General features: G+C 65.0%; 50 protein-coding genes and 1 pseudogene (2 of these 51 cut by a window edge). 23 read left to right on the top strand and 28 right to left on the bottom strand.

The window, feature by feature from the left end; genetic code table 11:
- Window positions 1-502 carry the 3' portion of a LysR family transcriptional regulator gene (locus C5N93_RS23090; protein WP_150720324.1) on the top strand. 407 nt of this gene lie to the left of the window's left edge, so only the last 502 of its 909 coding nucleotides appear in the window; its start codon lies beyond the left edge, outside the window; its stop codon occupies window positions 500-502.
- A gap of 115 nt (window positions 503-617) precedes the next feature.
- On the opposite strand, the gene C5N93_RS23085 is transcribed toward C5N93_RS23090, so the two are convergent.
- Window positions 618-1,535, bottom strand: coding sequence for a LysR family transcriptional regulator (locus tag C5N93_RS23085; RefSeq protein ID WP_242561069.1), 918 nt, complete (start codon window positions 1,533-1,535; stop codon window positions 618-620).
- 168 nt (window positions 1,536-1,703) lie between these two features.
- Here C5N93_RS23085 and C5N93_RS23080 point away from each other — a divergent pair, with 168 nt between their 5' ends.
- Together C5N93_RS23080 and C5N93_RS23075 are read left to right on the top strand one after the other, a co-directional pair.
- Entirely contained in the window at window positions 1,704-2,558 is an 855-nt protein-coding gene (locus C5N93_RS23080) for an NAD(P)H-binding protein (RefSeq protein ID WP_242561068.1), read from the top strand.
- A 15-nt stretch (window positions 2,559-2,573) separates the two neighbouring features.
- Window positions 2,574-3,944, top strand: a pseudogene (locus tag C5N93_RS23075) (DUF2252 family protein); the annotation flags it as partial.
- A gap of 59 nt (window positions 3,945-4,003) precedes the next feature.
- On the opposite strand, the gene C5N93_RS23070 reads toward C5N93_RS23075, so the two are convergent.
- Entirely contained in the window at window positions 4,004-4,561 is a 558-nt protein-coding gene (locus C5N93_RS23070; RefSeq protein WP_347403323.1) for a nuclear transport factor 2 family protein, read from the bottom strand.
- A gap of 56 nt (window positions 4,562-4,617) precedes the next feature.
- Window positions 4,618-5,289 (bottom strand): glutathione S-transferase, encoded by a 672-nt coding sequence (locus C5N93_RS23065; RefSeq protein ID WP_242561066.1) that lies wholly within the window; start codon window positions 5,287-5,289, stop codon window positions 4,618-4,620.
- A 149-nt stretch (window positions 5,290-5,438) separates the two neighbouring features.
- Between C5N93_RS23065 and C5N93_RS23060 the strand changes: the two genes are divergently transcribed.
- Complete coding sequence (locus C5N93_RS23060) at window positions 5,439-6,368, top strand: LysR family transcriptional regulator (RefSeq protein ID WP_242561065.1); 930 nt, start codon at window positions 5,439-5,441, stop codon at window positions 6,366-6,368.
- A gap of 165 nt (window positions 6,369-6,533) precedes the next feature.
- Entirely contained in the window at window positions 6,534-7,733 is a 1,200-nt protein-coding gene (locus C5N93_RS23055) for a YbfB/YjiJ family MFS transporter (RefSeq protein WP_242561064.1), read from the top strand.
- A 25-nt stretch (window positions 7,734-7,758) separates the two neighbouring features.
- Here the strand turns inward: C5N93_RS23055 and C5N93_RS23050 are convergent, their stop codons facing one another.
- Entirely contained in the window at window positions 7,759-8,595 is an 837-nt protein-coding gene (locus C5N93_RS23050) for an MBL fold metallo-hydrolase (RefSeq protein WP_242561390.1), read from the bottom strand.
- Window positions 8,596-8,611: 16 nt separating this feature from the next.
- Window positions 8,612-9,166 carry a sugar ABC transporter gene (locus C5N93_RS23045; protein ID WP_242561063.1) on the bottom strand — a complete coding sequence of 185 codons (555 nt, stop codon included), beginning with the start codon at window positions 9,164-9,166 and terminating at the stop codon, window positions 8,612-8,614.
- A gap of 168 nt (window positions 9,167-9,334) precedes the next feature.
- On the opposite strand from C5N93_RS23045, the gene C5N93_RS23040 reads away from it, so the two are divergent.
- Complete coding sequence (locus C5N93_RS23040; protein WP_242561389.1) at window positions 9,335-10,231, top strand: LysR substrate-binding domain-containing protein; 897 nt, start codon at window positions 9,335-9,337, stop codon at window positions 10,229-10,231.
- Window positions 10,232-10,272: 41 nt separating this feature from the next.
- Here the strand turns inward: C5N93_RS23040 and C5N93_RS23035 are convergent, their stop codons facing one another.
- Window positions 10,273-11,025: a sulfite exporter TauE/SafE family protein gene (locus tag C5N93_RS23035; RefSeq protein ID WP_242561062.1), complete on the bottom strand. Its 753-nt coding sequence runs from the start codon at window positions 11,023-11,025 to the stop codon at window positions 10,273-10,275.
- Window positions 11,026-11,272: 247 nt separating this feature from the next.
- On the opposite strand from C5N93_RS23035, the gene C5N93_RS23030 reads away from it, so the two are divergent.
- Window positions 11,273-12,262 carry a LysR substrate-binding domain-containing protein gene (locus C5N93_RS23030; RefSeq protein ID WP_242561061.1) on the top strand — a complete coding sequence of 330 codons (990 nt, stop codon included), beginning with the start codon at window positions 11,273-11,275 and terminating at the stop codon, window positions 12,260-12,262.
- Here C5N93_RS23030 and C5N93_RS23025 read toward each other — a convergent pair.
- The 6 genes from C5N93_RS23025 to C5N93_RS23000 all read right to left on the bottom strand — a co-directional run bounded on the left by C5N93_RS23025 (window position 12,195) and on the right by C5N93_RS23000 (window position 19,766).
- On the bottom strand, window positions 12,195-13,115 hold the full coding sequence (locus C5N93_RS23025) for an AraC family transcriptional regulator (RefSeq protein ID WP_242561060.1): 921 nt from the start codon (window positions 13,113-13,115) through the stop codon (window positions 12,195-12,197). The genes C5N93_RS23030 and C5N93_RS23025 overlap by 68 nt on opposite strands.
- A 68-nt stretch (window positions 13,116-13,183) precedes the next feature.
- Window positions 13,184-13,864: a Fe2+-dependent dioxygenase gene (locus C5N93_RS23020; protein ID WP_242561059.1), complete on the bottom strand. Its 681-nt coding sequence runs from the start codon at window positions 13,862-13,864 to the stop codon at window positions 13,184-13,186.
- 29 nt (window positions 13,865-13,893) lie between these two features.
- Window positions 13,894-16,428: a TonB-dependent siderophore receptor gene (locus C5N93_RS23015; protein WP_242561058.1), complete on the bottom strand. Its 2,535-nt coding sequence runs from the start codon at window positions 16,426-16,428 to the stop codon at window positions 13,894-13,896.
- Window positions 16,429-16,621: 193 nt separating this feature from the next.
- A complete protein-coding gene (locus C5N93_RS23010) occupies window positions 16,622-17,395 on the bottom strand; it encodes an ABC transporter ATP-binding protein (RefSeq protein ID WP_242561388.1) in 774 nt (257 codons plus the stop codon).
- A gap of 68 nt (window positions 17,396-17,463) precedes the next feature.
- Window positions 17,464-18,510, bottom strand: coding sequence for an iron ABC transporter permease (locus tag C5N93_RS23005; RefSeq protein ID WP_242561387.1), 1,047 nt, complete (start codon window positions 18,508-18,510; stop codon window positions 17,464-17,466).
- A 92-nt stretch (window positions 18,511-18,602) separates the two neighbouring features.
- Window positions 18,603-19,766: an ABC transporter substrate-binding protein gene (locus C5N93_RS23000; RefSeq protein ID WP_242561057.1), complete on the bottom strand. Its 1,164-nt coding sequence runs from the start codon at window positions 19,764-19,766 to the stop codon at window positions 18,603-18,605.
- 237 nt (window positions 19,767-20,003) lie between these two features.
- Here C5N93_RS23000 and C5N93_RS22995 point away from each other — a divergent pair, with 237 nt between their 5' ends.
- From C5N93_RS22995 to C5N93_RS22985, 3 genes are all read left to right on the top strand, one after another.
- Window positions 20,004-20,882, top strand: coding sequence for a response regulator (locus C5N93_RS22995; protein WP_242561056.1), 879 nt, complete (start codon window positions 20,004-20,006; stop codon window positions 20,880-20,882).
- Complete coding sequence (locus tag C5N93_RS22990; RefSeq protein ID WP_242561055.1) at window positions 20,875-22,422, top strand: ATP-binding protein; 1,548 nt, start codon at window positions 20,875-20,877, stop codon at window positions 22,420-22,422. The genes C5N93_RS22995 and C5N93_RS22990 overlap by 8 nt, the downstream gene beginning before the upstream one ends.
- Window positions 22,423-22,533: 111 nt before the next feature.
- Complete coding sequence (locus C5N93_RS22985; protein WP_242561054.1) at window positions 22,534-23,964, top strand: chloride channel protein; 1,431 nt, start codon at window positions 22,534-22,536, stop codon at window positions 23,962-23,964.
- Here the strand turns inward: C5N93_RS22985 and tam are convergent.
- From tam to C5N93_RS22945, 8 genes are all read right to left on the bottom strand, one after another.
- Window positions 23,895-24,707: a trans-aconitate 2-methyltransferase gene (gene tam / locus C5N93_RS22980; protein WP_242561053.1), complete on the bottom strand. Its 813-nt coding sequence runs from the start codon at window positions 24,705-24,707 to the stop codon at window positions 23,895-23,897. The two genes, C5N93_RS22985 and tam, sit on opposite strands and share 70 nt — an antisense overlap.
- 43 nt (window positions 24,708-24,750) lie before the next feature.
- Window positions 24,751-25,635, bottom strand: a complete 885-nt coding sequence (locus C5N93_RS22975; RefSeq protein WP_242561052.1) for an anti-sigma factor — start codon at window positions 25,633-25,635, stop codon at window positions 24,751-24,753.
- Entirely contained in the window at window positions 25,628-26,305 is a 678-nt protein-coding gene (locus C5N93_RS22970; RefSeq protein ID WP_242561051.1) for an RNA polymerase sigma factor, read from the bottom strand. Before C5N93_RS22970 ends, C5N93_RS22975 begins: the two co-directional genes overlap by 8 nt.
- A 121-nt stretch (window positions 26,306-26,426) precedes the next feature.
- On the bottom strand, window positions 26,427-26,798 hold the full coding sequence (locus tag C5N93_RS22965; RefSeq protein WP_347403322.1) for a cupredoxin family copper-binding protein: 372 nt from the start codon (window positions 26,796-26,798) through the stop codon (window positions 26,427-26,429).
- Between the two features lie 15 nt (window positions 26,799-26,813).
- On the bottom strand, window positions 26,814-27,803 hold the full coding sequence (locus tag C5N93_RS22960; protein WP_242561050.1) for a metallophosphoesterase: 990 nt from the start codon (window positions 27,801-27,803) through the stop codon (window positions 26,814-26,816).
- 135 nt (window positions 27,804-27,938) lie between these two features.
- Window positions 27,939-28,739 carry a M23 family metallopeptidase gene (locus C5N93_RS22955; protein WP_242561049.1) on the bottom strand — a complete coding sequence of 267 codons (801 nt, stop codon included), beginning with the start codon at window positions 28,737-28,739 and terminating at the stop codon, window positions 27,939-27,941.
- A 357-nt stretch (window positions 28,740-29,096) separates the two neighbouring features.
- Entirely contained in the window at window positions 29,097-30,089 is a 993-nt protein-coding gene (locus C5N93_RS22950) for a sensor domain-containing diguanylate cyclase (protein WP_242561385.1), read from the bottom strand.
- Window positions 30,090-30,213: 124 nt separating this feature from the next.
- Window positions 30,214-31,374 (bottom strand): acyltransferase, encoded by a 1,161-nt coding sequence (locus C5N93_RS22945; protein WP_242561048.1) that lies wholly within the window; start codon window positions 31,372-31,374, stop codon window positions 30,214-30,216.
- Between the two features lie 257 nt (window positions 31,375-31,631).
- Between C5N93_RS22945 and C5N93_RS22940 the strand changes: the two genes are divergently transcribed.
- Window positions 31,632-32,312 carry a phosphatase PAP2 family protein gene (locus C5N93_RS22940; protein WP_242561047.1) on the top strand — a complete coding sequence of 227 codons (681 nt, stop codon included), beginning with the start codon at window positions 31,632-31,634 and terminating at the stop codon, window positions 32,310-32,312.
- 427 nt (window positions 32,313-32,739) lie between these two features.
- Window positions 32,740-34,431, top strand: a complete 1,692-nt coding sequence (locus C5N93_RS22935; RefSeq protein WP_242561046.1) for an alpha/beta fold hydrolase — start codon at window positions 32,740-32,742, stop codon at window positions 34,429-34,431.
- Here C5N93_RS22935 and C5N93_RS22930 read toward each other — a convergent pair.
- Window positions 34,413-35,012 carry a hypothetical protein gene (locus tag C5N93_RS22930; RefSeq protein ID WP_242561045.1) on the bottom strand — a complete coding sequence of 200 codons (600 nt, stop codon included), beginning with the start codon at window positions 35,010-35,012 and terminating at the stop codon, window positions 34,413-34,415. The two genes, C5N93_RS22935 and C5N93_RS22930, sit on opposite strands and share 19 nt — an antisense overlap.
- Window positions 35,013-35,053: 41 nt before the next feature.
- Complete coding sequence (gene phbB, locus C5N93_RS22925) at window positions 35,054-35,797, bottom strand: acetoacetyl-CoA reductase (protein WP_242561044.1); 744 nt, start codon at window positions 35,795-35,797, stop codon at window positions 35,054-35,056.
- Window positions 35,798-36,520: 723 nt separating this feature from the next.
- Between phbB and C5N93_RS22920 the strand changes: the two genes are divergently transcribed.
- The 4 genes from C5N93_RS22920 to C5N93_RS22905 are packed head-to-tail and all read left to right on the top strand — an operon-like array spanning window position 36,521 to window position 43,156.
- On the top strand, window positions 36,521-37,735 hold the full coding sequence (locus C5N93_RS22920; protein WP_242561043.1) for an efflux RND transporter periplasmic adaptor subunit: 1,215 nt from the start codon (window positions 36,521-36,523) through the stop codon (window positions 37,733-37,735).
- Window positions 37,732-40,932, top strand: coding sequence for an efflux RND transporter permease subunit (locus tag C5N93_RS22915; RefSeq protein ID WP_277990418.1), 3,201 nt, complete (start codon window positions 37,732-37,734; stop codon window positions 40,930-40,932). The genes C5N93_RS22920 and C5N93_RS22915 overlap by 4 nt, the downstream gene beginning before the upstream one ends.
- Window positions 40,929-42,509, top strand: coding sequence for an efflux transporter outer membrane subunit (locus tag C5N93_RS22910; protein WP_242561042.1), 1,581 nt, complete (start codon window positions 40,929-40,931; stop codon window positions 42,507-42,509). Before C5N93_RS22915 ends, C5N93_RS22910 begins: the two co-directional genes overlap by 4 nt.
- On the top strand, window positions 42,506-43,156 hold the full coding sequence (locus C5N93_RS22905; protein ID WP_242561041.1) for a TetR/AcrR family transcriptional regulator: 651 nt from the start codon (window positions 42,506-42,508) through the stop codon (window positions 43,154-43,156). The genes C5N93_RS22910 and C5N93_RS22905 overlap by 4 nt, the downstream gene beginning before the upstream one ends.
- A gap of 89 nt (window positions 43,157-43,245) precedes the next feature.
- On the opposite strand, the gene C5N93_RS22900 is transcribed toward C5N93_RS22905, so the two are convergent.
- From C5N93_RS22900 to C5N93_RS22890, 3 genes are read right to left on the bottom strand one after another with little or no spacing between them, the layout of a single operon-like run.
- Window positions 43,246-43,920: a DUF1028 domain-containing protein gene (locus tag C5N93_RS22900; protein WP_242561040.1), complete on the bottom strand. Its 675-nt coding sequence runs from the start codon at window positions 43,918-43,920 to the stop codon at window positions 43,246-43,248.
- A gap of 27 nt (window positions 43,921-43,947) precedes the next feature.
- On the bottom strand, window positions 43,948-44,394 hold the full coding sequence (locus tag C5N93_RS22895; protein ID WP_150720352.1) for a RidA family protein: 447 nt from the start codon (window positions 44,392-44,394) through the stop codon (window positions 43,948-43,950).
- Window positions 44,395-44,422: 28 nt separating this feature from the next.
- On the bottom strand, window positions 44,423-45,697 hold the full coding sequence (locus tag C5N93_RS22890) for an NAD(P)/FAD-dependent oxidoreductase (RefSeq protein WP_242561039.1): 1,275 nt from the start codon (window positions 45,695-45,697) through the stop codon (window positions 44,423-44,425).
- A 239-nt stretch (window positions 45,698-45,936) separates the two neighbouring features.
- Here C5N93_RS22890 and C5N93_RS22885 point away from each other — a divergent pair, with 239 nt between their 5' ends.
- The 6 genes from C5N93_RS22885 (at window position 45,937) to C5N93_RS22860 (ending at window position 52,738) form a co-directional block, all read left to right on the top strand.
- Window positions 45,937-46,866, top strand: coding sequence for a LysR family transcriptional regulator (locus C5N93_RS22885; RefSeq protein WP_242561038.1), 930 nt, complete (start codon window positions 45,937-45,939; stop codon window positions 46,864-46,866).
- Window positions 46,867-47,072: 206 nt separating this feature from the next.
- Window positions 47,073-48,221: an SRPBCC family protein gene (locus C5N93_RS22880; RefSeq protein WP_242561037.1), complete on the top strand. Its 1,149-nt coding sequence runs from the start codon at window positions 47,073-47,075 to the stop codon at window positions 48,219-48,221.
- A gap of 56 nt (window positions 48,222-48,277) precedes the next feature.
- Window positions 48,278-49,489, top strand: coding sequence for an ABC transporter ATP-binding protein (locus C5N93_RS22875; RefSeq protein WP_242561036.1), 1,212 nt, complete (start codon window positions 48,278-48,280; stop codon window positions 49,487-49,489).
- A gap of 1 nt (window position 49,490) precedes the next feature.
- Window positions 49,491-50,546 (top strand): ABC transporter substrate-binding protein, encoded by a 1,056-nt coding sequence (locus C5N93_RS22870; protein WP_069343172.1) that lies wholly within the window; start codon window positions 49,491-49,493, stop codon window positions 50,544-50,546.
- Between the two features lie 55 nt (window positions 50,547-50,601).
- Window positions 50,602-51,873 carry an ABC transporter permease gene (locus C5N93_RS22865; protein WP_242561035.1) on the top strand — a complete coding sequence of 424 codons (1,272 nt, stop codon included), beginning with the start codon at window positions 50,602-50,604 and terminating at the stop codon, window positions 51,871-51,873.
- A gap of 37 nt (window positions 51,874-51,910) precedes the next feature.
- Window positions 51,911-52,738, top strand: a complete 828-nt coding sequence (locus C5N93_RS22860; protein ID WP_242561034.1) for an ABC transporter permease — start codon at window positions 51,911-51,913, stop codon at window positions 52,736-52,738.
- A gap of 46 nt (window positions 52,739-52,784) precedes the next feature.
- Here C5N93_RS22860 and C5N93_RS22855 read toward each other — a convergent pair whose 3' ends face one another.
- The gene (locus C5N93_RS22855; RefSeq protein WP_242561033.1) at window positions 52,785-54,041 is read right to left on the bottom strand and encodes an MFS transporter; all 1,257 of its coding nucleotides are present in this window, start codon (window positions 54,039-54,041) and stop codon (window positions 52,785-52,787) included.
- A 336-nt stretch (window positions 54,042-54,377) separates the two neighbouring features.
- On the opposite strand from C5N93_RS22855, the gene C5N93_RS22850 reads away from it, so the two are divergent.
- A complete protein-coding gene (locus C5N93_RS22850) occupies window positions 54,378-55,628 on the top strand; it encodes an FAD-dependent oxidoreductase (RefSeq protein ID WP_242561032.1) in 1,251 nt (416 codons plus the stop codon).
- A gap of 75 nt (window positions 55,629-55,703) precedes the next feature.
- Here the strand turns inward: C5N93_RS22850 and C5N93_RS22845 are convergent, their stop codons facing one another.
- Window positions 55,704-56,639 (bottom strand): universal stress protein, encoded by a 936-nt coding sequence (locus tag C5N93_RS22845; protein ID WP_242561031.1) that lies wholly within the window; start codon window positions 56,637-56,639, stop codon window positions 55,704-55,706.
- A 255-nt stretch (window positions 56,640-56,894) separates the two neighbouring features.
- On the bottom strand, window positions 56,895-57,671 hold the 3' portion of the coding sequence (locus tag C5N93_RS22840) for an aldo/keto reductase (protein ID WP_150720361.1). Its footprint extends 222 nt past the window's final position; 777 of the gene's 999 nt are visible here — the last part of the coding sequence; its start codon lies off the right edge, out of view; its stop codon occupies window positions 56,895-56,897.

Genomic DNA, 57,671 nt, shown 5'->3' with positions numbered 1-57,671 from the left:
GGCGATGCTCACGCAATTGCTCGATGGCGAAATCGATCTCGCGCTAGGGGTGTTTCACGACTTTCCGGGCGAATTGGAGACGTTGACGTTGTTCGACGAGTCGTTCGTCTGTCTGGCGGATCGCGCGACGTTGCCTGCGCGTGGCCATCTGACGATGGCGCAATGGATCGCCCGGCCGCATGTGCTGGTCGCTATGCGTCCGGGGGCGGACAACGAGATCGATCAGGCGCTCGCGGCGTTAGGGCACGTGCGACGCGTGGCCGTCACGCTCCCGCACTGGAGCATCGCCCCGGAGTTGATCGCGGGCACGGACCTTGTGCTGACGGTCGCCGAGCGCGCGGTGGCGCACCTGCGCCACGAGCGGAAATTGCGGCGCTTCGCCGCGCCCTTCGCCATTCCCCCCTTCCCGTTTCAGGCCGTGTGGCACACGCGACGCGATGTGGACCCCGCGCACCGCTGGCTGCGCGAACAGATCGTGCAGGTCTGCTCGAACGGGCAATGACGAGACCTCGACCGTCAGCGTCCCGGTCCGGCGAGCAAACCATCGATCTGGCGCACGAACGCCGGACGGTCGTACTTCACGATAGCTATCCCACGACTTACGTCATTGCCAGCGATTACGTCCCTTGTGCGGTCAGCGACGTCACCAGATCCAGAAACGCGCGCGTCTTGGCGGGCGGATGGTGACGCGACGGATGGTAGGCATAGAGCGGGAAATGCTCGTCGGGCCAGTCGGGAAAGAGGTTGACCAACTGGCCGCTCTCGCGCCAGCCTTCCGTGCCGAAGCCCATCACCTGGGCGATGCCGTAGCCCGCCAGACAGGCGCTAAGCAACGTGCCGGCGTCGTTGACGACGAGGCGTCCGTTGGTCGGCACCACGAGTCGTTTGCGCTTGCGGTGAAACTCCCAGGCGAAGGGGCGTCCCGTGCGGGGGTCGCGAAACTCGATGCAGGTGTGCGCCTCCGACGACAGGTCCTCCGGCGTTAAGGGACGACCACACCGCTTCAGATAGGCCGGAGACGCGACCGTGTAGATCGGCGTGTCGAGCAGTTTGCGCGCCACGAGCGTGGAATCCGGCGGCACGCCGAAACGTACCGCCAGATCGAAGCCGTCGGCAATCATGTCGCCGAGACTGTCCTTCGTGATCAGTTCGAGATGCAGAGCCGGATGTTGCGCAAGAAACGCTTCGAGACTCGGCCCGAGAATCAGACGCGAGAAGAACGGATCGATGTTCACGCGCAACCGGCCGCGCACTGCCGTCGCCCCACCCGATGCCGTCGCCGCAGCATCTTCCAGCCCCGCCAGCAACGGGGTGACCTGTGCATAGAATCGCCGCCCTTCGTCGGTGAGCGAAACCACGCGTGTGGTGCGGTCGAACAAGCGAATCCCCAGTCGCCCTTCCAGTCGCGACACCGCACGGCTCACGCCCGGCTGCGACATATCGAGACGCTCGCCCGCCGCCGCAAAACTTCCCGCCTCCACGATCGCTACGAACACGCTCATGCCGTTGAGCATGCGTTCATCGAATCCGGCCATGATTCTCTCCCCCGGCGTCAGACGCCAAATCAGATGCAAGATCAGACACCCACATCAGATGCCAAAACGGCATCAATCAAATGACATTCATGTTATCGCGAAATGTCTATCATCTCACGACAATAGCGACCAGCGCGGTAGGGACCGCGATCTCTTCAAGGATTCGAAATGTACGTCATTACAGGAATTACCGGACAAGTGGGCGGTGTCGTCGCACAAACGCTGCTGGACCAGGGCGACGCCGTGCGAGCCGTCGTACGCAGCGCTGCCAAGGGCGCCCCGTGGCAAGCGCGTGGCTGCGACGTCGCCATCGCCGAGGTGGCCGATGCCGACGCCCTTACCCGCGCCTTCACCGATGCGCAGGGCGTGTTCGTTCTGCTGCCGCCGCACTTCGACCCGTCGCCCGATTTCGCCGAATCGCGCGCCAATATCGCCGGCGTCGTCAAGGCGCTGCAAACCGCCCGCCCGGCGCGCGTGGTCTGCCTGTCGACCGTCGGCGCACAAGCCACGCAGCCCAGCCTGCTGTCGCAACTGTCGTTGCTCGAACAACATCTCGGCGCGCTCGACCTGCCGGTGACGTTCCTGCGCGCCGCATGGTTCATGGAAAACGCGGCGTGGGACGTCGCCCGCGCCCGCACCGACGGCGTGCTCGAAAGCTATCTGTCGCCGCTCGACCGTGCGATTCCCATGGTCGCGACGGCCGATGTCGGCACGACGGCGGCACAGTTGCTGCGTGAGCCGTGGGAAGGGAAACGCGTCGTGGAACTGTGCGGCCCGGAACCGGTGTCGCCGGCATTGCTCGCCCAGGCGCTGGGTCGTGAGCTGGGTCGCGATGTCGTCGCACACGTCATTGCGCGCGACGAATGGGAAGCACGCTTCCTCGCACAAGGCATGCGCTATCCCACACCGCGCATGCAAATGCTCGACGGCTTCAACGAAGGCTGGATGACGTTCGAAGGCACGCCGCGCCGCGGCACGACACCGCTGGCCGATGTCGTGAAAGCACTCGTCGCTTGCCAGTAAGGCGCGCTCTGGTCGACACTGGGGGCACTGCAACGCGTGCGGCCGCGCAGACGGCCGGCGCAGCGTGCTCTCAGGGAGCGACCAATGGCGAACGGCAAGCACCTCAGCACTGCAAAGAAACAACGATGGGCCACGCCGGAGGCCCGGCTGGAACGACTCACGCGCGAACGCGAGCGCAAGATGGCGCGCTCGCCTCATGCGTATGTCCGAGGCAGCACCGTGCGGTTCTACGAATGGCTGGACGAGGCCGACGTCAATCTGCCGCAGGGTCCTGCCATCTGGATCTGCGGCGACTGCCACACCGGTAATCTCGGCCCGCTGGCGGATGCTCACGGTCACGTCGACGTGCTGATTCGTGATCTCGATCAGACCGTCGTCGGCAATCCCGTTCACGATCTGATCCGGCTCGCCCTTTCGCTGGCGAGCGCCGCACGCGGCTCGGCCCTCTCCGGGCTGACCATCATCCACATGCTCGAAGCGCTCACGCAGGGCTATATGTCGGCGTTCGATCGCGAAGCTGACAACGCGTCGACCGGCGGCGAGAAGCCGCCGAAGACGCGCCCCCGCAAAGGCAACGGCAAGACGAAGCGCAGCAAGACCGACGACGCTCGTCCGGAAGCCGTCGACCTCATCATGCGGCAGGCGGTCAAGCGCTCATGGAAACATCTGGCGCTGGAGCGTATCGAGGACATTCGTCCCAAGATTCCGCTGGGCCGACGCTTCTGGCCGTTGAGCCGCACTGAACAAAGGCAGATCGAAGCGTTGTTTCAGGTCGATGCCATCGCGAGTCTTGCAACGTCGCTGCGCGGGCGTCCCAATGACGGCGCGGTCGAAGTGCTCGACGCCGCCTACTGGGTCAAGGGATGCAGCTCGCTCGGCCGCCTGCGCTACGCCGTCTTGCTCGACGTGGACGGCGGCGTCGTGCAGGGCGACGACCTCTGTCTGATGGATCTGAAGGAAGGCGTGAAAGCGGCCGCGCCCCGCTATGCCGGGTCGCGCATGCCACGTGACAACGCCGAGCGTGTCGTGAAAGGCGCCCGGCACCTGTCGCCGTCGTTGGGAGAGCGCATGCGGGCGGCACGTCTGCTCGATCGCTCGGTCGTCATCCGTGAACTGCTCCCGCAGGACCTCAAGCTCGAGATCGAGACGCTCACCCGACACGACGCCGCCGAAGTCGCGCACTACCTCGGGCGTGTCGTCGGTCAGGCGCACGCACGGCAAATGGACGACGCCACCTGCCGCGCATGGCTGGCCGATCTGCAACGCAATCGCTCGAAGACCATCGACACGCCGGTCTGGCTCTGGAACAGCGTGGTGCAACTCACGAGCGAACATGAAGCCGCTTACCTCGAACACTGCAAGCGAATGTTCTCCGCAGAATCCTGAGCGCGTATCGCGCCGACGTGACACTCGCATCAAGCGTCGGCGCGCACCGCCTCGGTTCATCAGAACATCGAATTGCCGCTGACGGTCTTGGCCGGGGTCTGTTGCGAGACGTCCCAGTGCTCGACGATCTTGCCCTTCTCGAGACGGAAGATGTCCACGATGGCGATGGGCAGATCGCCCGGATGCGGCACCTTGCGCACGTGCAGGATCACGAAATCGCCGTCGGCGAAGGCCCTTACAATGTCGCTGTGCGAGTCCGGCTGATTCTTGCGCAGAAATTCCAGAAACTTGCCGAACCCCTCGATGCCGTCGGGCGCATTCGGATTGTGTTGAATGTACTTGTCGCCGAGGTACTGACGCGCCGCTGCGAAGTCCTTGCGGTTGAGCCCCGCCTCGTAGAACGCGAGCACGGCCTGCTTGTTCGCAGCCAACTGCGCCGCAGAAACGGATGGGGCGGTACTTCCCGACGCGCCCAGCCCTTCGGTCGCCGCTGCCGAAATCGCGGAACCGGGCAACGGCGCCATCCCCTCCGCCGCGTAGGCCGCAGGCGCTGGGACGGTGAAGGCGGCGGTCATCGTGGCAGCCACGGCGAACCACGAGGCAATCGATGTTTTCATAGCGTTTCGCTTGTCTGTTTTGTCGGAGATAGCCTGAAATAAGGCGATGACGGAAATCAGCTTAGCAGTTCGTACGGTCCACCGCGCATGAGGGCACGTCGATAAGCGTCGCGCGCGTGGATGCGTTCGAGGAAATCGACGATGGCGGGCCAACGCCCCCGGGCATCACCCCGTGCCGCCACGGCTTCCAGCGGGAAACTCATCTGAATGTCGGCCGCGCTGAACTGGTCGCCGACGAACCAGCCGGTCCTGGTCAACGCATCGTTGACGTATCCGAAATGCAACGCCAGTTGAGGGTCGACGAAGCTCGACTGCAAGGTGCCGCTGATCTTGCGCGCGATAGGACGCACGAAGAACGGCATCGGCGCGCTGGCAATACGCAGTGCCACCAGCTTGAGCAGCAACGGCGGCATGGCCGAGCCTTCGGCGTAATGCAGCCAGTAGGTCCATTGCAGCCGTTCGGGCGTATCACGTGGTGGTGCGAGACGTCCCTGACCATACCGGTCGGCCAGATACTCGATGATGGCGCCCGATTCCGCCAGCGTCAGATCGCCGTCGGTGATGACCGGCGACTTGCCCAGCGGATGCACGCGGCGCAACGCGGGCGGCGCGAGCATAGTCTTCGGATCGCGTTCGTAGCGTTGCAGCTCGTACGGCACCTCAAGCTCTTCGAGCATCCACAGCACGCGCTGCGAGCGGGAGTTGTTCAGGTGATGGACCGTCAGCATGGTGTCTGGCTCCGGCGGGAAATCCGCACGCCATTGTCGCCTTAATGACGGGTTTACGGGTACGCTTGTTCATCGTCCGTGTGCGCGAACGCATCGCGGGCTTTCGACAATCCCTGACGTCCTCGTGGCGTCTCATCCCGTTCTCGCTCATGGACCGAATCGACGCCATGAAAGTCTTCGTCGCCATCGTCGACGAAGGCAGCCTCGCCGGCGCCGCCCGGCGTCTCGGACGCTCGGCTGCCGCCGTGAGCCGCGCCATCGCCTATCTGGAAACCCACACCGGCACCGCTCTGCTCCATCGCACCACGCGAACGCTCCGGCTCAGCGCCGCCGGCGAGCGTTATGCCGCCGCCTGCCGGCGCATTCTGCTCGATCTCGACGAAGCCGATGTCATCGCCGCCGGGGAGCGATCCGACCCACGCGGTCAATTGACGATCTCCGTGCCGCTCGCCGCCGGCGAAACTTTCATGCGCGAGATCGCCGACGCTTTTATCGAGCGCTACCCCGACGTCATCGTGCGGCTGCAACTGAGCGATCTGCCTGTCAACCTGATCGACGAAGGCGTCGATGTGGCAGTACGTGTTGCCCATCTGCCGGACTCGTCGCTGGTGGCGACACAGGTCGGCGAAGTGCGCCGCATCATCGCAGCCTCACCGGAATATCTCGCCACGCACCCGCCCATCGAGACGCCCGCCGACCTGTCGAAGCATCGCATCGTCTCCATGACGTATTTCGGCATCGACTCCTGGCGTTTTCCGCCCACGGGTCGCGGCGCCGTGCCGCAGATCGTTCAGTTCACGCCACGACTGATCGTCAACTCGATTCGTGCCGCGATCGCCTCCGTGGTCGCGGGACATGGCGTGGCACGCATGCTGACGTACCACATCGTCAAGGAACTGGAAGACGGTACGTTGACGATTCTCTTGCAGAACTACGAACATCCGCCCATGCCGGTGCATATCATCACCCCGCAGGGACGACTATCCGTGCCGAAGGTACGCGCGTTCGTGGACTTTGCCGTGCCGCGTCTGCGCAAGCATTTTTCGCACGTCCACAAGCTCGCGGCGGGCAAGGCCTGACAGCGACGCGCGAGCGCAAGCCACCGTCATTCGTACGCGGCGCGGAAGAATGACTTCCGGCGCACGCCCTTTTTCCGGCCCGTTGCCGCGACCTACACTGGCTCCATCGCTTTTGCGCGCCGTACCGGCCAAAGCCGGGGACGGCGCAGCGTCCCCGGAGTCAACATGTCCAATGCAGTACTCGGCGGCACCACGACCGCCCCCTTCAACGCCTGGCGCGCCACGCTGTCAGCCGCGTGCGCCAGCCTCATCGGTATCGGCTTTGCCCGCTTCGCCTACACCGCCCTGCTGCCTGCCATCATCGGCGCGCACTGGTTCGCGCCTGCCACGGCGGCCTATCTCGGTGCCGCCAACCTCGGGGGTTATCTCGCCGGGGCGCTGGGCGCACGGGTGCTGGCGCGCCATGCGCCGAACGTCATCGTGCTGCGCGCCATGATGCTGCTCGCCGCGCTGGCGTTCTTCGCCTGTGCGTGGCCTATCTCGTTTCTCTGGTTCTTCGCGTGGCGCTTTGCGTCGGGATTCGCGGGCGGGGTGCTGATGGTCATGGCGGCGCCCTCGGTGCTGGCCCACGTCGCGCCGTCGCGACGCGGCATCGTGAGCGGCGCGATCTTCGCGGGGTTGGGGCTCGGGATCGCCGCCTCCGGCACGCTCGTGCCGCTGCTGTTGCGTCAGGGACTGGCGCAGACATGGATCGGGTTGGGTGTGCTCTCGCTGCTGCTCACGGCAGTGGCGTGGCGCGGCTGGCCCGACGGCGCACCGGCCACCGCCGCCACGGCGCATCCGAAGCACCGTGCAGTCGCACCGCTCACGCTACGCTCGCTTTACGTCGAATACGCGCTGAACGCCGTCGCGTTGGTGCCGCACATGATCTTCCTCGTCGACTATGTCGCACGGGGTCTTGGCAAAGGCCTCGATGCCGGCGCGAATTACTGGGTGCTGTACGGCCTCGGGGCCATCGTCGGCCCGATATTCGTCGGTCACCTCGCCGACCGCATCGGCTTCGCGCGCGCCTTGCGAGTCGCTTACGTTGCGCAGATGTGTGCCGTCGTGTTGCCCGTGCTAGGACTCGGACTACCCGCCCTGATCGTCTCCAGCTTCGTGATGGGGGCGTTCACACCCGGCATCGTGCCGCTCGTGCTCGGTCGTGTGAACGAACTGCTCGCGCACCATCCTGCGTCGCAAAAGGGCGCGTGGAGCACCGCGACGACCAGCTTCGCCACCTTGCAGGCCGGTGCGGCCTACGGACTGTCGTTCCTGTTCGCAGCGACCTCCGGCAACTACTCGCTGCTATTTATCGTCGGCGGCGTCGCCATGGCTACCGGGTTGGTCGTGAACATCGTTGCCGGGCGCATGGCGCGCGCCTGACGCGCAGAGGTCGTCGCCGCAGGGGTCAGGCTTCGTATTCGATGCGGTAAGCGCCCTTCTGTTGCCGGATGCTTGCGAAGCCGAGTTCGCCCAGGTGCATCCCGGCGATCAGGAGCCGGTCTGCACTGACCCGGTCGAGCAGCCTCGTTCGCGTGGCCGCGGCGAGCGATGTGTCCTGATCGAAGGCAATCGACACGTCCGGGCGCTGAATCTGGATGTGGGGAAAATGTACGATATCGCCCCAGACGAGCAAGCCGGCGTCGCGAGACTCGACGAGGTACCCCGTATGTCCTTCGGTGTGCCCCGGCAACGACATCGCGCGGATGCCGGGAAGCACCTCACCGGCGTCAAACATGCGAAGCCGCGCGCGATAGCCATCGAAGACCTGTCGCGCGATCCGGAAGTTGCCCTGTGCCCGCTCGCTGGCGCGGGCCAGATTGGCATCGTCCTCCCAGAATGCCACCTCGCGCCGGTCGACGACCAGTTCCGCATTCGGAAAGGCGACCTCACCTTCTGTCATCAGTCCGCCGACATGATCGGGATGTGCATGCGTGAGGAGCACCGTATCGATGTCGGCAGGCTCGATTCCGGCGAGCAACAGATTGCCCTTGAGATGACCGCCCCACTGCTTGATGCCACCGGCGCCGCCATCGATGAGCACCGTGCGACCGGCCCCTTGCACGACATAGCAGTTGATGTGGATGGCGGCAGGCGCCTGCTCTCCGGCCTCCTCCTGGATACGCCCGGCTTCCGCAGTGTCGATGTTCGAAAGAAAATCGAGACTCGCAGTGAGATAACCGTCGCTGATCGCCGTGACGGTGAAGTCGCCGACTTGCTGGCTGGGGAAGGTGTGAGGGGGCACCATTGGGCTCCTGATATCAGTTTCGTTCACGCTTGTCTTCCGGCGCACGCCGGCGAGCGCTCGTCAGTTGGTCGCTCATCGGCGTATAGAGATCCACGCTTTCAGGAGGACGCGCGTACTGCCGTGCGTCATGCGCCGGCAATACCGCGAGCCAGCGAGACGTCGGACTCTTGTCCAGCGCCACCGCATGCATGGCGAGCGGCTTGAGCCCCATGTCGATCAACGGCGCCGGGCCGAGCGAGCACAGCGCCAGCCGCTCTCCCGTCTGCACCGCCGGGGCCGGACCAATGTCGCTGTAGAGGTTTCGGTGCCAATCGGTGATGTGCTGCTGCCATCGCGCAAAATTTCCGCCACCTTTGCGGCGATATTCGTCGCCGGTCAGCACATCCAGTCCGTAGACGGTATGGATGGCAAGGTAAGCCGGGCATCCGCCAGTCATCGCCCTGAAGCGTTGCGACGTGTGAAAACCCGTCACGGAAATGAGGGCAGGCAGCTTTTCAAGGCTGTAGAAGGCGTTCCATTCCGCCTCGCTCGCCGCGTCGGCGAAGTTGCATTCCACGGTGTAGATCATGAGGTTTCGTCGTTCCCGGAAGGCGCGCATCCGTTGGTGAATCGCGCGTTCTCATTGCATGAACGTAATGCTAATCTTGCGCTTTACCCGGTCATAGCGACTAAACGTCAGGCTTCATTGATGTTTAATCAAGCTGACGTCATGCATTCACCCAGCGAGACGATTTCCATGCGACGCAAGATTCCGAGCCATTCCGCCCTTCTCGCGTTCGAGGCGGCGGCCAGACACGGCAGTTTCGCGCGAGCCGCCGACGAACTGGCCCGTACGGAAGGCGCCATCAGCCGACAGATCGGACGACTGGAGGAATTTCTGGGGGTGACGCTGTTCGAGCGGATCGGCAATCGGGTCCGTCTGTTACCCAACGGGACGCGATACGCCGCGCAGGTCGGCGAGATTCTGGATCGACTTGAGCGAGACAGTCTGTATCTGATGGGCCAGCCGGCCCAGGGGGCGAGCATCGATATCGCTGCCACGCCGACGTTCGCCACGCGCTGGCTGATCCCTCGACTCGGGCGCTTCACGCAGTTGCATCCGAACGTCACGGTGCACATCGCAGAATGCATGGCGCCCTTTCTGCTGGCGGGCAGCGGGTTCGATGCCGCTATTCATTTCGATCATCCGGCATGGGCGGGCATGCATGTGCATCACCTGCTCGAAGAGGTGCTGATTCCGGTATGCAGTCCGGCACTGCTGGCGCGGGCCGGTGAATCTGTGTCGCTGGACAGCTTGCCTCGCCTTCACCGACGGCAGCATCCGGACGCCTGGCAAACCTACGCACAGGCTGTCGACATTCCGCTGTCCAATTCCGCCATCGGCGCGCGCTACGATCTTCATTCCATGCTGATCGAAGCCGCCCTCGCCGGGTTGGGCGTCGCCCTGGTGCCGCACCTTTATGTTGGCGCAGAGCTGGCGCAAGGGCGATTAGTCGCGCCCTGGCCGAAGGACAAAGCCGTATCGAAGCACTTTTGCCTGGTGCTGCCCGAGCCGATTGCGCTGAGTCAGGGGCCAGTGCAGGCGTTTGCCCACTGGCTGCTCGACGAGGCCGGCGAAACGCGCTCGTGCTGACGCGCCCACGGCAAACCGCACGTCATGCCATTCGCCACGCCCTACCGCCATGCCGCGCTCAGCATCACCCCACCGGAGACGATCAGCATCGTATCGAGCAGCCGCTGAAACACCGATGGCGAGATGCCGAGGACAAAACGCTTGCCGAGCATCGTCCCGAGCATCAAGGTCATGCCGACGATCAGGCCGTTGATCCACGCGGCGGCAGGTAACGCGCCGAGTCCGGAGAACATCAGCACTTTTGCCACGTAGATGAAGACGGAACTGGCCGATTCCGCGCCGAGGAAGGCGCCGCCCGATAAGCCGTAGGCCGCAAACGCCGGAACGCTGAGCGGTCCGGTCGAGAGCACAATCCCGGTGAGGAACCCGATGACGGCGCCAACGACAGCCAGTTGCCAGAGCGACAACCGCCATTGACGCCGTTGCAGGTAGTGGCGCGTGGGCACCATCGCGATGAAGAATAGCCCTAGCGTGATATCGACGACGGTCGACGGCAGAATCCATAGCGTCTTCGCACCGAGCGCGGCGGCCGGAGCACCCGGCACCGAGTAGGCGCAGACCGCACGCCAGTCGATCTCACGCCACCACGCCAGTACCTTCGAGATGTTGCCGAAGACGGCAGCCACCGCCATGATCGGCACGGCCTGCTTCGGGCCATACGTGTAGACCAGCACCGGCAACAGCATCATCGACGAACCCGTGCCGACCACCCCACTCACCGCGCCGGCCGCCGTCCCCACGATGGCGATCATCGCCATGCCCCATGCGTGCCCCGCCAAGAATCCTTCCAGCATTCATGCCTCGCCGTTTTTCGCTGCTGATGTTTCGCTACTGATGTTTCACTGCTAATTACTGCCCTTGGTCTTTTCTCGCCACGTGGTTTCGCGTGGTAACCCGCGCGCTTCGTTGGCACGTGTGGCCAGAGCCGCCACAATAAAGCATGATCATCGCTCACACCATCGATAAAATCGTCGCTCTTCCGTGATAAAAAGTCACAGATCGACGATTGGGTCGCATCAAGTCGCATTAGGAGGATTCGGGATGTCGCGTCAGCTACCGCCGCTACACGCGTTACGCGTGTTCGAGACAGCCGCCCGTGCGCAGAGCCTGAGCGCTGCGGCACAGGAACTGTCGATCACCCACGGGGCCGTGAGCCGTCAGATCGCGCTGCTCGAAGCGTGGCTCGGCCAGACGTTGTTCGTGCGTCAGGGCCAGCGCAACGTCGCAACGGACCATGCGCGCGCGTTCGCCGCCGAGATCAGTGCGGCGTTCGACCGCATCGGCGACGCCGCGCTGCGCTTCGGCAAGGCGCCACGCACGCGCGTGGTCCGCGTCAACGCCCAGACTACGCTCGCCATGCATTGGCTGATCGCCCGTCTGCCGGCGTTTCATGCCGCGCAACCCGACGTACAGGTCGTCGTCACCACATCAAGCAGCGGCGACGCGGCGTTTCGTGGCGGGTTCGATGTCGCCCTTCGCCGCGATCCGCCGCCCCGTCCCGAGTGGGAACCGTATGAGAGAACTGTGCTGTTCACCGAACGCGCGACCGTCGTCGCGGCCCCTTCGTTGCTGGAGGCGTCGCCTTTGCGTCGTTTGAAAGATCTTGCGAAGCACAACTTCGTCGCCACGCAAACACGCGTGGGCGCATGGGAGGAGTGGCTGAGTGCGGCGGGTGTGCCCGCACTGCGACCCGTGCGATTCCATCGTTTCGACCACTATCACGTGAGCTTGCAGGCGGTCGTGGATGGTTTGGGCGTGGGGATCGGCTGCCTGCCGACACTGAATCGCGAACTCGCCGCCGGACGCCTCGCCATGCCGTTCCCGGACATTCAGGTCGACGGCGCGACCTACGTCACGCTCGTGCCGCGCGACGCCGACAAGTCCAGACCGTTACGGGATTTCCTCGCATGGGTGCATGCCGCAGCCAGCACGCCTGTCGGGGACGTCGGCACCGAAGCAAAGACTACGCGCCCGGCCCGACGCTCCACTTCCCGGGCGACACGCCAAACGCGCGGCGGAAGTACCGGGTGAAGTGCGAGAGATCGTTGAAACCTTGCGCCAGCGCGACATCCGTTGCCGATGCCCCGGCACGCAACGCGGGCAATGCGCGGACCAGTCGCAACTGATTGCGCCAGGCATGAGGCGCCAGCCCCGTCTCGCGGGAGAAAAGACGTGCGGCGTGGAACGGAGAAAGCTCGACCGCCTCGGCCAGCGCCGTAAGCGACAACGACTCGGTGAGATCGGCGGACAGGCGCGCCTTCATCGTCTCGACGCGTACCGCGTCGCGATGCGTCGCCAACGCCGGCACCCGGGCCTGCGCATGCCGCACCAGCATCATCGACACCGCCTCGATCAGCACGCTTTCCGCCAGTAGCGGATCTGCGCCGAGCTGAAGCAGTCGATGCGCCTCTAGCAGCCGGTACATCGCCTGAGCGTCGTAGATGACGTTCTCGCCGAACCACGGCATGGCATCGCCAATGCTGTCGTGGCCGCCATTGCCACCCTGCGCGGTTGACACCGCAATCGGCCCGGCCAGCGGATTGGCGAGCTGCCGATGCACGCCCTGCACGAAGCCGACGGGCAGATAGAACACCCGATATCGCCAGCCGAAGTCGGTCTCGCGCGCGCCGGTGTGCACCTCGCCGGGATGGATGATGGCGACCGAACCCGCATCGGCCACATGCTCGCCGCCCCGATAGGCATAGCGTTCGGCGCCCGCCACGATGCAGGCGAACGTGTACGCATCGTGCCAATGCGGCGCGAAGGTGTGATCGTTGTACTCGGCCGTGAGCATGTCGCCCCCGGGAACGAGCGACGAGCGCCAGTACAAAGGGGCATTACGGAATGGCTGGAACGGCTGAAGGGGCTGAAATACGGCATCCATGGCCGTCACTTTACACCGGGCGACGCACGACCGTCCGCCGCCCGATACCGTTGGGATATCCGACGGTCTTACACGTCCGCCCACATGCGCAACAGGTTGTGATAGCTCCCCGTCAGTTGCACCAGCGACGCATCGTCCGCGCCGTGCTGCGTGAGACGCTGAATCGCCACGTCCATGTCGAACAGCACGCTGCGTTGCGCATCGTCACGAATCAGGCTCTCGATCCAGAAGAACGACGCGAGTCGCACGCCCCGCGTGACCGGATTGACCTTGTGCACGCTCGTGCCCGGATACAGCACCATGTGACCGGCCGGCAGCTTGACGGCACGCTCGCCGAAGCTGTCGCGCACCACCAGTTCGCCGCCGTCGTAGCTGTCGGGGTCCGACAGGAACAGCGTGGCGGACAAGTCCGTACGCACCCGCTCGCGCACGCCCTTGATGCCCCGCACCGCATTGTCCACGTGATAGCCGAATGCCTCACCGCCTTCGTATCGATTGAAGAGCGGCGGGTAGATCCGGCGCGGCAACGCCGCCGACATGAACACGGCATCCTGCGACAGGCGCCGCAGGATCTCCTCGCCCAGACGCTGCCCCCAGGGGTCGTCCTCGGCCAGTTGCCGGTTTTCCTTGGCCTGCGCCGACTGCATGCCTGCCGTCGCCTTGCCGTCGACCCACGTCTGTGCCTGCAATTGCTCGCACAGCGCTCGCGCTTCGTCGCGGCTGAATACGGCGGGGATCTCGATCATCATGATGCTGTCTCCTCAGACTCGGAACGCGCTCAGAACGCGATGTCCGCGCTGACGGTCACGGTACGCCCGGCACCCGGCACGCCGTACAGCTGGAAGCCGTCGAGCGAGGCGCCGATCTGCGCGTAGTAGAACTTGTTGAACACGTTGTTCAGGTTCAGGTTGACGTGCACGTGACGGTTCACGCGGTAGCGCGCCGCAATGTTATGCACCCAGTAGCTCGGCGCCTTCTCGTTGTCCTGCGTGTAGATCGGGTTCACGCCCGACGGGCCCGACGCGTTGCTGCTGTTGTTGTTCTGACCGCCGACGTAAAGGTTGTCCGTGTAACGACGATGCCCAACGTACTGAACGCCATAGCTCAGTGCGAGGTCCGGCGTGACCTTGTACGACGTCCAGATCGAGCCGCTCCAGTCCGGCACGTTGGCCGCCTCGGCCCCTTCGTTCGCACCCTTGGTGATGCGGCTCTTCATGCGCGACACGCCGGCGAAGATCGACCACTTGTCGGTGATGTTGCCTTGCAGGCCGAGTTCGACACCGTCGACACGCTTGGCGGGCAACGCGCGCACCGGCGACGTATCGTCGCTCGTGTACTGCCACGAGTTGCTGAGTTCCGTGCGGAAGATCGCAGCGGTGAAGCCGAGTGCGCCACCGGCGAGATCCCACTTGGTCCCCATCTCATACGTCTGCGACGTGGCCGGGTCGTACTTGGCGGTCGACGCCGTGCCGAAGATCAGGTTGTTCGTGCTCGCGCCGATGGCGGTCGGCTGCGTGGCGCGGCTGTACGAGACGTAGATGCTGCCCGGCTCGACCGGCTTGTAGACGAGACCCGCACGCCCGCTCCACGCGCCATCCGTGCTCGACGTGATCGAGGCGCCGCTCGGCGCGTTCGTCTCCGCGCGCCAGCGGTCATAGCGCAGCGACGCCAATACTTGCCAGTGCGGCGACAATGTGATCGTGTCGCTCGCAAAAATGGCCGCGTCGTTGACCGTCGAGCTGGACTGGTTGTTGCCTTCCATCGACCAGGTGCCCGCGAACGAATTCGACGGGTTCGCCATGTTGAAGAACATGTCGCCCGCCGGCACGTAGGCCGCGCGCGGGTTGCCGCCGTAGGTCTCGCGGTACAGCTCGAAACCGGTCACGACGTCGTGCTTGAACGGGCCCGTGTTCGCCGAGAAACGCAGGTCCGTCTGGTTATCGAGGATCTGATAACGCGTGGAATTGCCGAAGTTGCTGCCGCGCAGAATGCCGTACGGCGCTGACGTCAGCCCGTAGTCGGTGTACGAGTTCACCCCGCCGATGTTCGTCAACGGCCCGATGCTCGTATAACCCAGCGTCGCACAGCGGGTGCCCGTGCAAATCTTGCTGCCGTTGGCATTCGCTGCAAAGAATCGCGCGGGCGACAGCACCGAGAAGTTGTCCGTCTGCTGCCAGCGCAACTGGCTGCGAATGCGGGTGGTGTCGTTGAAGTCGTGCTCGACGCGCCCCGATAGCGACGTGCTCTCGGTCTGCTGCGTGTAGATGCCTGCCGCGCCGTACCAGTTGCTCTGCTGCACGCCCGGCATCAGTTGACCGCCCGTGCCGCGCTGGATCGGCAGGCCCGTGTCGGGCACGTTGTTGTCCTTCTGGTGGAAGACGTCGAAGATCACACGCGTGCTCGTGCCCAGACCGAGGCCGAGCGACGCGGCAATGCCGTAGCGATCGTTCTTCACCTCATCGCGCCCCGCCACCCCGTTGTGATGCGACATGAGATTCAGACGCAGCGCCGTGGAGTCGCCGAGTTGCTGATTGAGGTCGGCCGTCATGCGACGGTAGTTGTCGCTGCCCAGTCCGAACGACGAGCGGTAGAAGCTGCCAAGCTCGGCTTCCTTGGACACGAGATTGACCGATCCGCCCAGGGCTGCCACCCCCGATTCGATCGTGCCGGTGCCCTTATACACTTCGACGCGATCGAGGTCGAAGGTGTCGTTGCGACTCGACAGCCCTGCGTCGCGCACGCCGTCGATGGTGATGCTCTGCTCGGCGGAGAAGCCGCGAATCGAGAACAGATCGCCCCAGCCCAGATTGCCCTCGCCCGACATGAACGTGATGCCCGGCACGTTCTTCAGAATGTCCTGCAACGACTGGGCATTCTGCTCTTCGAGCACCTTCTTCGGCACTACGGTGATGCTCTGCGGGATGTCACGCAGCGGTGCCGTGTATTTGGACGACGACACCGTTTCGGCTTTGTACGGTGCATCGACCGTAGCCGTGACCGACGTGGCAGGTAAAGCCACGGCATCCGCCGACGCGGCCGTGGCCTGCGCGGGTGCGGCGGCACTGCCGGGTGCAGGCGCGGGCGTCACCGCCGTCGCGGGCGCGGTCTGCGCAGCCGCATGCAGCGATGCGGCCGCCAGCGCGGCAGCCACCGTCACGCGGGTTTTCAGTCGCAGACGGGTGTGACGCGAGCTTGCCGAGGTTGTGGTGACGGCCGTGACAGTCGTGACGTCCGTCACACCGGGCGCCGCCCCCGGCGACACGGCGAAGGGCGCGAGCGAGGCGTCGGCTTCCAACGAATTCAAGTGCTTCATCTGGTGTTATGCGTTATGAGATGAACAGACAAAAGGCGTCCTCGCGCGCCGGGGTGTGCGCGACACCGTCGGAGCGTTCGGACTGACTCGGACAACAAGGAGAAAACGACGCGGCCGGCGTGGCGATGTGGCTGGGCGCGCCGGTGCAGGTGCTACGAAGACCGGCGGGCCGCGTCGGGAGAGCGAACGGCGTCTAGACGGGTGTCACGACGTCGTCCACGATTAGTTGCGGCAGGCCGCGCGAGCACCGCTCGACCCGGGCCTGCACGTCGAATACCCGGGCGATGGCGTCGGCCGTCACGACCTCGTCGACACCGCCCGCCGCGACCACACGACCGTCGCGCAGCATCACGGCGGCATCGGCATGGCGCATGGCGATCGACAGATCGTGCATGACCACGACGGTGATCATCTGACGCGCGACCGTCTCGCGAGCGATCAGACGCATCACCTGAAACTGATGATGCAGATCGAGCGCCGAGAGCGGTTCATCCAGCAGCAGAATGCGCGGCGCACGGATCAGCGCCTGCGCCAGACCGACCAGTTGACGCTGACCGCCGGAGAGTTCGTCGAGAAAACGCATGGCGAGCGCTTCAATGCCCAACTGGGTGAGCAACGCCATGACGATGGCCGGCGTGGGCGCCATCGCACTGACCGACTCGCGCGACGCGTGCCGCGCGCCATGTCCCGCGGCCAGCACCGATTCGAGTACGCGCAGATGCACGCCCGCGGGCAGCGCTTGCGGCAGATAGACGACATCACGCGCCGGCGCGCGGCCGGTACACCGATGCAGGGTCTCGCGACCGAAGGTCACTTCGCCGCGCCCGGACACGAGTCCGGCGAGCGTGCGCAACAAGGTCGACTTGCCCGAACCGTTCGGCCCGAGCAGCGCCGTCACGGTGCCGGCAGGCAGCGTGGGCAGCGACACCGCGTGCAGAATGTGGCGACGTCCGAGCGTCACGTCGATGCCCGTCGCGCCTAGCGCAAGCGTACTTGCCGGCGGGACCGGGAATTTCGCAGCGTTGGCGGTTACCGTCACAGCGACCTCCCGCTGGAGCGCACGACAATGACCAGGAAGAACGGAATGCCGACGAGCGCCGTCACGATCCCGACCGGGATGATGACGCCGGGCAGCAGCGTCTTCGATGCAATTGAAGCGAGTGACATGACCAGCGCGCCCACGATGAGACAGCCCGGCAGATAGAAGCGATGGTCTTCGCCGAAGATGCCTCGCGCGATGTGCGGCGCGACCAGGCCGACGAAGCCGATCGTGCCGACGAACGACACCGTCAGCGCAGACAGCAGCGACACGCGCATGAGCGTGACCAGACGCAACCGCGCGACACGAATGCCGAAACTTGCCGCACGGTCTTCACCGAGCCGCAGCGCCGTCATTGCCCACGACTGACGCCACGCGAATACCGCCATGATCGCGAGCACGGCGCCGAGCACACGCACCTGTGTCCAGTCGCTGCGCGTGAGGCTACCCAGCGTCCAGAAGACCAGTCCCTGCAAGGCGTCTTCGGTCGCCACGAACTGCATCAGCGAGACGAGCGCGTGAAACACGAACACCAGCGCAATGCCCATGAGCACCACGCCCGAGGTCGGCAGACCGCGCCAGCGCGCCACGCCGTCGAGCACGAGCGCCGAGATGAGCGCGAAGATAAAGGCGTTGACGGGCACGATCCACACATCGGGCACGCCCGGCACATGCAGATTGAGCACGATGGCAAGCGCCGCGCCGAACGCCGCTGCCGCCGACACCCCCAGCGTATAGGGGCTGGCGAGCGGGTTATCGAGGATCGTCTGCATCTCGCCGCCGGCCAGACCGAGTGCGCCGCCGACGAGTACCGCCATCAGCGCATACGGCAGGCGGATCTGCCAGACGATGACCTGGGCGTCCGGGCTCGCGGTGCCCGAAGACACCAGCGTACGCCACAGGTCGCGCCAGCCTAGCGCCGACGGTCCGTGCGTGAAGTCCAGCGCCAGTGCCAACACGATGAGCGCCGCCAGCGCGACAAGCCATACCGCACGGCGCAGATTCAACTGGCGATAGCCGCTCGCCACCCCCGCATGCAACACGTCTTCTTCAGCCAGTCGGGCCGAGGAGTCGCTCAATGAAGGTTGCGGGGACTGGGAGGGTTGCGACGGATGAGACATTTCTCCCGCAAGACTCACGGCTTGTCTCCGTCAGTCCAGTACGTACCACCGTACGGCACGGCGAGGAAGCGCTGGTGAATCTCGGTGAACGTGGCGTTCGCGTCGATCTGCTTGAAGCGTCCCGGATAGAACCAGCCCAGCATTGCCTCGACGGCGACGATGTTGTACGGCGAGTCGTAGAAGTTGTGCCACAGCCCGTGAGTGCGTCCCTCGCGCACTGCCTTGATCGAAGCAATGCCCGGCGACTTCACGAAGGCGTCGAGCGACGCACGCGCGTCGCTGGCCGATGTTTCCGCGCCGACGTGGATGCGCAACTGGTGGGCATTGCCCCGCGTGCCGGTCGCAATATAGACGTCCGGTTGCGACGCAATCACGTGCTCGATGTTCAGATCGCCGATCACGCCCGGCAGCAAGTCGCGGGCGATGTTCACCCCGCCCGCCGCATCGACGAATTCGCCGATGTTGCCGTTGCCGACCGTATGACAGCATCCGGGCCAGACGCCCGCGAGCATTTGCACGAACACCTTCGGACGCTGGTTCGACGGAATCGTCGCCACGGCGTCGCGCACGGCCTTCAGATGCGATTCATAGAGGGAGATGTAAGCCTCGGCCTGTGCTTCGCGATGCATCGCGCGCCCCATCAGGCGAAGGCTTGGCACCGTGTCTTCGAGCGGCTTCTGACGGAAGTCGACGAAGATCACCGGCACGCCGGCGGCGGCGAATTCCTTGACGAGCGCATTGTGACGTCCCGGGCCATGGCCGCCGATGCTGAAGATCGCCAGATCCGGCTTGAGCGCGAGCGCTTTCTCGGCGCTGACCGTGGCTTCCGAGGACTGACCGATCTTCGGAATGGTGTCGATCTGCGGGAAGACCTTCTCGTACTGCTGCCACGTCTGCGGGTCAAGCGACTGCAACTCGCCCTGCCAGCCGACAATCCGCTTGAGCGGCTGCTTGCCTTCGAGCAACGCCACCGCGTACAACAATCGCCCCTCACCCAGCAGAATCCGGTCGACGTGATCGGGCAACGTCACTTGCCTGCCCGCCATGTCGGTGACGACTTCACCGGCATGCGCCGGCATCGCCGCGCCGAGCGCCACCGACGCGACGACGCTTGCCACGCACGCCGCTTGTCTGGCAACGTTAGCCAGTGACGTGCGACGCGAAAAGAAATTCAGCATAACGATGACATCCCACATTGAATCAAGAACCATTCTCATTTCTATTAGAATGTAGCGTTGCGTTATGTTGGCTTCGTGTTGACGGAATTTCGGTATGTATTGGTTTGTATTGGCATGTATCGGTATATGGGCGACGGGCGCAACGCGTGTGCTCACCGGTAGACTCCCGGTCTTCGGAATGTCGTCGTGATGTCGGCCGGCGCTTCATTCCCTTCGTTCTTCTCGTCCTCTTCATCGATGACTTCTTCGTCCGCCTCGCCCGCCCATGCCCGCCTGCTGATCGTCGACGACGATCCGCAAATCCGCGACCTCCTCTCGGACTATTTGCGGGAGTCGGGCTTCGATGTCGCAACGGCTGCCGATGGCGTTCAGATGTGGGCGCAGTTGGCCGCACGCCCGGCCGATGTGGTCGTGCTCGACCTGATGCTGCCCGGCGAGGACGGGCTGTCGCTGTGCCGTCAATTGCATGCGCGCGGTGATGTCTGTGTCGTGATGCTCACCTCGCGCAGCACCTTGCTCGACCGCATCGTCGGCCTCGAAGTGGGTGCGGACGATTACCTGCCCAAGCCGTTCGATCCGCGTGAGCTGCTCGCGCGCGTGAAGGCGGTGCTGCGTCGTGGCCCGCGTCTGCCGCCGGGCAGCGCGCAAGCCGGGGCGACGTCGGCGGTGGGCAGTGCGCCGCCGGGGGCACCTTCTGCATCGTCGGCGCCAGGACCGAGCACCCCCGTGCCGCACGGACGCACGTTCACGTCAACGCCGCCCATCGCCCCGCACACGCTGCCGTCGCAGGCCGCGTTCTTCGATTTCGACGGCTGGCGTCTCGACACGCTCGCCCGTCAGCTCATTTCGCCCGAGGGGCGTGTCATCACGCTTGGCGGCTCCGACTACCGGACGTTGCAGGCGCTGGTCATGCACCCGCATCGCCCGCTCTCGCGAGACTTCCTGCTCGATTGCGCCTTCGGTCGTCATGGCGCGGCCAACGACCGGGCCATCGATGTATGCGTGAGCCGTCTGCGCGCGCATCTCGATATGCGCGCGCGCCCGTCTCCTTTGATTCGCACTGTGCGTAACGAGGGCTACATGCTCGCGGCCGACGTGGTGGCCTCCAGTGTCTGACGCTTCCCGCACGACGTCCGCACGTCAGGAAGTCAGCCAGTCGTTCGCGGCCCGCTGGCTTCGCAACGCGCGGCGCTACGTCGGCTGGCCCCGCACCCTCTCCGGTCGGCTCGCGCTGATTCTCGTGATCGGCATGCTCGCCACGCAACTCGTCACGGGCACGGTGTGGTTCGACGCGCGCTACGGCCGCGTGGCGGAAGTGCCGGTGCGCTCGGGCGGCGCCCGCATCGCCGACGCCGTGAAGCTGTTCGATGTCGTTCCGCCGGCCGAGCGCGCTGCGCTCATGCAGCGTCTGCGGGCGACCGGTGTGGAGGTGCGCGAGATCGACGCGCCCGCGCATGAGCAAAGCATGTCGCACTTCTCGGACGATCTGTTCGACAGCGTGCTGACGTCGCAACTCGGCCCCGCGCATCCGTTCGTCGCCCATCCCGTCGTGCTTTACGACGACACCGGCGAACCGCTGGCGCTCGCCACCCTGCTGCGCGCACATGCACCGACGGCACACCTGGCGGCCGACGTTCGCCTGCAAGACGGGCAGTGGTTGTCGCTGGCAGTCGTGGCCGGTCAGGCGGGACTGGACCTGCGCCCCGGCGCCGCGTTTGCCGATTACTTCGTACGCATCTATCTGGCGCGCATTTTCGCGGTCATCCTGATTGCGGTCATTGCCGTGCGAATCGCGCTGCGTCCGCTGGCTCGAATGTCGGCGGCTGCCGACCGGCTCGGGCGCGACATTCACAGCCCGCCGCTCGATGAGAGCGGGCCGGTGGAGGTGCGCCGCGCCGCGCAGACGTTCAACGCCATGCAGCATCGCCTCATCGAAGCGATGCAGGCCCGTACCGCGTTCCTGGCTGCCGTCTCCCACGATCTGCGCTCGCCGCTCACCCGCTTGCGCTTGCGCGCCGAAACGTTGAGCGATCCGGTGCAGCGCGAGCGCTTTCGTCAGGACCTGATGGAGATGGAAGCGATGATCGCGGCGTCGCTCGATCACGTGCGTGGCGTACCCAGCGGCGAGGCCCTGCGCGATGTCGATATCGACGCCCTGCTGCACGCCGTGGCCGAAGACGCCCGCGAGACCGGCGGAGATGTGCGCGTGCGGGAGCAGAGCGTGAGCGGCACCGTGCGTGGCTATCCGCGAACGTTGCGTCGCTGCGTTCAGAATCTCGTCGACAATGCGCTGCGCTATGCAGGCGGATGCCGCCTGTCGGCACATCTGTCGGCGCAGGGGACGCATCTCGAGATCGTCGTGGAAGATCGCGGTCCGGGCATTCCGGACGCGGAGCTGTCGGCTGCGGTGGAGCCCTTCGTCCGGACGGGCGTGCATCGGCAATCGTCGAATCAGTCGTCGAATCAGGCGCCGGGCGCTTTCGCCGCCGGACCAGACGGCGCCGGTCTTGGCCTTGCCATCGCCCGCACCATCGCACAGGCGCACGACGGCTCGCTCATCCTCTCGAATCGCCCGGGCGGCGGCCTGCGCGCCGAACTGCATCTGCCTGTCGCGGGTCCGGACGTCACCCTCGACACACATACGAAATACTCATAAATTACAACAGAACATTCATTTCTCTTATGCTGCGACGCGCCATAAAATCCGGGTATTCCCTTACCCACCCGGTCAGGACGTCGGCCCCGACGTCAACCAGGACGCAGCAAAATGAATACCACGCAGGTCACGCAAGACACCCTTCCCACCATTCCCACGCCAGCCCGCGCGGCGGTTGCTGCAACGACCGGACGTGAACCCGCGACGACGAGTACGAACGACGTTCGTGCGACGCCGCTCGTCACGCTGGCCGTCGTCACGATACTCACCGGCGTGGGTGCGGGTATCGGCGGGACCTTGCTCGCCGCCCTGCTCCATATCGTGCAGCATCTCGCCTTCGGTTACGCGCAGGATCAGGTCTTCGGTGCACAGAGTTTCCTGACCGGTGTGGCAGCCGCGTCTGCCGAACGCCGATTTGCCGTGTTGACGTTATGCGGCGTGGTCGCCGGGCTCGGCTGGTACGCCGTGCATCGCTACGGCGCGAAGCTTGTTTCCATCAAGGAAGCCGTGGGCCGCGCCCGCCCCATGCCGGTGGGCAGCACGCTTGCGCATGCCTTGCTGCAAATCGTGACAGTCGCGCTCGGCTCGCCGCTGGGACGCGAAGTCGCCCCCCGGGAAATCGGAGCATTGGTGGCCGACCAGCTCGCGCGTCGCGCGGGGCTGTCGACGGAGCACTGCCGCCTGCTGGTCGCCTGCGGCGCGGGCGCCGGACTGGCGGCCGTGTACAACGTGCCGCTCGGTGGCGCGATCTTCGTGCTCGAAGTGTTGCTCGGCACCTTCGCCTGGCGTGCCGTGCTGCCCGCGTTCGCCACCTCGGCAATTGCCGCCGCCGTCGCGTGGATCGGCATGGGCGCGGAGCAGCAGTACACGATCCCCACGTTCGACGTGACGGCACCGCTGGTCGGCTGGTCGCTCGTGTGCGGCCCGCTCGTCGGCGTGGCGGCCTGGGCGTATGCGCGTCTGACGGAAAGCGCGCGCGCCAACGCACCGCGTGACTGGCGTGCGCCCGTCTTCGCACTCGCCAACTTCATGGTGTTGGGGCTGGTCATCGCGTGGTACCCGCAGTTGCCGGGCAACGGCAAAGGACCGGCATCGCTCGCATTCAACGGCGAGCTGGTGACGGCGCTGGCGTTCGTGTTGCTCGTGCTGCGCGTTGCCTTCACGTGGAGCAGTCTGCGTGCCGGTGCGGCCGGAGGATTGCTCACGCCGGGGCTGGCCAACGGCGCGTTACTCGCCGTCGTGCTGGCGGGTGTGTGGAACGGCGCGCTGCCGCAGGGATGGGAGATGAGCGTGGCGCTCGGCGCGGCAGCCCTCATCGGGGCCACCGCATTCCTTGCCGTGTCGATGCGCATGCCGATCACGGCCGTCGTGCTGGCGCTGGAATTCACGCACGTGAATCAGGACTTCCTCGCGCCGATGTTGCTCGCTGTCGCCGGCGCAGCCTGTACCGCGCGCTGGCTCGATCAGCGTGTTCAGCGTGTTGCGACGACGAAGAGTCGCGGGAACGGCAGCAGCACCGTGCCGTCGGCCAACGCCGGATAAGCCTTCGCAATTTCCTCGGTGTAACGATTCAGGAAGGCTTCGCGCGAAGCGTCGTCGAGTTTCGCGAGGAACGGACGCAACGCGCTGCCCTTGAACCATTCGACCACCGCCGGTGCGCCGCCCGCGAGCGGGTGATAGTATGTCGTGCGCCAGATGTCGACGCGCGAGCACAGCGCGCGCAGCATCGGGTAATAGAACGTGGCGCCATGGCGCGCAGTGCGCTCCGTCCCCTTGAGCGTATCGGCCCAACGCGGATCGGCGGCGACTTCGCGCATCAGCTGGTGCGCGGGTTCGTCGAGGTTGTCGGGTGTCTGCACGGCCAGCGATCCGCCCGGCGACAGACAATCGATCAGACGCGGATACAACGTCTCGTGATCGGGCAGCCATTGCAGCACGGCGTTCGCGAGAATCGCGTCGAACGGACCGTCTTTCCATTTCCCGATATCGGCAACGTCGAAATGAAACTGCGGCAGACGCTTGCGCGCCGCGTCGACCATGTCCTGCGAACTGTCCAGACCATGCACCTGTGCCTGCGTGTAGCGCGCGGCCAGCACTTCGGTCGAGTTGCCGGGACCGCAACCGATATCCACCACACGTGTCGCCTCACGCCCGGGAAGTTCGGGAATGGCGGCCACGAGATCACGCACGGGACGCGTGCGCTCGTCTTCGAACTTGACGTACTGAGACGCCTGCCACGCCGGGTTGGTGGGACCAGTGGCGGGGGACATCGTGTTTTGCGGCATGAATCGCTCCATCGGGGGCTGTCGATCGATAGCCGTCACGATATCAGGTCGCCGCCTGCAATGCCTCCACAAAAACGCGCAGGTGCGAGGGTTCTGCGTCGGTGATCGCCCAGTACGTCATCCCGTTTCGCCGCCAGCGTGCGATCGCATAGCCGTCAGCGCCCGAGATCATGGGCGCGGCGGACGCCTTGTCACGTGCCGGATACACGTAAAGATCGATCGGATGTTTATCCGTGTGATAGATGAGAACGGCCACCGTGCGCTGGCCGACGTAGTCGAGCCTTCCGCCCGCCAGCGGGAACCCCTTGGCCGACAGATCGACCACCGGCGGCGCGTAATCGAGACGTCCGTTGAACCACGGTTTGACGGTGTGCTGATCGGTCGAGACGACATCGATAGGATGCTGCGACAACAGGGCGCGCACGTGACTCGATACGATTTCCTGCGGTTGCAGTCCGGTCGGCGTTTGCGGATCGGGCACCGGTGCGGGGACCGGCGGTCGCCCGACGAGCAGCGCCATCGCCACGGCAAGGCCGCCGAGGATCGCGCCGCCCGCGCCACCGAACAACCACGGCGCCAGGCTCGATCCCCATGCGAGGTCGACGGGCTTGCCGGAGGGCTTCGGCACGTTCGGCGCATTTGACGTAGTCGACGAATGCGATGGCTTGGGTTCGGGTTTCGGTTCAGGCTTCGGCGTGGACACCGCATCGGCCGATGACGCCGCCGTGTCCTGCGCTGACGTCGCACGACGTTCGGCTTGCGCCAACTCGTCACGCAGACGCTCGCGCAACGCCTGCGGCGCCTTGTGATGCAACGAACCGTCGCGCAGCATCTTGCCCAGCGTCGTGTCCTCGTTGCGAGCGGTTGCCGGTCCCGCATCGTCGGACGACGTCGCGGCAGTGTCTCTGGGATCGTCGGGCTTATTCATCGCGTCCTCCCCGGTGGGTGCCGTCGAGCGGCAGACGTTTGTGACGAGCCAGCGGCGTCACCTGGGCAGATGTCGATCTCGCATCTCCCGGCGTTGGCGTTTCTTGCCTGCCTCGCGCGGCAAGCACTGCCGCAGCGAGCATCTGCCGGCCTCGCGCCAGACGCGACATGACCGTGCCCGCCGGCACCCCCACGATCGTCTCGATCTCCCGGTAGCTCATATCTTCCATCTCTCGCAAGACCAGCACTTCGCGATACACGACCGGCAGCGTGGCCAGCGCATCGCGCACGAGCGCACACTCGTCGCGGCGCACCGCCAGCATCTCCGGATCGCCGGGCGCAGCATCGTCCCAGCCGGGTAAATGCCCTTCGCCATGCAAGCCATGTGTGGATTCGTCGAACGGTGTGCCGTCAGCGGCATCGGAGCGGCGACGCCACTCGGTCAGCCACGTATTGCGCACGATCGCGAGCAGCCATGCGCGAGCGTTCTCGCCGCGAAAGCCGTCGAAGAACCGCAATGCCCGCAGATAGGCCTCCTGCACGATATCGTCCGCATCGCTCGCACTGCCCGACAGCCAGCGCGCAAGGTTGTATGCCGCATCGAGATGCGGCAAGGCCAGTGCTTCGAATCGTCCTGACGCCGCAGCGCCGGAGGGATCAGCGTCGGTCACCGGGATCTCCCGAATAAGGGCAGCGCAGTGCCCGGGTGAACGTACGAGTCGGACCGACGCTGCATGACTATGCGAAACAACGTCGATGAGCGCATTGAATCACATCTGCACCGCAAGGCGATCATTTCACGACGATCACGCCCGTCATGTGCGGGTGGATTGCACAGAAGTACGGGTACGTTCCCGGCTTGTCGAAGGTAAAGGCGTAAGTGCCGTCAGTGTCGAGCGCGCCCGACGCAAACACGCGCGGCATGGCGGCACTCGTGACCGTGTGCGGCTCGTCGTCGCGGTTGGTCCACGTGACGGTCGCGCCCGCTTTGACCGTGAGTGTCGCGGGTGAGAACGTGAAGTTGTCGATGTGTACCGCGGTCGTCTGCGCAGCGCCCGCACGCCATGGCGCGCCGAAGACGATCATGCCGGCCGCCGCGACGGCCACACGCCCCAGCAACGCGCGACGCTGCGCACCCTGTGTATCGAGATCATCGGATTTCATGAGACGGCTCCGTCATCAGGAGACGAGTGTCGCGTCGCCGAGCAGCGGCGCACCGTCGAGCGAGGTGAATTCGACGCGTCGAATGCCCAGCGTCTGACGCAATTGCGACGTCTCGACCTTCAACGGCCCCGGCCCCGGACCCTCGCCAGGTGCCGGTTGCGGGAATGCCGTCGACATGGCGGTCTGCAACCGCACGTTGCCCTCCACCTTTTGCAGCACTTGATGGATGTGCCCGTTGAGCACCGTCACCGAACCGAACGGGCGCAACAGTGCCAATGCACGCTCACCGTCGTCCGTGCCCCAGCCCCACGCGGGATAGACGGACCACAACGGCATGTGCGTGAACACCACGACGGGCGTGCTGTGCGAGCGCCCCTTGAGATCGGCGGCGAGCCAGGCGAGTTGTGTGTCGCCAAGGTAGCCCATGCCGCCCGCCTTGAGGCCAAGCACGTTCACGAGCGCGACGAAATGCACGCCGCGCTGATCGAAGCTGTACCAGCCCTTGCCTTGGGTATCGGGGGAAAACCGTGAGAAGAAGGCGCGTCCGTCGTCGCCGATGACGTCATGCTCGCCCGGCACGTAACGGGTCTCGAGACCCGCACCGTTCACGATCTGCTGCGCGATATCGAATTCCTCGGGCCGGGACAGATGACTGACGTCGCCGGTGTGCAGCATGAAAGCGGGACGCCGGGCATCGTTGCGAATGCGCTCGATGGCCGACGCAAGCGTGGCGGCCGGATCGGGATTCGGCGCCTTGTTGAAGCCGATGTGACTGTCGCTGATCTGCACGAACGACAACACATCGCTGGACGCCGTCTCGGCGGCTGACGCCGCCCAGCCGCCCAGCGACACACCGCGCGGCACGCCGCCATCGAGCGTCCACAGAATGCCTGCGCCTGCCCATGCAAGGCAGGCCATCGCCCGACGGCGCGATATCCATGGCGATGACGATGACGCTTCGCCTTCGTTCGCCCTCCCGACTTCCTCGCCATCCCGATGATGCATGGCACACCTCCACACGGTGGGTCGGCGCCGCCTCGTCCGGATGACAGAGGTCGCAAGCGCCGTTACCCGTATTACCGGTGCACGTGCCGTTTTATTCCCGAAGTCAGAAAAGCGATGTGTCGGGCAGCGATAACCTCACATCGGCGCGAAGTTCCAGCGCGCGCCGCCGACACGCCCGCTCGTGCCGATCGACGTTGCCGGTCCGTGGGGTTGCCAGTGGACTTGCCATGCCGGCGCGGCCGGCGCGACGCTCTGACAATCGTCCTTACCCGACGCCTGGCCTGCGGAAGTGCCGCCGCCGATGGCCTTGATCGTCCCCCGGGTCAACAAAGGCTTCGGATCGACCGGATCGCCGTTACGCCGCAGTTCGAAATGCAGATGCGGCCCGGTCGCCATGCCGGTCTGCCCCACGGCACCGATGTGGTCGCCCGCCTTGACCACATCGCCAACACGCAGATCGCGCGCCGTGGCGGACAAATGCGCATAGAGGGTCTCGCTGTCATACCGGTGCGCGATCACGATGTAATTACCGAAGCCGCGGCGCTGGGCGCCAATGAATGTCACCTTGCCATCGGCTGCGGCCACGACCGGCGTGCCCTTCGGCGCGGCAAAATCGATGCCGTCGTGGCGATGCGACACGCGTCGGATAGGGTGGCGACGCGACCCGAAGTTCGAGCTCATGCGCGCCCCTTCGACCGGCATGACAAACGACTTGGACGTTCGCGATTGCGCCGTGCCGGTCACGCGTTTCGTGGTCGGGAACCATACGCTCTGCCCCGGCGCGGCGAAAACCGGGAGAGATGCGACTGGCGAGAACTCACCGCAGAGACGTCCTTGCAGGCGGCTGTGCGCCGTCGGGAGGAGCGGCGATAGTGCAGCAGGCAGCGGCGCGACCGATTGCATCGATGACGTCGTCAGACGCGAATGCAGCGGCAATGCGCCCCCCTCCGCCAGCGCGGGCAACGGTGCCGCAAGACATAACCAGACCCACGCACGGGGCAAAAGAGACAGGGAGGCGCTCTGCTTGACTGAGCGTCGCGCATGGTCGTCCGGCACGGTGTCGATACACGGGGCGGAAGGGTTGGAAGACGCGCAGGAAGCAGAAGACGGCGGACGTGAAAAAGGCATCGCTCGATAGACTAAATCAGAATCGACGCAGTCTACGGGCCACAGGAGCGCAAATTGATGGGAAAAGACCCAAACGACACGCAACTAGCGGCCAAAACACCGAAAATTGGGACTTAGCACACCGCAATGAGCGTGATTGAGAGGTCTGAGGCAAGCGTCAACGACTCAGCGCCGGACACCAGGCCGCGTACGTTTGACGGCGTACATCGCCTCGTCGGCATGGTCCATCAGCTCGGTCATGTCGGTACCGTCGTCCGGCAGCATCGCAATGCCGACGCTCACGCCCAGTTCCAGCGTCTCCCCCTCGAACTCGAACGGTGCGCCGACCTCCTGCGCGAGCCGTTCGCTGTGCGCCACGGCGTCGGCACGCGAGTGGATGCCACACAGGATCATGCCGAATTCGTCGCCGCCCACCCGCGCGATCGTGTCGGAACGTCGCGCAGTAGCGTTCATGCGCTCGGCGGCGGCACGAATGGCGGCATCCCCAGCGCGATGGCCGAATCTGTCGTTGATGGGCTTGAGCCCGTCCATATCGATGTTCAGAATGCCGAGCCGTGACGAGGAACGCAGCGCGAGATGAACCGCCTGACGCAGGCGGTCGTAGAACAGCGCGCGGTTGGGCAATCCCGTGAGCGCATCGTGCGTGGCTTGCAGATACAACTGGCTGGTCTCGAATCGTGCCGCATGAAACATGGCGGCGGCGATGAGTTCGCTCATGAGTTCGAGCGTGCGGACATCGGCATCGGGAAACGCCGACGGTGTCGGCGCAAAAACCTTGAGCACGCCGACGGTCGTGTCCAGATGCTTGAGCGGCGTGACGATCATCGAGCGCAGACCGACCTTGCGGCAAGCGTCGCGATCCACACGCGGGTCGGTTTCCGAGTCGTCGCAACGGAGAATCTCGCCGGTCTTCACGCATTGCCCTGAGAGCGATCCGTCACGCGACAGACGCATGCCGAGCAAGTTGGCGGCCACGCCGGACGTCGCCCGGTACACCATGTCGTCGCCTTCGGCCAGCTCGACCACGGCCCCGTTGGCCTGCGTCAGATCCTGAACCCGCTCCGTCACGAAGGACATCACGCCCCCAAGGTCCAGACCGAGTTTGGCGATTTCGGTCTGCGTCTTCACGATCTCCAAAAGCGTATGGCTTTCGGGCATCACACTCACGGCGTTATGGCTCACAACCCATCCTGTTCATCAAAAAGCGTGAACCCGAAATGTACCATCGCACCTTCGGAATTTCATGTCGGAACCGCAGACGGCGTGGGGCAGTGTCGGCGGCTCACAACGCACCGGCAGGCGTCGCCGCGGTTTGACGCGGCAACAGGCGGCGGGCCGCCGGCGTGCTGACATGCCGGTGCAACGCGCCGCCGAGCAGCGTGCAGACGACCAGCACGGGAAGGTAGACGAGGAACGTCCAGCGCATATCGCCGTTCGCCAGCGAACGATAGGCCGGCGTGACGGCCAGCACCACAAACATGTGGCTCAGATAGATTTCGTAACTCCATCGCCCCATTTGGGTGAGCCAGCCGAAGCCGCGCGGCACCGCACGCGTCGAACCGTGTACCGCCGCCAGCCACAACGCCGCGCTCGCGCAGAGCAGCAACATGACGTGGTCGTGCATGAGCGGCCACAAGACGTCCCCGTAAAAGACAACGGCAAGCAGTCCGAGCACGCCCAGCGCACCGAGGCCGCGGGCAACGGCGCGTGGCAATGTCGCACGCTGCATGGCCAGCGCCGTCAACACGCCCCATGCAATCGCCGCCATGCCGGGCAGATACGCTTTCTCCTGCCAGATCTCGTTGCCCTGGAGCGCAGCGCGCGTCCATGGCAGCGACATCGCGAGCGCCACGAGCGCCAGCACGCGCCACGGGCCACGTAGCACCAGACAGAGCAGCGGGAACGCGAGATAGAAACACTCTTCGATGGACAGCGACCACAGCACATCCCATCCGCCGGGCAACCAGTTCGTGCGCCCTTCGTACCAGTTCAGCGTCATGGTCAGCGCTGCGGCCAGCGCGCCGGGCAGCGATTGCCCCGGCTTGTTGATGACGAAGGTCGGCACGTCCAGCAGATGCATGACCGACAGCACTGCCAGCAACAACAGCAATAGCGGGAAGATGCGCACGGCGCGCAACGCGTAGAAATGGCGCCAGCGCATGGCGTCGAGCGAACCGTATCGCTCAAGCGACCGGCGCGTAATCACGAAACCAGAGATGACAAAAAACACGAACACGGCTTCGTAACCGTTGAAGCTGATGCCCTTGACGATGCGTTCGGGCAGCACGTCGCCCAGCAGACTCGGGCCGAGCGGCAGACGGAACTTGAGCGCGAGGTGATGAACGACCACGAAGAGAATGGACAGGCCGCGCAAGAGGTCGATGCCGTCGTTGCGCGCGCGCCGGTGCGCCGCAAGGGGCGCCTGCGCCGAGGGAAAAACCATGAAGACTCCGGGAATGGTGCGCGGGGGGTCACACCGCAGACATCGTACTATGTGGAGGCGCCGACAGCACCCCATCGAATTCGACGGGTCACGCGCCAACGGAAAATCATGGCGGCCGTCGCGAACGATCGGGGCAACGGGTTGTCCGACGCCCTGAGTCCGCGCCGTCATATGACAATTTGTGCCTGTCACGATGGCGCGCGTAAGATATCGCTTTCGCCCGACGCCTTCTGCTGTCGGGCCGTCTTCTGGCAGTCATGTCTAACTTCTGGATCACCATTACCAATTTCGGCAGCGCCGCCGTCACGGTGCCGCTGGCCATCGCCCTCACCCTCTGGTTGCTTTCCGCACGCGCATGGCATGCCGCGTTCGCGTGGGTCGCGCTGTTCGGCGCCGGCTCGTTCGTCGTGGCGGTCTCCAAGGTGATGTTCCTCGGCTGGGGACTTGGGGTGCGCGAGATCGACTTTACGGGCGTGAGCGGCCATACGATGTTTGCCGCTACCGTCTACCCGGTCATTGCATGGTTGTTACTGCGCAATCTGGCATGGCCCTGGCGCGTGCTGGGCACCGTGGCGGCTGCCGCCGGCAGCGTCGCCGTGGGCGTGTCGCGCGTGGCCCTGTCGGCGCATTCGGTGTCGGAATCGATTGCCGGCTGCATCGTCGGGTTCTCGGTGTGCGCGGCGTTCGCATGGGTCACGCGCGGTGACGATGCGCCCAACCTGAAAACATTGCCGATGGCGGCGAGCCTGTTCGTGCTCGTGATGTGGCTGCACGGCGAGCGCGTGCCGACACAGCGCTGGATCACGGAAATCGCCCTCATGATGTCGGGCCGCGATCAGCCGTTCAAACGTTATAGCTGGCAGGCGCGCAAACCGGCGCCGATGCCGGTGCTGCCGGCATTCCCGTCGTCGACCGGAACCCCCGCGCCCGCGCACTGACGCGGCAAGCCGGCACCAGACAACCGCGCGCGACCGGTCTCGGCCGCTCGTGCGCAACTTGTCACAGATCAGAACAGTCATACGTGGCGTGCGTTATATTCACCGAAACGCCCGATCCACGTCGAGCGATCGAACGGAGTTCGCCATGCCTGCTCGCAGTGACAAGACGTCCCGCTCCTCTTCAACGCGACCCGCCAAATCCGGTGCAACGTCGCAGACACCGCCGCCCCTCACCTCTGCCCCCGCTTCGCGGTCTCGCGGCACACCGAAAACCACCCGTCCGCCGACGCGGCGCGCCACCCCTTACGGCGTAACGCCCTCCGATGCGGCTGCCACGACGCCAGCGCCCGATCCGGTATCGAGCCAGCCGTCCACACCGCATGCCACGCCATCGACCTCGTTCACCGATCATCTCGATCGGGCCGCAATGGCGACGACTGCCCGTTTCACCGGCAACGTCTCCCCCGCCGCTGTCGCGCTCGCGTGGGCGGATTGGGCCATGCACGCCGCGACCGCACCCGGTCATCAGTTGAACGTCTTCAAGGCGTTCGCCGCCATCGACAAGCCGGGCACAGCGCAGACAACCGACGCCAGCCCGCCCCCCGGGATCGATCGACGCTTTCGCGATCCCTCATGGGATCAGCCGCCCTTCTCGTGGCTGCGCGAGCGATTCTTGCGCACGCAGGACTTCGTCGACGAAATGACGGGCGAGATCCCGGGGGTCGATCCGCATCACCGTGACGTGGTGCGCTTCATGGCGCGCCAATGGCTCGACGTCTTCTCGCCGAGCAATCAGTGGTGGGCAAACCCCGAAGTGCTTTGCGCCATTCGCGAGACGCAGGGCCAGAACCTCGTGCAAGGCGCGCAACGCTGGTGGTCGGACCTGAAGGACATGGCGGCCGGCGACGCGCCCGGTGCCGGCCCCGAGGCGTGCCGGGCGTTCCGCGTCGGTCACGAGATTGCCGCGACACCGGGCAAGGTCGTCTATCGCAACGCCTATTTCGAGCTACTGCAATACGCGCCGACGCAGGCGCAAACGTGGCGCGAGCCGGTGCTGATCGTGCCCTCCTGGCTGCTGAAGTACTACATTCTCGATCTGCAAGCGCAACACTCGCTCGTGCGCTATCTGGTCTCGCAGGGCCATAGCGTCTTCATGATCTCGTGGCATAACCCCGGACCGCAGGATCGCGACCGGGGGCTCGACGACTATCTCGAATCGGGTTTGCTGAGCGCGCTGCGCGAAGTCCGGCGTCTGACGGGTAACGTGCCGGTGCATGCGTGCGGCTATTGCCTCGGTGGCACGTTGCTCGCCATCGCGGCCGCGACGCTCGCGCGTCGAAACGGGACCCAGCGCGCACGTCAGACAGGAGACGACGCAAACGCGCTCGCCAGCGTCACGCTGCTGGCCGCGCAGACGGACTTCAGCGAGCCGGGCGAACTCGGCCTGTTCATCGACGCCAGTCAGGTCGCGTATCTCGAAGCGATGATGTGGCGTCAAGGCTTCATCAGCGGCGAACAGCTCGCAGGCACGTTCCAGTTACTCAATTCGCGCGACCTGATCTGGTCACGGCTCATGCGCGACTATCTGCTCGGCACCCCGGCGCAGACTACCGATTTCACTGTCTGGAATGCGGATACGACCCGCATTCCAGCGCGATTACACAGCCAATGTCTGCGCGAGCTTTACCTGAACAATGCGCTGGCCACGGGCACACTGAAGATCGGCGGGCAACCGGTCGCACTATCGGATATCCGTGTGCCCATGTTCGTCGTAGCGACCGAGCGCGACCATATCTCGCCCTGGCGCTCCGTCTACAAGATGCATCGGCTCTACAACGGGGATCTGACGTTCGCCCTCGTCTCGGGCGGTCACAACGTGGGCGTGGTGTGCGAGCCGGGACATGCGCGCAGTCATCACCGGGTCGCCACACGCGTGGCGGGCTCGGCGTATCGCGATCCGGATGCATGGTTTGGCGCCACGCCGGCCATGCAAAGTTCGTGGTGGCCGGCCTGGCAGGCGTGGCTGCTGGCGCAGGGCAGCGGCAAATCCATCGCCGCGCCCTGGCCGCCTGAGAAGGCGCTACACGACGCGCCGGGGACTTACGTGCTGGAGCGATGAGCCTGGCTGCCGCCGCGCTTGGGCGGCACACGTCCATTGAGCGGCGACTGCTGCGCAGCGTTCGAGACGGCGGCCTCGGTCGCCTGAGCGGCCTCCGTGGACATACGACGCCACGCGTCCATGGTGCCCTGCGTGGCCTCGTTAAATGCCTGGAACCACTTCTGCAACGGCGCTTCGGCGGCTTGCGTCGCGGCGCCCGCTGCGGTGCCGGCACCGATCAGATCAGGTAACGTCATCGCGCCGGCCATGCCGTGCTGAAGCTCCTCGCCCGTCTTGCGGCAATGCTCGGCCCAGAGCAACTGGTTGTTCGCGCACACCGCGAGCCATTCGCGCCAGAACTCGTTTTGCTGGGCCAACTGCCCGTTGAGCAATTGCAGATGGGCGGTCACCAGACCATTGAAGTCCTTCGCGCCGCCAAGCGACTTGGCCGCTTCGGAATGCGCCTTGAGCAGTTCGGTATCGCGTTCGACTTGCAGTTGGTGCGTGCGTTGCGCGGCTTCCAGCAGAATTCCGTAGGCGCCCAGTGCGCTGGCGGTACCGAGCTTGACCAACGCCAGTGCCGGGTTCGTTTCCTTTGACATCGTGACTCTCCTAAGTAAGTAGTTAGCTGCGTCGCTACGCGTCACTCCATATGCATACCGCCATTGATGGCGAGGTTGCTACCGGTGATGAAACCTGCGTCGTCGGACACGAGGAAGGCGATGAGTGCTGCGACCTCGTCGGGGCGCCCCAGACGTCCGACCGGAATCTGCGGAAGAATGCGCGATTCGAGCACTTCCTGTGGCACGGCCGTGACCATCTTCGTGGCGAGATACCCCGGAGAAATGGTGTTGACGGTCACGCCGGATTTGGCGACTTCGAGCGCCAGCGCCTTGGTGAAGCCGTGCATCCCGGCTTTCGCCGCCGCGTAGTTGGCTTGACCGAACGCCCCGCGACTGCCGTTGACTGACGAGACATTGACGATGCGCCCCCAGCCACGCGCGATCATGCCGCCGAAAATGGGCCGCGTCATGTTGAAAACGCTATCCAGATCCGTACGCAATACCGACTGCCAGTCCTCGGCCGTCATCTTGCGCATCGTGGCGTCGCGCGTGATCCCCGCGTTATTGATGAGAATGTCTACCGGACCGCTGTCCGATTCGACGGCTTTCGCACAAGCCTCGCATGACGCGAAGTCGGCAACGTCGACACGATAGGCCGCGAACTCCCGGCCCGTCGCGCGCATGCGCTCGACCCAGCCTTCGCAATCGTGATTGTTGGGGGAACAGGTGACCGCGACGCGGTACCCGGCATCAGCAAGACGCAGGCTGATCGCTTCGCCCAAACCGCCCATGCCTCCTGTAACCAATGCTGTTCGTTTTGTCATGGCTATCCGTCTCTGGTGAGAATCAGTCGTTAAACTTCGGATACATCCAGCATAGTCGCGAACGGCCGACTTGCTGTGGCAATCGACATCCCCGCATGTCCTTCGCTTGACCTCAGTCAAGCCGTAGCGCCGACGTTGCACTGTCTGCACCAAAAAGCCCGCCGCCGGCATCGATGTTCTGCGCCGCTCGCGTCGTGAACTGCCGGGTGTCTTCGCTACGATGTCGCCAGTCGTTGCGACTGGCCCGAGTGCGACTCGATGCGCGTGACAACGTTCCTCGGTTGTGACAATTTGTCCCGGTGAACAGCCATTCCGTGAGGCATTCGTCGACGTCCAATCGTCATATGGTTCATTGCATGCAATCTGACGTGATATTCATGTCGAGCGATCCGCTCACCCGTGCTCGCGAAAACGCGCGAGCACGTGACAGGCATCGTACTCCAAAATAATTTGTTGGTTGGCGATTCGCCCCCTGTCGACAACAATCCAATGACCCGACCCTATCGATAGTCACAGCGGGGTCCAACGAACGTCGTTCACCCCGTTGCAGGGCGTGGGCAATCCATATATCATCGCCCGTAGATTTTTTCCCGGATCACGCCGCTTTTGCTGACCGTCGCCTTGTCGCGCGCCAGCGCCCGCGTGAGAAATCCGGTTGTCACAAGCGTCGCAACTCGTTGTTTTTCCTACCGGATTCCTCATTTTGTGGGTCACGAGCGCATGATGTCCTTTCTGCCCGCCGTATTGTCAGACACCGCTGCGCGCCGCCGGCTTGCGCTGACGGTCGCTACCACCGCCATTGCGGCCGCCACCCTGGCCGCCTGTTCACGCAAAGCCCCGCCGGAGCCGCCGCCGCGACCGGTCGTTGCGGTCGCCGCTCAGCTCGCCGAGCAAACCCCCATCGCGTCGTTGCCCGCACAGATCGAAGCGCGTTACACCACGCCGCTGTCGTTCCGCGTGGCCGGCAAGATCGTTGATCGCTCGGTACGTCTGGGCGATGCCGTCAAGGCCGGTCAGGTCGTCGCGAGGCTCGATCCGGCCGACCTCGCCAAGAGTGCCGCCAGTGCCAGTGCGCAACTCGACGCGGCGCAGCACCAGCTCGAATATGCAACGCAGACCGTGACGCGCGACCGCGCGCAGGCCCGCGAAAACCTGATTGCGCCAGCGCAACTCGAACAATCCGAAAATGCTTATGCCAGCGCGCTGGCCCAGCGCAATCAGGCGAGTCAGCAAGCCGCGCTGGCTGGCAATCAACTGAGCTACGGCAATCTGAAGGCGGACCGCGACGGTGTCATTACGGCCGAGCAGGCCGATACCGGGCAGAACGTCAGCGCCGGACAACCCGTCTATCAACTGGCATGGACGGGCGACGTCGACGTCATCGCCGACGTGCCCGAAGTCGCGCTCGGCGCGTTCCGCATCGGGCAGACGGCGAGCGTCTCCCTGCCCGCCATTCCGGGCAAGACCTGGCAAGCGCGCGTGCGTGAAATCTCGCCGGCGGCCGATCCGATGAGCCGCACCTACCGCGCAAAGCTCTCCCTGCTCTCGCCCGGACCGGACGTGAAGCTCGGTATGACGGCCAACGTGGCCTTCGCACAGCCGCTCACGGCGCCGGTCGCGACGGCGGCAGCGGGAGCATCTGCACCGGCGGCGGCATCCGCGCCGTCAGCAGGCGCCGCTGCCGACGCTCACCCGATCACCCTGCCGTCCACCGCACTCTTCCATCAAGGCAATCAGCCCGCCGTGTGGGTCGTCAAGCAAGACGACACGCTCGTGCTGCGACGCGTAACGATCGTGCGCTACGGCGAGCGCACCGTGACGGTTGCGGGCGGCATTCAGCCCGGCGAGCGCATCGTCTGGCAAGGCGTTCACACGGTCACCGCCGGTGAGAAAGTGCGCGTGATCGCGCCGCTGCATCCGGAGGACTTCGCGTCATGAGCACGCTAGACGGGAAACCGCCCGTGCCCCACGACCCGCAAGCCGCACCGAGCGACGAACCGAAGGATTACAGCCACGAAGAGGGACGCTTCAACCTCTCCGCGTGGGCCTTGCGCCATCGCTCGCTGATGATCTTCCTGATCGCGATGGCGACGATCTTCGGCATTCTGGCTTACTCGCGTCTCGCCCAATCGGAAGACCCGCCCTTCACGTTCCGCGTGATGGTGATCCGCACGTTCTGGCCGGGCGCCACGGCCAAACAAGTGCAGGAACAGGTCACGGACCGCATCGCGCGCAAGCTTCAGGAAATGCCCAGCATCGACTTCCAGCGCAGCTATTCGCGCCCGGGCGAGTCGCTGCTGTTCTTCTCGATGAAAGACTCGGCGCCCGCGAGCGAAGTGCCCGAGGAGTGGTATCAGGTGCGCAAGAAGGTCGGCGACATTGCCTACACGCTGCCGACCGGCGTTCAGGGCCCCTTCTTCAACGACGAGTTCGGCGACGTCTACACGCACATCTTCACCCTCGAAGGCGACGGCTTCGGCCCTGCCCAGTTGCGCGACTACGCCGACGCCCTGCGCACCGTGCTGCTGCGCGTGCCAGGTGTGGCCAAGGTTGATTACTTCGGCGATCAGGATCAGCGTATCTACGTCGAGATCAGCAACACGCAGCTCACGCGGCTGGGCATCTCCCCGAACCAGATCGCGCAGGCCGTGAACGGCCAGAACGCCGTCTCGCCGGCGGGCACCATCGAAGCGCCGAACGACCGTGTGGTGGTGCGTCCGAGCGGCCAGTTCCGCAATGTCGACGAACTCGCCGACACGCTCATCCGGGTGAACAACCGCACGTTCCGTCTGGGCGACATCGCCACGATCAAGCGCGGCTATGTCGATCCGCCCGTCTCGGAAATGCGCTTCGGCGGCAAGCCTGTGCTCGGCATCGGCATCACCATGCAAAAGGGGCAGGACGTCGTTCACCTCGGCAAGGCGCTCGAGAGCACGATGGGCAACCTACGCGCGCAACTGCCTGCCGGGCTAAAGCTCACCGAAGTCGCGAGCATGTCGCAGTCCGTGTCGCACTCGGTCGACGACTTCCTCGAAGCCGTGGCCGAAGCCGTGGCCATCGTGCTCGTCGTGAGTCTCGTCTCGCTGGGATTCCGCACCGGCATGGTCGTGGTGATTTCGATTCCGGTGGTGCTCGCCGTCACGTCGCTGTTCATGTACATCTTCGACATCGGGCTGCACAAGGTCTCGCTTGGCACGCTGATTCTGGCGCTCGGTCTGCTGGTGGACGATGCGATCATCGCCGTCGAAATGATGGCCGTGAAGCTCGCGCAAGGCTGGAACCGCAAGCGCGCCGCCGCCTTCGCCTACACCAGCACGGCGTTTCCGATGCTCACCGGCACGCTCGTCACCGTCTCCGGCTTCCTGCCGATCGCGCTGGCGAAATCGAGCACCGGCGAATACACGCGCTCGATCTTCGAAGTCTCGGCCATCGCATTGCTGGCGTCTTGGCTCGCAGCGGTCGTGCTCATTCCGTTGCTCGGCTACAAGTTGCTGCCGGAGCGTCCGCGCGAAGCGCATCATGGCGACGATCACGAGCACGAGGTCTACGACACCAGGTTCTACAACCGCCTGCGCGGCTGGCTGACGTGGTGCATCGAGCGCAAGATCATCGTGCTCGCCATTACCGTCGTGCTGTTCCTTATCGCCATGGCCGGGTTCTCACTCGTGCCGCAGCAGTTCTTCCCCAGCTCCGACCGTCCCGAGTTGATGGTGGACCTGCGCTTGCAGGAAGGCGCGTCGTATCAGGCGACGTTGCGCGAAACGCAGCGCCTCGAAAAACTGCTCGAAGGCCGTAAGGAAATCGACCACACGGTGAGCTTCGTCGGTACTGGCGCACCGCGCTTCTATCTGCCGCTCGACCAGCAACTGCCGACGCCGAACTTTGCGCAGCTCGTGATTACCGCCAAGTCGGTGGAGGAACGCGAAGCACTGGCGCAGTGGCTCGAACCGAAGCTGCGCGAGGCCATGCCCGGCGTGCGCACGCGTTTGTCGCGTCTGGAAAACGGACCGCCGGTCGGCTTCCCCGTGCAGTTCCGCGTGAGCGGCGACGACATCGGCACCGTGCGCAAGATCTCCGAGCAGGTGGCGGACGTGATGCGCAACAACGGTGACACGGTGGATGTGCAATTCGACTGGGACGAACCCTCGCAGCGCTCCGTGCGCTTCGAAGTCGATCAGCAGAAGGCGCGTGCGCTGGGCGTGAGTTCGACGGACATTGCGAACTTCATCGCCATGACGCTCACGGGGTACGACATCAGCCAGTATCGCGAGCGCGACAAGCTCATCTCGATCACGCTGCGCTCGCCCAAGGCCGAGCGTGTCGATCCGGCCAGGCTGGCCACGCTCGCGATGCCCACGCCGAACGGCCCGGTGCCGCTCGCCACGCTCGGACGCGTGGTCGACGAACTGGAATACGGCGTGATCTGGGAACGTGACCGTCAGCCGACGATTACCGTGCGCTCGGACGTCCGCGCAGGCAAGCAAGGCATCGACGTGACCGAAGCCGTCTACAAGAAGCTCAGCGACATTCGCAAGGCTCTGCCTGTCGGTTATCGCATCGAGATCGGCGGCTCCGTCGAGGAATCGGGCAAGGGTCAGGCATCGATCAACGCGCAAATGCCGATCATGATCATCGCCGTGCTCACACTGCTCATGATCCAGTTGCAGAGCTTCGCGCGCACCATGCTGGTGGTGCTCACCGCGCCGCTGGGCATGATCGGGGTCGTGGCGACGCTGCTGCTGTTCGGCAAGCCATTCGGTTTCGTGGCGATGCTCGGGGTGATCGCGATGTTCGGGATCATCATGCGTAACTCGGTGATTCTCGTCGATCAGATCGAGCAGGACGTCGCGGCCGGGCATCCGCGCTTCGACGCCATCGTGAGCGCCACGGTGCGACGCTTCCGTCCGATTACCCTGACGGCCGCCGCCGCCGTGCTCGCACTGATCCCGCTGTTGCGCAGCAACTTCTTCGGTCCGATGGCGACCGCGCTGATGGGCGGAATCACCAGCGCCACCATCCTGACCGTGTTTTTCCTGCCGGCGTTGTACGCGACGGCCTTCCGCGTGCGTCACGACGAACGCGCGTCGCATGCGGGCCATACGGCGTCCGCCAGCCCGCAAGGAGATCGCTCATGACCTCGCGCATCGTTTTGCGCTCGCTGACGCAACCGGTTTCACGCCGGGTGCGCCGTCCCGCCCTGCTCGTGCCCATCGTGTCGATTCTGCCGCTCTGGCTCGGCGCCTGCTCGTTCACCCCGGGCGACAAGCCACCGGCGATGCCCTCGCCGTCGCACTACGGCGTGAACGCCCTGCCCACGCAGACGGTCACGGCGCAAGGCGCCTCACAACGGTTCGACGTCGGTGCGCCGCCGGTCAAGGCGTGGTGGCAGGCCTATCAGTCCGACAAGCTGAACGCGCTGGTCGACGAAGGCCTGCGCAACAGCCCGAACCTGTCGTCGGCGGATCATGCCTTGCAGGCCGCACGTGAGCAGTTGAAGGCGCAGATCGGCTCGTCGCTGTTCCCGTCCATCGACATCGGCGGCGAAGCCGCGCGTGAACGCAATCTGGGCATCCCGAACCTGCGGCCGCCGACGGCGCTGTACAACATGTTCGTCGGCCAGATTCAGGCGCGCTACACCTTCGACTTCTTCGGCGCCTCGCGTTTCGCCAACGCCTCGCTCGCCGCGCAGGTCGACCAGCAGGCGTTCCAGCTCGAATCGGCTCGTCAGGCGCTGGCGGCGAATATCGTCTCGGGCGCGATCAGCGCGTCGGTGCTCGGCGCGCAGGTCAAGGCGACTGAGCGTCTCGTCGATCTCGCGCAGGCGGACGCCACCGACATGGCGCGCCGCGAAGCGCTCGGCGCCGTGTCGCGCGCCGACGCCCTCGCTTCCGCCCAGAACGCCGAGTCACTTGCGGCGTCGTTGCCGGGACTTCGGGCGCAATGGCAGTCCACTCGCCACGCGCTCGCCGTTCTGCTCGGCCGCACGCCGGATCAGGCGCCGGAGGATCTGGCGCTCGGGGAACTGAAGGTGCCGGGCACGGTGCCGGTCGTGGTGCCGTCGACGTTGCTCCAGTCGCGACCCGATATTCAGGCGGCGGAAATGGCGCTCAAGGCGGCATCGGCCGAAGTCGGCGTGGCAACGGCGCAGATGTTCCCGAGCCTGTCGCTCACCGCGTCGATGGGCAAAGGCGGCTTCAACTGGCCGACGGTCATGTCCAACGCCGGTTCGCTGTGGAGCATTGCCGCGTCGATCTCGCAACCGATCTTCCACGGCGGCGCGTTGCTCGCCCAGCGTCGGGCGGCACAGGCCACGTATGAAGCGGCCGTCGATCAGTACAAGCAGACCGTGCTGACGGCGTTCAGGAACGTGGCGGACACGCTGGCATCGCTCGAAGCGGACAATACGTCGCTACTGCATGCCGACACCGCGAGTGCCGCGGCAGAGCAGATCTATCGCGACACCGCCGCGCGGGTGCGTCTGGGGGCCTTGCCGGTGTCGTCGGCGCGAGGCCGTGAGCAGCAGTACTGGAACGCCTATCTGACGACGGTGCGTGCAACCGGCGCGCGTTTGTCGGATACTGCGCTACTGTTTTACGCGATGGGGGTGCCGCCCGAGCCATCGGTCGATGCGGCAGCACCGGCCAGCGGGGCGGCAGCGACCGCACCGGCCGACGCACAGTCGCCCCCGTCGCAAGACGTAGCCCGACGATGACCGCCACACCCATTACGCGGGGCCGACGCCCCAAACACTTGCCCGATGGCCGCGCAGCCCTGCTGAACGCGGCCATCGACGCTTTCTCGCATCTCGGCTATGACGGCGCCAACCTGCGCGGCATCGCCGCTACGGCAAAAGTCGACGCCAGCCTCGTGCGCGTGCACTTCGGCTCGAAGGAGCAACTCTGGCGCGCCTGCGTCGATACGCTCGAAGCCGCGCTCACGGCCCCCGTCGACAATCTGAAAGCAATCGCGGACGACACCACCCGCCCGGTACGCGACCGGCTGCGCGACGCCATTGCACTCATTGCGGCCTACGCCGTGCAGCATCCCGAGCACAAACGCTTCATTTCCCTGCACGCCACGGAGACCGGCGAGCGTGGTGCGGTGCTGTACCGCCATCTGCTCGAACCGGTCTACAACTGCATGGAGAAGCTCATCGTGGAGGGGATGGCCGCCGGCGTGGTGCGCGCCGAGCACCCGGCCATGTATTTCTGCGTGCTCGCTCACGCGCTGCACCCGCCGCCCGGCTCACCGGTGCTGATGCAGGTGATTGCGCCGGAAGTCGGCGGCGAGGCCTTCGGTCCCGCCCTGCTCAAGCAGGTCGAGATGGTCTTTTTCACGCCGCCGGACACCGAAGGCTGAGATCGAAGGATTCAATCAACGCGAGATTGGAATCGCGGCTCGCGGTCGGAAAACCGATCAGCGTTTCCAGCCAGGCACGGCTCGAGACCTCATTCATCGCCCGGCACGCCATAGCTCGGCGCGGCCGTGGGATTCAGGGCGCGCGTCACATAATCCTGCATTTGAGGCGCGTAGGCGCGCCAGAGGCCGTGGAGTTGGCCGATGGGATCGTCGTCCGCCCAGTCCACCCGCAGATCGACGATGGGCCAGACCAGATCGCCCACGATCTTCAGCGCCGCAGAGTGCACCGGTCCGGCTTCGCCGCCAGCGGCCATCGCCGCGTGCATGGCCGCGAGCAGACGATCCGCCAGCGGGCCTGTGGTCTGCTCGAACGCGGGCACCATCGACTCGATCACCCCAAGGCTCGACAGCATGTTGCCCGCAGCCACGCACTGCCGCCCGGCGACCGCGTGGTAGGTCCCGAGCGCCTGATAACCGCTGAAGTGCGCGGTGCGCCCCTGCGCGTCGACCACCGTCACTTGCCGGTATTCGCTCCACTGGCGCTCGGTCAGCGCGTCGCGCAAGGCGGTCTGCGGGTCCGCACCCCCGGCGAGACGGTCGAGAATGTCCGGCCCGAGTGCAGGCAGCGTGACGTTCTGTGTCGCCACCGCGCCAACGTTCGCGCGCAGCCACGGACACCGTGCACCCACGGCAATGCTCGACGAGCTGATGGCGATACCGAGTTGTCCGGTCTGCTCACAGCGTCCGACAATGGAGAAAGTCATATGCGTTCCTTATGCAAGTGAGGCACGTCAGGCACGTTGGGAATCCTGCGGCGTCCAGCCTTCGGGAATCACCGCGATCACGTCGATTTCCATCAGCCACTCGGGTTGTCCGAGCGCGACGACCGTCAGCCCGGTGGAGATGGGAAACACGCCCTTGAGCCACTTGCCCACTTCGCGATAGACCGGCTCGCGATAACGCACGTCCGTCAGATAGGTCGTGGTCTTTACCACATGCGACAGGTCGCTGCCCGCCTCTTCGAGCAACTGCTTGACGTTCTTCATCGCCTGCTCGGCCTGCGCGCGCGGATCGCCGAGACCGACGAGATTGCCCGCGAAATCGGTGCCGATCTGGCCACGCACGTACACGGTGTTCCCCGCGCGCACCGCCTGACAGAGATCGTTGTCGAGCGACTGATTCGGATACGTGTCCTTCGTGTTGAACATGCGGATACGGGTATGGGTCGGTTGGGTCATGGAAGGCTCCTCGGATCGTGATCGTGACTCAGTTCGCGACATTCGTCGGCGCGTCGTAGTAAGCGAGATATTTGCGTTGCGTCGCGATGTGCTCGGCGACATGTCGTGCGTCGTGCCACACGCCCCAGATGAAGGACGAGCCACGACGCGACAGCCACGGCAAGCCGAGGAAATAGACCCCCGGCTCCTTCGAGACGCCACGCTGATGTTTGGGCTTGCCGCTATCGTCGAACGCATCGACTTGCAGCCACTGGAAGTCATGGACGTAGCCGGTCGCCCAGAGAATCGTGGTCACCCCGGCGTTCACCAGGTCCAACTCACTGAGCGGATGCGTCAGACACTCGGGGTCGGGGGGAATGACACGGGCTTCAGGCTCATCCGGAAGTTCGAGGCCATTGCGCGCCGCGTAGGCGTCGGCAGCGTCGAGCATCGACAGGTAGTTTTCGTCCCCTCGCGCGATGTTCTCGGCCAGATCGGGCGCAAAGCGCACCACGCCGCCGTCGAACGATTGGGTGAGGCCCGTGAGCGTCACCCCCTGATGCGCCAGACGGCGAAAGTCCACCGTATGGCCACCGCGCGCGCCGCTCACGGCAATCGTCACGTGCGCCTTGCCGGGCCGCATGACCTCGGCATCCCACTCGCCCAGCACCCCGAGCCACCAGCAGAAGTCGCGCCCGCGATAGCCGCGCGGGGGGCGGTCGTGCGGGCCGACCGACAAGTAGACCTGACGTCCTGAGCGCTGCAATTCGTCGGCAATCTGTACACCCGACGACCCGGCGCCGACAACCAGCACATTGCCCGGGGGCAACTGCTCCGGATTGCGGTAATCAGCCGAATGCAACTGCGTCAGGCGCTCGTCGCGGGGCGCGATGCCCGGAATCACCGGTCGCTGGAACGGCCCCGTCGCCACCACCACGCGAAGCGCCTCGTACCGGCCATCCGACGTCTCGACAGTGAAGCCCGGCCGTCCGACGTTTCTCACGACCTTCGTCACTTCCACGCCCGTGCGGATCGGCGCTTCGATCTTGCGCGCGTAATCCACGAAATAGTCCGCCACCTGCTCTTTCGATGCGAAACCATCCGGGTCGACGTCGGCAAACGTCATGCCGGGAAACCGGTCATGCCACGCGGGACCATTGGCGACGAGCGAATCCCAGCGTCCGGTGCGCCAACGCTCCGCGATGCGCGCGCGTTCCAGCACGAGATGCGGCACACCGAGCTTGCTCAGGTGCTCGCTCATCGCCACGCCGGCCTGACCGGCACCGACGACGAGCGTATCGATTGACGGGGTTTGCACTGTCATGGCTTGCGTCCTTCAGAAGGCAGAGAGTTGGCGAACCACCCGGGGGATGGGTCATTCGGGGCAATCTACGCGTGCGGACAGCATCCGAAAAATACATTTAAAAAATGCAGGGCATCGGATTTGACTATGCAGACTATTTTTTCGGTTTCACAATGCCGTCGAATCATGCCACCTGCGATTTGCCGCCCGATTTGCCGCCCGATATGCCGCCTTATTTCCCGCCTGATGGAGCGATGCCGATGGACAATCAGCCGCTGCGTTACTCGCTGCGCCAACTGCGCTATTTCGTGGTCACCGCCGAGGTGCTGTCGTTCACTGCGGCGGCCAGACGGCTGCACATCTCACAACCTTCCATCTCTACCGCGCTTGCGGATCTTGAAGTCTCGTTCGGCGTGCAATTGTTCATCCGGCATCACGCGAGCGGGCTGTCGCTCACGCAAGCCGGGCGCGATCTGCTCGGGCAGGCGCGCAACCTGCTCAAGACGGCGGAAGAGTTACAGATGGCGGCCAAGGAGATGGATGGCGGCATGACCGGTGCGATTGCGCTGGGATGTCTGGCGTCACTCGCGCCGCCGCTGATGCCGGGCCTGATCAGTCGCTTCACGCAGGAGCACGCCGGTATTTCGTTTCGCACCGTCGAAGCCCATCAGGACGGCCTTTTACGTGGCCTGCACGACGGCTCGCTCGATCTCGTGCTCACCTACAGCCTCGATCTGAGCGAGGACATCGCGTTCACCCCGCTGCTGTCGCTGCCGCCGTACGCGATCCTGCCGCGCACACACCGACTCGCCCGTGCACGCAAAGTGTCGCTGGCCGACTTGCAGTCAGAGCCCTACGTGATGCTCGATCTGCCGCACAGCCGCGAGTATTTCGCGGCGCTGTTCGATGCGGTCGGCACCCGGCCCGTGCCGGCCTTCCGCTCGTCGCAACCCGAGGTCGTGCGCGGCATGGTGGCGAACGGTCTGGGCTACAGCCTGCTGAACTTCCCGCTCAAATCGACGCGCACGGTGGACGGCGAGGAATTCGTCATCAAGCGCTTCAAGGACAACGTCAACGCGCTCACGCTGGGCGTAGCCCAATCCCGCACGATGAAGCCGCGCCGGGTGGTCGAGCGCTTCGCGTCGTTCTGCGAGAACCACATCCGGCGACTCCATCTCACGCCGCAATGACTCGCCTGCCGCCTGATTCGCATCATCAGCATCGCGCATAGGTCCCCGCGGCATTTCAACGCTGCATAGGGAAAACCTTTGCCCTGTATCCGAAAACAATATTTTGGCTGGCAATTTGGCTTGATAGATTGATGTTCATGTTGAGCGCCGAACGCTAGGGACAGCAGCATGCCCCGAGGCGAAACGGCGAATGAACGGAGGGCTTCATGGCTGACCAGACAGGGACGATCGCAGGGCAAACGCTCATCGACGCACTGCGTGCCGGTGGCGAACGCTCATTCGACGATGCACGGGCAATGCCGCCCGGCGTGTATACGTCGCCCGACTTTCTCGCTCGCGAGCAACAGGGCATCTTTGCCAGAGAGTGGCAATGCGTGGGGCGGGCCAGCGTGCTCGCTGCGCCGGGCGATTACCTCACGGCCCAGATCGGCGATCAGCCTGTCGTGGTCGTGCGTGACGAGCAGGGGCAACTGACGGCGATGTCCAACGTCTGCCTGCATCGCATGTCCGTGCTGCTCGAAGGACGCGGCAACATCCGTCGCATCGTCTGCCCTTACCACGCGTGGAACTACGGCCTCGACGGTCAGTTGAAAGGCGCGCCGATGATGGACGAGCAAGCGGGCTTCTGCAAGGAAAGCTACCGGCTGCCCGCGATTCGTTGCGAGCAGTGGCAAGGCTGGATATACGTCACGCTCGACTCTCATGCGCCGCCCGTCGCCCGGCAACTGAGCGAACTCACCGAACTGATCGCGCCTTACGGCATGACCGACTACATCGAAACTTTCTATGAAGAGCACGTCTGGGATACGAACTGGAAGATCCTGGCCGAGAACTTCATGGAGAGCTATCACCTGCCGATGCTGCATCGCGCCACGGTAGGGCCGCATTCGAAGCTCGAAGAGATGGAATGCCCGCCGGGTCTCGCGGCGTTCAACTATCACTGGATCACCAAGGAAGCGAGCCTGCCGATCGGCAACGCGCACCCCGACAACACCCGCCTCGAAGGCCACTGGCGCAAGACGACGGCGCTGCTGGCGATCTACCCGACGCATCTCGTCACGCTCACCCCCGGGTACTTCTGGTACCTCGTGCTCCAGCCGCGGGGCGTGGGACGTGTGCACATTCGCTTCGGCGGCGGGCTGGCGCCCGAGTTCGTCGCGGACCCACAGGCGCAAACTTACATGGCGTCGCTCAAGACACTGCTCGACGAAGTCAACGCCGAAGACCGGCGTGGCGTGGAAGCCGTGTTCCGTGGCGTACACGCACCGCTGGCGAAGCCGGGCCATCTGAGCCGACTGGAGCGCCCCAATTACGATTTCGCGCGCTATCTCGCCGCGAAGCTGGCTCAGCCCTGAGTGCCGGACCCGGTCTCACACCCGGCGCCGCACTCCGAAGACAGGACACCATCACGATGTCGAACCCTTCCTTCATTTCGTTCTCGAGCGTGAGCAAGTCGTATGACGGCGTGCATCACGTCGTCGACGACCTGAACCTCGATGTACGCCGCGGAGAGTTCCTGTCCTTGCTCGGCCCATCGGGTTCGGGCAAGACGACCACGCTCATGATGCTCGCGGGTTTCGAGTCCCCCACGCACGGAGAGATTCGTCTGGACGGCCAGCGTCTCGACGACAAGCCCCCGCATCGGCGCGACATCGGCATGGTGTTCCAGAACTACGCGCTGTTCCCGCATCTCACGATTGCGCAGAACGTGGCCTTCCCGCTGTCGGTGCGACGCGTCGGACGCACCGAGCAGAATGCCCGCGTCAAGCGCGCGCTGGAGATCATCGAACTGTCGCATCTCGCCAACCGGCGTCCCGCCCAACTCTCCGGCGGTCAGCAGCAGCGCGTGGCGCTGGCCCGTGCGCTGGTGTTCGAGCCGAGCGTGGTGCTGATGGACGAGCCGCTGGGCGCGCTCGACAAACGGCTGCGCGAGACGATGCAGTACGAGATCATGCGCCTGCATCGCGAGCTGTCGCTGACCATCGTCTACGTGACGCACGATCAGGCCGAAGCGCTGACGATGTCGGATCGCGTTGCCGTGTTTTCGGACGGGTGCATTCAGCAGGCCGCGTCGCCGACCGAACTCTACGAGAACGCGCAGAACGCCTTCGTCGCGAATTTCGTCGGCGAGAACAACGGATTGACGGGACGCGTCGTGCGCGCCGCCGACGGCTGGGCGACCCTCGCGCTGGCCGACGGCAGCCTCATTCGCGGGCGCTGCAATGTCGAGGCCACCACTGACGCAACAACCAATTCGGGGTTGCGCACCGGCGACGACGCCATGCTCGCGCTGCGTCCCGAGCGCGCGCACATCCCCGGCCCGGACGGCGTGCACGCCCCGGAAGAACACAACGTCGTGCGAGCGCGCGTCGATGAACTCGTCTACTGCGGCGATCACCATCGCGTGCACCTCACGCTCGGCTCGCGCGATGCCATCGTCGTCAAAGTCCCCAACACGCAGCGTCATGCCCTGCCCTGCACGGGCGACACCATCGATGTCGCATGGCGTCACGACGACTGCAAGATTCTTGCCGCCAGCGCACCCCGTGCTACGCCGGCCCCGGTTTCTCCCGACGCACCTTCCCCATCCCTGATCCTGACTGCACCTGCCGGAGCCAACTGATATGCGCACTTCTCTCAAAACGCACTGCGCCGCCCTCGCCGTCCTGGCCTTCGCCACCACGGCCACGACGACAACCTACGCCGCCGAAACTCTCAACGTGGTGACTTTTGGCGGTGCCTTCGAGGCAGCGGCCAAGAAAGCCTGGTTCGAGCCGTTCACGCAGGCCACGGGTGTCACGTTCGCGACCGAGTCGTATGACGGCGGTCTCGCCAAACTCTCCGCCATGGAGCAGGCGAAGAACACCACGTGGGACCTGATCGACATGGAGACCAACGACGCGATCACGGCCTGCGACGAGGGGCTGCTCAAGAAGTTCGACAAGAAGACCCTCGGCAAGACCAGCGACTTCATTCCCGGCTCGATCAGCGAGTGCGCCGTCGCGAGCATGGTCTGGTCGACGATCTACGCCTTCGATGCGAGCAAGCTGAAAACCGCACCGACGACCGTCAACGACTTCTTCGATTTGCAGAAATTCCCCGGCAAGCGCGGGCTGCGCAAGTCGCCGAAGGTCACGATGGAATGGGCGCTGATCGCTGACGGCGTCGATCCGAAGGACGTCTACAAGGTGCTCGCCACGCCCGCCGGCGTCGACCGCGCGTTCAAGAAGCTCGACACCATCAAGAAGAGCATCGTCTGGTGGGAGTCCGGTGCACAGGCGCCGCAGTTGCTCGCCGACGGTGCCGTCGTCATGGTGCAGGCTTACAACGGCCGGATCGACGACGCGGCGAAGAAGGACAAGAAGCCGTTCAAGGCCGTGTGGGACGCACAGGTCTACGACTTCGAATGGTGGGGCGTGCCCGCCGGCGCCAAGCATGCCGATGCGGCCGCCAAGTTCATCGTCTCCCAGTCGCAACCGAAGGCGTCTGCCGATCTGTCGAAGTACATCGCCTACGCGCCGCCGCGCAAGGACGCCATCCAGTACGTCGACAAGCAACGCCTGGCCGATATGCCGACCGCGCCGGAGAACTTCAAGCGCGCCGTGCAGATCAACGCGAACTTCTGGGCCGATAACGCTGACGCCATCAACAAGCGCTTCCAGGTGTGGCTCACGCAATGACGTGTAGCGCTCCTGATATTCACGACCCATCGGCGCACCGAACGAGATAACGCCCATGCCCGCATCGACTCACGCTACGCCTCCCGGTGCCCGACCGAGCACCGGTGGTCCCGTCGTCCCGGAGGCGCTTGCCGCATACCGCCGGGTGCAACGGCACGCGTCGATGCGGGCGCTGTTGCTGGCCTTGCCGCTGATCGTGTTTCTGCTCTCGACGTTCATCGCGCCGATTGCCATGCTGCTCGCCCGCAGCGTGCAAAACCACGAGGTCACCGAGGGCATGCCGCAACTCGCCCGCGCCCTGAACGCATGGGACGGTCACGATGTCCCCGGTGAAGCGACCTTCGCGGTGCTGGCCGCCGATCTGAAGCAAGCCCGCGAGAGCGGACAACTCGGCACCATCGCGCGACGGATGAACTTCGCGCAACCGGAGTTTCGCAGCCTGCTCATGCGTACGGCACGCGCCGTCGGCGACGAAGCGCCGCCCGCGTGGAAGCCTGCGTTGATCGAACTCGACGCGCGCTGGAATGCGCCTGAGACGTGGCGTCTGCTCAAACGTGCCGCCACGTCGCCCACGCCCGACTACCTGCTCGCCGGAATGGACATGCAGGTCACGCCGCAAGGCGCTGTCGCGTCGGTGCCGGAGAATGCGTCGGTGTACCGCGAGGCGTTCGCACGCACGATCTCGATCAGCGCAACCGTGACCGTGCTTTGCCTCATTCTCGGCTATCCGGTCGCATGGCTGCTCGCGAATCTGCCCGAGAAGCAGAGCAACCGCCTGATGCTGTTCGTCATCGTGCCGTTCTGGACGTCGCTACTCGTGCGCACGACGGCCTGGTATGTGCTGCTGCAACCCGGCGGCGTCATCAATAGCCTGCTTTCCGTGCTCGGTCTCACCTCGCATCCGGTCGCCCTGATCTTCAACCGGACCGGCGTGCTGATCGGCATGACCCACGTGCTGCTGCCCTACATGATTCTGGCGATCTACTCGGTGATGAAGAGCGTCTCGCCCGTCTATATGCGCGCGGCGAAGTCGCTCGGCGCGCACCCGTTCACGGCCTTCGTGCGGATCTACATCCCGCAGACGTTCCCCGGCGTGGGCGCGGGCTGTTTCCTCGTATTCGTGCTGGCGCTCGGTTACTACATCACGCCTTCGCTGCTGGGAGGGGCCGGTGACGAGATGATCAGCCAGCTCATCGCCATGCAGACCAACACGCAGCTCAACTGGGGCCTTGCCGGGGCACTCTCGGCTTATCTGGTGATTTTCACGGCGGTCTTCTACTTCATCTTCAACCGCATCGTCGGCATCGACCGGCTGCGCTTCGGCTGACCCCGGACGCAGCGCGAGCCACGCAGGAGAGACGACCATGCAGGACAAACGCAATACGGTGTTGGCGGAGCGGGTGGCGTGGCGCTGGGTGCGTCTGCATACGGCGCTTACGCTCGGTTTCCTGATCGCGCCGATTCTCGCGATCATTCCGCTGTCGTTCAACGCGGGTTCGTATTTCTCGTACCCGATGACGGGCTTCTCGATGCGCTGGTACGAACAGGCGCTCACGAGTCCGGACTGGCAGCGCGCGCTGCTCAACAGCCTCGGAATCGGCGCCGCGTCGACGCTGATCGCCACCGGTCTGGGAACGCTGGCCGCATTGGGCCTCTCGCGCTCGCAGTTTCCGCTGCGCTCGGTCATCATGCCGATCATCGTCTCGCCGATGATCGTGCCCATCGTCGTGGTAGCCGCGGGCTTCTATTTGATCTTCGCGCCGCTCGGGCTCGTCAATTCGTACCCGGGCGTGATTCTGGCGCACGCCGCCCTGGGCACGCCCTTCGTCGTGATTACGGTGACGGCCTCGCTGCTGTCGTTCGACCAGAGTCTGCTGCGCGCCGCCTCGGGTCTCGGTGCCGCGCCGTGGGTCACGTTCCGGCGCGTGACGCTACCGCTCATCACCCCCGCAGTGGCAACCGGCAGCGTGTTCGCCTTCGCGACGTCGTTCGACGAAGTGATCGTGATCCTGTTCATCGGCGGACCAGACCAGAAGACGGTGCCGCGTCAGATGTGGAGCGGCATTCGCGATTCGATCGATCCGTCGATTCTGGCGGTCGCCACGATGCTCATCATCTTTGCCGTGCTGCTGTTCGCGAGCATCAACTGGCTGCGCGCACGCGCCGCAGCGGCCAGCCGGGCGATGGGCTGAGCGCAGGACGGTCCGTGTCGCCCCACACCTGCGCAGCCCATCCACGTCAATGCGACATCGACGCACCCGGCGGCAGCGCCCCTTGTCTCGGCGCCTCGGCACCGGTGCCCAACACCGCGCCGCGACGTTCACGTCCGAAGTAGATCATCACGGCGATCACCACCGCGACGGTACCGGCGACCAACGCCATCGCCAGCCCGAAGTTGCCGTCGTGTGCCTTGGCGATCCCCGCCTGCAAGTTACCGTTGACCGACGCGAACAGATTCCCCAACTGATAGACCAGCCCCGGGAAGGTCGCGCGAATCTCGTCGGGCGAGAGTTCGTTCAGATGCGCCGGAATCACGCCCCACGCCCCCTGCACCGAGATCTGCATCAGGAACGCCCCGATGGCGAGCAACACCGCACCGCTTGAGAACGCCCACAACGGCAGCACGGGCAAGGCGATCAGCGAGGCGATGATGATGGCGCGGCGGCGTCCGATTTTCTCCGAGATCGCACCGAAGAACAGCCCGCCGATGATCGCGCCGATGTTGTACGTGATCGCGATCCAGCTCACGGTGTGCGTGTCGAACTTGTGCTGCACTTGCAGGAACGTCGGGTACAGATCCTGTGTGCCGTGCGAGAAGAAGTTGAACGCGGTCATCAGCACGATGGCATACAGCGCCAGCTTCCAGTCGCGGGAGAGCACCTGAATGAAGTTGGCCCGTGGCGCGGCGCTCGTCGACGCCCCCTTTTGCCACGCGGGCGATTCGGGCACGTGACGTCGGATGTAGAACACCAGCAAGGCCGGCAGCACGCCTACGAAGAACATGCCGCGCCAGCCGATGCTGTCGTAGAACAGCCCGTAGACGACCGACGCGAGCAGATAGCCGCTCGGATAGCCCGCCTGCAACAGACCGGAGACGATGCCGCGCGAATGGGTGGGCACGCTTTCCATCGTAAGCGCCGCCCCGACACCCCACTCACCGCCCATCGCGATACCGAAGAGCGCGCGCAGGATCAGCAGGACGGTAAGGCTCGGCGCGAAGCCGGAGGCCAGTTCGAGCAACGCGTAAAGGAGCACGCTCGCCATCATGGCCGGGCGTCGTCCGAACTTGTCGCCGAGGCGGCCGAAGAGGAACGCGCCGACCGGGCGCATCGCCAGTGTGAGCAGCAGCGCGAAGGTCACGCTGCCCAGCTCGGTATTGAACTCCTTCGCAATGTCCTTGAGTACGAACACCATCAGGAAGAAATCGAACGCGTCCAGCGTCCACCCAAGATAGCTTGCCGTTACCACATGCTTCTGTTCTTTAGTCCAGGTCATGGTGTCTCCTCCATCGGCGGCAATGTTGCGCGACGAATTCACTCTACGCCCGAAAATCGCGCACCATGCAAACGTGGGGGAAACCGGCTCGAAACCCGCATGAATACTGAGGGATGCCTTATACGACGGGGGTTTTGCCTGTCCAAACCACTATTCGAGGATGGGCGTCGACGTCTGCCGCACATCTCGACGGGCGCAGGCGAAGCCAGCCAATTCGCGGCGTGCAGAAGCCATCCGGCGGTATCCGGGACGCCGTGGGCACGCCGATGCATTACACTGACGCCCAAATTCACCTCACTTCCTCCTGCTTCCTTCGCCTCCTTGGCACTTATCTCCATGTCCGAAGCCACCTCCACCACCCTCATCCTCGGTGCCGGTCAAGCCGGCGGCGAAACCGCACTCGCGCTTCGTCAACTCGGCTACACCGGCCGCATCGTGCTCGCCGGCAGCGAAACGCATCTGCCGTATCGCCGTCCGCCGCTCTCGAAGGCGTTCCTCGCCGGGCAGGCCGATGAAGCCAGCCTGCTGATCCGACCGGCCGATGGCTGGGAAAAAGCGGACATCGACGTGCGCCTCGGCGTCACCGCGACGGCCATCGACCGTGCCGCGCACACCGTCTCGTTCGACGATGGCCAGACCGTGAGCTACGACCATCTCGTGCTCGCGCTCGGCGGGCGCGTGCGTCCGCTGCCGATTCCCGGCGGCGATGCCCCCAACGTCTACTATCTGCGCAACATCGCCGATGCCCAGCGCCTGCGCGAAGCCCTCGCACCGGGCAAGCGCGTGGTGGTGGTCGGTGGCGGGTACATTGGCCTGGAAGTGGCGGCGAGCGCTGTCAAGGCCGGGGCCTCGGTAACGGTGCTCGAAGCTGCGCCGCGCCTGCTGGCGCGCGTGGCAGAGGCCGATCTGGCCGGGTTCTTCGCCACGCTGCATCGCGAGAATGGTGTGGACGTGCAGGTCGGCGTCGGTGTGACGGCGCTGGAGCAGAATGCCGACGGGCAGGTCGTGGCGGTGGTGGCCGGTGAGAAGCGTCTGGAAGCGGACGTGATCGTCGTCGGTATCGGTCTGATCCCGAACGCGGAACTGGCACAGGCTGCCGGGCTCGCCGTCGACAACGGTATCGTCGTGGACGAATTCGCCCGCACCAGCGATCCTGCCATTCTGGCCGTCGGCGATTGCGCGCACCACGATCACCCGGCGCTGGGTCGCCGTATCCGTCTGGAATCGGTGCCAAGCGCCAGCGAGATGGCCAAGGTGGCCGCGAGCGTGGTGCATGGCGACGCGCCGAAGGCCGTCGCCACCGCCCCGTGGTTCTGGTCGGATCAGTTCAACGCCAAGTTGCAGATGGTCGGTATGACCGACGGTCACGACGCGGTCGTCGAGCGTCGTCTGCCCGACGCACAGGGCGCCGCCGTCTTCATGCTGTTCTATCTGCGTGATGGCGCCGTCGTCGCCGCTGCAAGCATCAACCGTGCGCAGGAATTCATGGCGGCCCGCGAACTCGTCGGACGCCGTGCCGTGGTCGATCCCGCACGTCTGGCCGACGCCGCAACGCCCCTCAAGACGTTGCTCGCCGAACTCGCCTGATCGACGGGAATGCGCACGTCGATACCCGTTCGACGTGCGCTCAGGGACCACCAAGTGCTATCCCCCGCCCTCCGATCAGGACGGCGCTGCGTGCGCAGGTAACAACAGGACCGGACGGCCCGCGTGACGGGCCGTATCTTCGGCCACGCTACCCAGCGTGAAGCGACGGAAGCCACGTCGGCCATGCGTGCCCAGCACGATCACGTCGACGTCGGCGTCCTTGCCGGCCGCAATGATCTGATCGGCGACGCCCTCGCCGACCGGCTGAATCTCCCGCATCTCGATTTCGCCCGGCACCTCCGCCTCACGCAACCGTTTTTCCGCCCAGTGACGCACCTGTTCGCCCACAGCACGCACGGCGTCGAGCAGCGGCTCGGGATCGAACCCGGCGAGGAACGGTCCGGGCAAGTCCAGCACGTGAACCACGCGCATCGATGCGCCGTGCGTTCGCGCCAGCGTCAACGCGTATTCGAACGCCTGACGCGACGTCTCGCTGTCGTCCATCGCAACGAGAATCCGTTCGTAATGCCCGCCCGAGCGAAGCGGCAAATGCGGCCGGGCTTCTCCCGCCACGAGCATCACCGGCACTTCGGCGCTGCGCAGAATCTGTTCGGCGACGCTGCCGAGCATCGCCCGGCGCACGCCGCTACGCCCGTGCGTGCCGACGATGATGATGTCCGCGCCCCACTCGATCGCCTCTCGCGTCATGGCCTCGGGAACCGTCTCCCCCGTAGTGCGCAGGTCGAGCAGATGCGCCTGCGCGTCGAAGCCTTCCTCACGCAGATACAGCACCGCCCGCGCGAGATGCTCCTCGCCTTCGCGCTGCATATCGCGGCGCACCTGTTCCAGATCGATGAGTTTGCCGAAAGCCGCCGTCAGCAGATTGACGGGGTCTTCCACGGTGTGAATGACGCGGATCACGTCGCCGTTGCGCGCAAAGGCGGCGGCCTCGCGCAACGCACGGCGGGACGACTCGCTACCGTCGGTCGCCAGCAAAATGCGTTTTGTCATGAGCAGCCTCGCGTTGGGAGCCGAAAGGAATGCCATGCGTGGGACTCGTCATCGCGTGTTTCGCCTGACGAACACCGCACGACGTTTCTACTATACCGCCCGATCGAGCGCGAAAGCCACCCCGGTGCGCCCCTTTCGGGCGAGAAACGATGGGTCTGCCACCGATCCTTGATGCAACGCAAAACGCCACAGGCCCGCGTGAACGGGCCTGTGGCGTATGACGGAATGCGTCGGTGTGAAGCGAATGCGCGACGCTTAGCGCGCGGCGTCGCCCCAGCGGTAGGCGTGCGAGGCGTCGTCGAGCTTCGCCTTGAGTTCGGGCGGCAGTTCGTAATCGATAGTGCCGAGCGTCTCGGTCAGTTGTTCGACGCGGCTTGCCCCGATGATCGCCGACGTCACGACCGGATTGGCCAGCACCCAGGCCAGCGACAGGCGGGTCAGCGACTCACCGGCGTCCTGCGCGATGCCCTTGAGCGTTTCGATGGTCTCGAACTCGCGCTCGTGCCAGTAACGCTGCTGATACATCGCACCGGCCTTGCCGACGGTCGCCGCAGTGAAGCGGCCTTCGGTCGGTGCCGCGTCATGACGATACTTGCCCGTCAGCAAGCCCCCGGCGAGCGGGTTGTAGGGGATCACAGCCAGCCCTTCTTCACTCGCGAGCGGCAGCAGTTCGCGCTCGATCTGACGGAACAGCAGGTTGTAGCGCGGCTGGACCGACACGAAACGGGCCACGCGCAGCACGTCGGCACGGCCAAGCGCGCGGGCGAGACGGTAAGCGAGGTAGTTCGACACGCCGACATAGCGCGCCCTGCCCGACTTCACGATGATGTCCAGCGCTTCGAGCGTCTCGTCGATGGGCGTGTCGGTATCGTCGGAATGAAGTTGGTAGAGATCGACATAGTCGGTGCCGATGCGCGAGAGCGACGCGTCGATGGCGCTCAGCAGGTGCTTGCGCGATGCGCCCTTGTCCCACGGCGACGGTCCCATCTGGCCGCAGGCCTTGGTCGCGACGATGAACTGATCGCGACGGCC

The sequence above is a fragment of the Pandoraea sp. LA3 genome, from assembly GCF_022696215.1.
In the GTDB taxonomy this organism is placed as follows: domain Bacteria; phylum Pseudomonadota; class Gammaproteobacteria; order Burkholderiales; family Burkholderiaceae; genus Pandoraea; species Pandoraea capi.
Note: the sequence above shows the minus strand (reverse complement) of the source record. Positions and strands in the feature narration are given on the sequence as shown.

Bases quoted from the DNA above. Each gene is read 5' to 3' on its own strand.
- C5N93_RS23085 (WP_242561069.1), bottom strand. From the start codon at position 1,535: ATGGCCGGATTCGATGAACGCATGCTCAACGGCATGAGCGTGTTCGTA.
- C5N93_RS23080 (WP_242561068.1), top strand. From the start codon at position 1,704: ATGTACGTCATTACAGGAATTACCGGACAAGTGGGCGGTGTCGTCGCA.
- C5N93_RS23070 (WP_347403323.1), bottom strand. From the start codon at position 4,561: ATGAAAACATCGATTGCCTCGTGGTTCGCCGTGGCTGCCACGATGACC.
- C5N93_RS23065 (WP_242561066.1), bottom strand. From the start codon at position 5,289: ATGCTGACGGTCCATCACCTGAACAACTCCCGCTCGCAGCGCGTGCTG.
- C5N93_RS23060 (WP_242561065.1), top strand. From the start codon at position 5,439: ATGGACCGAATCGACGCCATGAAAGTCTTCGTCGCCATCGTCGACGAA.
- C5N93_RS23055 (WP_242561064.1), top strand. From the start codon at position 6,534: ATGTCCAATGCAGTACTCGGCGGCACCACGACCGCCCCCTTCAACGCC.
- C5N93_RS23045 (WP_242561063.1), bottom strand. From the start codon at position 9,166: ATGATCTACACCGTGGAATGCAACTTCGCCGACGCGGCGAGCGAGGCG.
- C5N93_RS23040 (WP_242561389.1), top strand. From the start codon at position 9,335: ATGCGACGCAAGATTCCGAGCCATTCCGCCCTTCTCGCGTTCGAGGCG.
- C5N93_RS23035 (WP_242561062.1), bottom strand. From the start codon at position 11,025: ATGCTGGAAGGATTCTTGGCGGGGCACGCATGGGGCATGGCGATGATC.
- C5N93_RS23030 (WP_242561061.1), top strand. From the start codon at position 11,273: ATGTCGCGTCAGCTACCGCCGCTACACGCGTTACGCGTGTTCGAGACA.
- C5N93_RS23025 (WP_242561060.1), bottom strand. From the start codon at position 13,115: ATGGATGCCGTATTTCAGCCCCTTCAGCCGTTCCAGCCATTCCGTAAT.
- C5N93_RS23020 (WP_242561059.1), bottom strand. From the start codon at position 13,864: ATGATGATCGAGATCCCCGCCGTATTCAGCCGCGACGAAGCGCGAGCG.
- C5N93_RS23015 (WP_242561058.1), bottom strand. From the start codon at position 16,428: ATGAAGCACTTGAATTCGTTGGAAGCCGACGCCTCGCTCGCGCCCTTC.
- C5N93_RS23000 (WP_242561057.1), bottom strand. From the start codon at position 19,766: ATGCTGAATTTCTTTTCGCGTCGCACGTCACTGGCTAACGTTGCCAGA.
- C5N93_RS22995 (WP_242561056.1), top strand. From the start codon at position 20,004: ATGACTTCTTCGTCCGCCTCGCCCGCCCATGCCCGCCTGCTGATCGTC.
- C5N93_RS22985 (WP_242561054.1), top strand. From the start codon at position 22,534: ATGAATACCACGCAGGTCACGCAAGACACCCTTCCCACCATTCCCACG.
- tam (WP_242561053.1), bottom strand. From the start codon at position 24,707: ATGCCGCAAAACACGATGTCCCCCGCCACTGGTCCCACCAACCCGGCG.
- C5N93_RS22975 (WP_242561052.1), bottom strand. From the start codon at position 25,635: ATGAATAAGCCCGACGATCCCAGAGACACTGCCGCGACGTCGTCCGAC.
- C5N93_RS22965 (WP_347403322.1), bottom strand. From the start codon at position 26,798: ATGAAATCCGATGATCTCGATACACAGGGTGCGCAGCGTCGCGCGTTG.
- C5N93_RS22960 (WP_242561050.1), bottom strand. From the start codon at position 27,803: ATGCATCATCGGGATGGCGAGGAAGTCGGGAGGGCGAACGAAGGCGAA.
- C5N93_RS22950 (WP_242561385.1), bottom strand. From the start codon at position 30,089: ATGCCCGAAAGCCATACGCTTTTGGAGATCGTGAAGACGCAGACCGAA.
- C5N93_RS22945 (WP_242561048.1), bottom strand. From the start codon at position 31,374: ATGGTTTTTCCCTCGGCGCAGGCGCCCCTTGCGGCGCACCGGCGCGCG.
- C5N93_RS22940 (WP_242561047.1), top strand. From the start codon at position 31,632: ATGTCTAACTTCTGGATCACCATTACCAATTTCGGCAGCGCCGCCGTC.
- C5N93_RS22935 (WP_242561046.1), top strand. From the start codon at position 32,740: ATGGCGACGACTGCCCGTTTCACCGGCAACGTCTCCCCCGCCGCTGTC.
- C5N93_RS22930 (WP_242561045.1), bottom strand. From the start codon at position 35,012: ATGTCAAAGGAAACGAACCCGGCACTGGCGTTGGTCAAGCTCGGTACC.
- phbB (WP_242561044.1), bottom strand. From the start codon at position 35,797: ATGACAAAACGAACAGCATTGGTTACAGGAGGCATGGGCGGTTTGGGC.
- C5N93_RS22920 (WP_242561043.1), top strand. From the start codon at position 36,521: ATGTCCTTTCTGCCCGCCGTATTGTCAGACACCGCTGCGCGCCGCCGG.
- C5N93_RS22915 (WP_277990418.1), top strand. From the start codon at position 37,732: ATGAGCACGCTAGACGGGAAACCGCCCGTGCCCCACGACCCGCAAGCC.
- C5N93_RS22910 (WP_242561042.1), top strand. From the start codon at position 40,929: ATGACCTCGCGCATCGTTTTGCGCTCGCTGACGCAACCGGTTTCACGC.
- C5N93_RS22905 (WP_242561041.1), top strand. From the start codon at position 42,506: ATGACCGCCACACCCATTACGCGGGGCCGACGCCCCAAACACTTGCCC.
- C5N93_RS22900 (WP_242561040.1), bottom strand. From the start codon at position 43,920: ATGACTTTCTCCATTGTCGGACGCTGTGAGCAGACCGGACAACTCGGT.
- C5N93_RS22895 (WP_150720352.1), bottom strand. From the start codon at position 44,394: ATGACCCAACCGACCCATACCCGTATCCGCATGTTCAACACGAAGGAC.
- C5N93_RS22890 (WP_242561039.1), bottom strand. From the start codon at position 45,697: ATGACAGTGCAAACCCCGTCAATCGATACGCTCGTCGTCGGTGCCGGT.
- C5N93_RS22885 (WP_242561038.1), top strand. From the start codon at position 45,937: ATGGACAATCAGCCGCTGCGTTACTCGCTGCGCCAACTGCGCTATTTC.
- C5N93_RS22880 (WP_242561037.1), top strand. From the start codon at position 47,073: ATGGCTGACCAGACAGGGACGATCGCAGGGCAAACGCTCATCGACGCA.
- C5N93_RS22875 (WP_242561036.1), top strand. From the start codon at position 48,278: ATGTCGAACCCTTCCTTCATTTCGTTCTCGAGCGTGAGCAAGTCGTAT.
- C5N93_RS22870 (WP_069343172.1), top strand. From the start codon at position 49,491: ATGCGCACTTCTCTCAAAACGCACTGCGCCGCCCTCGCCGTCCTGGCC.
- C5N93_RS22865 (WP_242561035.1), top strand. From the start codon at position 50,602: ATGCCCGCATCGACTCACGCTACGCCTCCCGGTGCCCGACCGAGCACC.
- C5N93_RS22860 (WP_242561034.1), top strand. From the start codon at position 51,911: ATGCAGGACAAACGCAATACGGTGTTGGCGGAGCGGGTGGCGTGGCGC.
- C5N93_RS22855 (WP_242561033.1), bottom strand. From the start codon at position 54,041: ATGACCTGGACTAAAGAACAGAAGCATGTGGTAACGGCAAGCTATCTT.
- C5N93_RS22850 (WP_242561032.1), top strand. From the start codon at position 54,378: ATGTCCGAAGCCACCTCCACCACCCTCATCCTCGGTGCCGGTCAAGCC.
- C5N93_RS22845 (WP_242561031.1), bottom strand. From the start codon at position 56,639: ATGACAAAACGCATTTTGCTGGCGACCGACGGTAGCGAGTCGTCCCGC.